Source organism: Sulfurivermis sp., assembly GCF_059410345.1.
In genome coordinates, this window is the sequence record NZ_JBLJDO010000006.1 from 1 (window position 1) to 54,289 (window position 54,289).

59 protein-coding genes and 2 tRNA genes (1 of these 61 cut by a window edge) are annotated in these 54,289 nt (G+C 63.0%); 15 read left to right on the forward strand and 46 right to left on the reverse strand.

What is annotated here, in order from left to right; all coding sequences use genetic code 11:
- Window positions 1-290 precede the first annotated feature (290 nt).
- From ACMV8A_RS06610 to ACMV8A_RS06710, 21 genes are all read right to left on the reverse strand, one after another.
- Entirely contained in the window at window positions 291-728 is a 438-nt protein-coding gene (locus ACMV8A_RS06610; protein ID WP_495324971.1) for a DUF6362 family protein, read from the reverse strand.
- The gene (locus ACMV8A_RS06615) at window positions 721-921 is read right to left on the reverse strand and encodes a hypothetical protein (RefSeq protein ID WP_495324972.1); all 201 of its coding nucleotides are present in this window, start codon (window positions 919-921) and stop codon (window positions 721-723) included. Before ACMV8A_RS06615 ends, ACMV8A_RS06610 begins: the two co-directional genes overlap by 8 nt.
- A 1-nt stretch (window position 922) precedes the next feature.
- Window positions 923-1,387, reverse strand: coding sequence for a crossover junction endodeoxyribonuclease RuvC (locus ACMV8A_RS06620; RefSeq protein ID WP_495324973.1), 465 nt, complete (start codon window positions 1,385-1,387; stop codon window positions 923-925).
- A 143-nt stretch (window positions 1,388-1,530) separates the two neighbouring features.
- Window positions 1,531-3,816, reverse strand: coding sequence for a phage/plasmid primase, P4 family (locus ACMV8A_RS06625; RefSeq protein ID WP_495324974.1), 2,286 nt, complete (start codon window positions 3,814-3,816; stop codon window positions 1,531-1,533).
- Window positions 3,813-4,415 carry a sigma-70 family RNA polymerase sigma factor gene (locus tag ACMV8A_RS06630; RefSeq protein ID WP_495324975.1) on the reverse strand — a complete coding sequence of 201 codons (603 nt, stop codon included), beginning with the start codon at window positions 4,413-4,415 and terminating at the stop codon, window positions 3,813-3,815. Before ACMV8A_RS06630 ends, ACMV8A_RS06625 begins: the two co-directional genes overlap by 4 nt.
- Window positions 4,408-4,662 (reverse strand): hypothetical protein, encoded by a 255-nt coding sequence (locus ACMV8A_RS06635; RefSeq protein WP_495324976.1) that lies wholly within the window; start codon window positions 4,660-4,662, stop codon window positions 4,408-4,410. Before ACMV8A_RS06635 ends, ACMV8A_RS06630 begins: the two co-directional genes overlap by 8 nt.
- The gene (locus ACMV8A_RS06640; protein ID WP_495324977.1) at window positions 4,659-5,393 is read right to left on the reverse strand and encodes a PD-(D/E)XK nuclease family protein; all 735 of its coding nucleotides are present in this window, start codon (window positions 5,391-5,393) and stop codon (window positions 4,659-4,661) included. Before ACMV8A_RS06640 ends, ACMV8A_RS06635 begins: the two co-directional genes overlap by 4 nt.
- Window positions 5,390-5,869 (reverse strand): DUF6511 domain-containing protein, encoded by a 480-nt coding sequence (locus ACMV8A_RS06645; protein WP_495324978.1) that lies wholly within the window; start codon window positions 5,867-5,869, stop codon window positions 5,390-5,392. Before ACMV8A_RS06645 ends, ACMV8A_RS06640 begins: the two co-directional genes overlap by 4 nt.
- Entirely contained in the window at window positions 5,866-6,078 is a 213-nt protein-coding gene (locus ACMV8A_RS06650) for a hypothetical protein (protein ID WP_495324979.1), read from the reverse strand. The genes ACMV8A_RS06645 and ACMV8A_RS06650 overlap by 4 nt, the downstream gene beginning before the upstream one ends.
- A gap of 11 nt (window positions 6,079-6,089) precedes the next feature.
- On the reverse strand, window positions 6,090-6,707 hold the full coding sequence (locus ACMV8A_RS06655; protein WP_495324980.1) for a hypothetical protein: 618 nt from the start codon (window positions 6,705-6,707) through the stop codon (window positions 6,090-6,092).
- A gap of 6 nt (window positions 6,708-6,713) precedes the next feature.
- Entirely contained in the window at window positions 6,714-7,568 is an 855-nt protein-coding gene (locus ACMV8A_RS06660; RefSeq protein WP_495324981.1) for an ATP-binding protein, read from the reverse strand.
- Window positions 7,569-7,578: 10 nt separating this feature from the next.
- The gene (locus ACMV8A_RS06665; RefSeq protein WP_495324982.1) at window positions 7,579-8,187 is read right to left on the reverse strand and encodes a hypothetical protein; all 609 of its coding nucleotides are present in this window, start codon (window positions 8,185-8,187) and stop codon (window positions 7,579-7,581) included.
- Between the two features lie 277 nt (window positions 8,188-8,464).
- Window positions 8,465-9,223: a BRO family protein gene (locus ACMV8A_RS06670; RefSeq protein WP_495324983.1), complete on the reverse strand. Its 759-nt coding sequence runs from the start codon at window positions 9,221-9,223 to the stop codon at window positions 8,465-8,467.
- Between the two features lie 2 nt (window positions 9,224-9,225).
- On the reverse strand, window positions 9,226-9,705 hold the full coding sequence (locus ACMV8A_RS06675; protein ID WP_495324984.1) for a hypothetical protein: 480 nt from the start codon (window positions 9,703-9,705) through the stop codon (window positions 9,226-9,228).
- Between the two features lie 10 nt (window positions 9,706-9,715).
- Entirely contained in the window at window positions 9,716-9,979 is a 264-nt protein-coding gene (locus tag ACMV8A_RS06680; protein ID WP_495324985.1) for a DNA-binding protein, read from the reverse strand.
- Between the two features lie 84 nt (window positions 9,980-10,063).
- A complete protein-coding gene (locus ACMV8A_RS06685) occupies window positions 10,064-11,011 on the reverse strand; it encodes a hypothetical protein (protein WP_495324986.1) in 948 nt (315 codons plus the stop codon).
- On the reverse strand, window positions 11,011-12,456 hold the full coding sequence (locus tag ACMV8A_RS06690; protein WP_495324987.1) for a hypothetical protein: 1,446 nt from the start codon (window positions 12,454-12,456) through the stop codon (window positions 11,011-11,013). The genes ACMV8A_RS06685 and ACMV8A_RS06690 overlap by 1 nt, the downstream gene beginning before the upstream one ends.
- 106 nt (window positions 12,457-12,562) lie before the next feature.
- The gene (locus tag ACMV8A_RS06695; protein ID WP_495324988.1) at window positions 12,563-13,417 is read right to left on the reverse strand and encodes a hypothetical protein; all 855 of its coding nucleotides are present in this window, start codon (window positions 13,415-13,417) and stop codon (window positions 12,563-12,565) included.
- 2 nt (window positions 13,418-13,419) lie between these two features.
- Window positions 13,420-13,698, reverse strand: a complete 279-nt coding sequence (locus ACMV8A_RS06700) for a helix-turn-helix domain-containing protein (protein WP_495324989.1) — start codon at window positions 13,696-13,698, stop codon at window positions 13,420-13,422.
- A 102-nt stretch (window positions 13,699-13,800) separates the two neighbouring features.
- Window positions 13,801-14,094 carry a DUF6794 domain-containing protein gene (locus ACMV8A_RS06705; protein ID WP_495324990.1) on the reverse strand — a complete coding sequence of 98 codons (294 nt, stop codon included), beginning with the start codon at window positions 14,092-14,094 and terminating at the stop codon, window positions 13,801-13,803.
- Complete coding sequence (locus tag ACMV8A_RS06710; RefSeq protein ID WP_495324991.1) at window positions 14,091-14,627, reverse strand: thermonuclease family protein; 537 nt, start codon at window positions 14,625-14,627, stop codon at window positions 14,091-14,093. Before ACMV8A_RS06710 ends, ACMV8A_RS06705 begins: the two co-directional genes overlap by 4 nt.
- Window positions 14,628-14,699: 72 nt before the next feature.
- Here ACMV8A_RS06710 and ACMV8A_RS06715 point away from each other — a divergent pair, with 72 nt between their 5' ends.
- The 5 genes from ACMV8A_RS06715 to ACMV8A_RS06735 are packed head-to-tail and all read left to right on the forward strand — an operon-like array spanning window position 14,700 to window position 17,575.
- Window positions 14,700-14,891 (forward strand): hypothetical protein, encoded by a 192-nt coding sequence (locus ACMV8A_RS06715; protein ID WP_495324992.1) that lies wholly within the window; start codon window positions 14,700-14,702, stop codon window positions 14,889-14,891.
- Window positions 14,891-15,340, forward strand: coding sequence for a DUF2924 domain-containing protein (locus tag ACMV8A_RS06720; protein WP_495324993.1), 450 nt, complete (start codon window positions 14,891-14,893; stop codon window positions 15,338-15,340). The genes ACMV8A_RS06715 and ACMV8A_RS06720 overlap by 1 nt, the downstream gene beginning before the upstream one ends.
- Entirely contained in the window at window positions 15,337-16,716 is a 1,380-nt protein-coding gene (locus ACMV8A_RS06725) for a recombinase family protein (protein ID WP_495324994.1), read from the forward strand. The genes ACMV8A_RS06720 and ACMV8A_RS06725 overlap by 4 nt, the downstream gene beginning before the upstream one ends.
- A complete protein-coding gene (locus tag ACMV8A_RS06730; RefSeq protein ID WP_495324995.1) occupies window positions 16,716-17,078 on the forward strand; it encodes a site-specific recombinase resolvase in 363 nt (120 codons plus the stop codon). The genes ACMV8A_RS06725 and ACMV8A_RS06730 overlap by 1 nt, the downstream gene beginning before the upstream one ends.
- Before the next feature lie 8 nt (window positions 17,079-17,086).
- On the forward strand, window positions 17,087-17,575 hold the full coding sequence (locus tag ACMV8A_RS06735; RefSeq protein WP_495324996.1) for a hypothetical protein: 489 nt from the start codon (window positions 17,087-17,089) through the stop codon (window positions 17,573-17,575).
- A 118-nt stretch (window positions 17,576-17,693) separates the two neighbouring features.
- Here ACMV8A_RS06735 and ACMV8A_RS06740 read toward each other — a convergent pair whose 3' ends face one another.
- The 12 genes from ACMV8A_RS06740 to ACMV8A_RS06795 all read right to left on the reverse strand — a co-directional run bounded on the left by ACMV8A_RS06740 (window position 17,694) and on the right by ACMV8A_RS06795 (window position 31,658).
- Complete coding sequence (locus tag ACMV8A_RS06740) at window positions 17,694-19,490, reverse strand: CFI-box-CTERM domain-containing protein (protein WP_495324997.1); 1,797 nt, start codon at window positions 19,488-19,490, stop codon at window positions 17,694-17,696.
- On the reverse strand, window positions 19,471-20,223 hold the full coding sequence (locus tag ACMV8A_RS06745; protein ID WP_495324998.1) for a hypothetical protein: 753 nt from the start codon (window positions 20,221-20,223) through the stop codon (window positions 19,471-19,473). Before ACMV8A_RS06745 ends, ACMV8A_RS06740 begins: the two co-directional genes overlap by 20 nt.
- Window positions 20,224-20,237: 14 nt before the next feature.
- Window positions 20,238-21,071, reverse strand: a complete 834-nt coding sequence (locus ACMV8A_RS06750) for a VWA domain-containing protein (protein ID WP_495324999.1) — start codon at window positions 21,069-21,071, stop codon at window positions 20,238-20,240.
- 80 nt (window positions 21,072-21,151) lie between these two features.
- Entirely contained in the window at window positions 21,152-21,352 is a 201-nt protein-coding gene (mads1, locus tag ACMV8A_RS06755) for a methylation-associated defense system helix-turn-helix domain-containing protein MAD1 (protein WP_495325000.1), read from the reverse strand.
- A 727-nt stretch (window positions 21,353-22,079) separates the two neighbouring features.
- Window positions 22,080-22,155, reverse strand: a tRNA-Phe gene (locus ACMV8A_RS06760).
- Window positions 22,156-22,213: 58 nt separating this feature from the next.
- Window positions 22,214-22,486 carry an oxidative damage protection protein gene (locus ACMV8A_RS06765; RefSeq protein ID WP_495325001.1) on the reverse strand — a complete coding sequence of 91 codons (273 nt, stop codon included), beginning with the start codon at window positions 22,484-22,486 and terminating at the stop codon, window positions 22,214-22,216.
- A 10-nt stretch (window positions 22,487-22,496) separates the two neighbouring features.
- Window positions 22,497-23,537, reverse strand: a complete 1,041-nt coding sequence (mutY, locus tag ACMV8A_RS06770; protein WP_495325002.1) for an A/G-specific adenine glycosylase — start codon at window positions 23,535-23,537, stop codon at window positions 22,497-22,499.
- Complete coding sequence (locus ACMV8A_RS06775; protein ID WP_495325003.1) at window positions 23,534-25,951, reverse strand: AsmA family protein; 2,418 nt, start codon at window positions 25,949-25,951, stop codon at window positions 23,534-23,536. Before ACMV8A_RS06775 ends, mutY begins: the two co-directional genes overlap by 4 nt.
- 116 nt (window positions 25,952-26,067) lie before the next feature.
- Window positions 26,068-26,141: transfer RNA gene (locus ACMV8A_RS06780), tRNA-Gly, on the reverse strand.
- Window positions 26,142-26,194: 53 nt separating this feature from the next.
- Window positions 26,195-27,988, reverse strand: a complete 1,794-nt coding sequence (locus ACMV8A_RS06785; RefSeq protein WP_495325004.1) for a cyclic-di-GMP receptor FimW-related protein — start codon at window positions 27,986-27,988, stop codon at window positions 26,195-26,197.
- A gap of 115 nt (window positions 27,989-28,103) precedes the next feature.
- Window positions 28,104-29,780: a cyclic-di-GMP receptor FimW-related protein gene (locus ACMV8A_RS06790; RefSeq protein ID WP_495325005.1), complete on the reverse strand. Its 1,677-nt coding sequence runs from the start codon at window positions 29,778-29,780 to the stop codon at window positions 28,104-28,106.
- Between the two features lie 75 nt (window positions 29,781-29,855).
- Entirely contained in the window at window positions 29,856-31,658 is a 1,803-nt protein-coding gene (locus tag ACMV8A_RS06795) for an AMP-dependent synthetase/ligase (RefSeq protein ID WP_495325006.1), read from the reverse strand.
- Between the two features lie 89 nt (window positions 31,659-31,747).
- On the opposite strand from ACMV8A_RS06795, the gene thiS reads away from it, so the two are divergent.
- From thiS to ACMV8A_RS06820, 5 genes are all read left to right on the forward strand, one after another.
- Window positions 31,748-31,948, forward strand: coding sequence for a sulfur carrier protein ThiS (gene thiS / locus ACMV8A_RS06800; RefSeq protein ID WP_495325007.1), 201 nt, complete (start codon window positions 31,748-31,750; stop codon window positions 31,946-31,948).
- 49 nt (window positions 31,949-31,997) lie between these two features.
- A complete protein-coding gene (locus ACMV8A_RS06805) occupies window positions 31,998-32,786 on the forward strand; it encodes a thiazole synthase (RefSeq protein WP_495325008.1) in 789 nt (262 codons plus the stop codon).
- Window positions 32,787-32,840: 54 nt separating this feature from the next.
- Window positions 32,841-33,803, forward strand: coding sequence for a magnesium transporter CorA family protein (locus tag ACMV8A_RS06810; RefSeq protein ID WP_495325009.1), 963 nt, complete (start codon window positions 32,841-32,843; stop codon window positions 33,801-33,803).
- Window positions 33,804-33,805: 2 nt separating this feature from the next.
- The gene (gene trmB, locus ACMV8A_RS06815; RefSeq protein ID WP_495325143.1) at window positions 33,806-34,501 is read left to right on the forward strand and encodes a tRNA (guanosine(46)-N7)-methyltransferase TrmB; all 696 of its coding nucleotides are present in this window, start codon (window positions 33,806-33,808) and stop codon (window positions 34,499-34,501) included.
- An 84-nt stretch (window positions 34,502-34,585) separates the two neighbouring features.
- Window positions 34,586-34,792 carry a DUF4124 domain-containing protein gene (locus tag ACMV8A_RS06820; protein WP_495325010.1) on the forward strand — a complete coding sequence of 69 codons (207 nt, stop codon included), beginning with the start codon at window positions 34,586-34,588 and terminating at the stop codon, window positions 34,790-34,792.
- A gap of 60 nt (window positions 34,793-34,852) precedes the next feature.
- On the opposite strand, the gene ACMV8A_RS06825 is transcribed toward ACMV8A_RS06820, so the two are convergent.
- Entirely contained in the window at window positions 34,853-34,981 is a 129-nt protein-coding gene (locus tag ACMV8A_RS06825) for a hypothetical protein (RefSeq protein ID WP_495325011.1), read from the reverse strand.
- A 160-nt stretch (window positions 34,982-35,141) separates the two neighbouring features.
- Here ACMV8A_RS06825 and ACMV8A_RS06830 point away from each other — a divergent pair, with 160 nt between their 5' ends.
- The gene (locus ACMV8A_RS06830; RefSeq protein WP_495325012.1) at window positions 35,142-37,127 is read left to right on the forward strand and encodes a Ser-Thr-rich GPI-anchored membrane family protein; all 1,986 of its coding nucleotides are present in this window, start codon (window positions 35,142-35,144) and stop codon (window positions 37,125-37,127) included.
- 310 nt (window positions 37,128-37,437) lie between these two features.
- Here the strand turns inward: ACMV8A_RS06830 and ACMV8A_RS06835 are convergent, their stop codons facing one another.
- The 5 genes from ACMV8A_RS06835 to ACMV8A_RS06855 all read right to left on the reverse strand — a co-directional run bounded on the left by ACMV8A_RS06835 (window position 37,438) and on the right by ACMV8A_RS06855 (window position 44,482).
- Window positions 37,438-37,740 carry a DUF3240 family protein gene (locus tag ACMV8A_RS06835; RefSeq protein WP_495325013.1) on the reverse strand — a complete coding sequence of 101 codons (303 nt, stop codon included), beginning with the start codon at window positions 37,738-37,740 and terminating at the stop codon, window positions 37,438-37,440.
- Window positions 37,741-37,750: 10 nt separating this feature from the next.
- The gene (locus tag ACMV8A_RS06840; RefSeq protein ID WP_495325144.1) at window positions 37,751-40,816 is read right to left on the reverse strand and encodes an efflux RND transporter permease subunit; all 3,066 of its coding nucleotides are present in this window, start codon (window positions 40,814-40,816) and stop codon (window positions 37,751-37,753) included.
- A complete protein-coding gene (locus tag ACMV8A_RS06845; protein ID WP_495325014.1) occupies window positions 40,816-41,922 on the reverse strand; it encodes an efflux RND transporter periplasmic adaptor subunit in 1,107 nt (368 codons plus the stop codon). The genes ACMV8A_RS06840 and ACMV8A_RS06845 overlap by 1 nt, the downstream gene beginning before the upstream one ends.
- Window positions 41,919-43,166 (reverse strand): TolC family protein, encoded by a 1,248-nt coding sequence (locus ACMV8A_RS06850; protein WP_495325015.1) that lies wholly within the window; start codon window positions 43,164-43,166, stop codon window positions 41,919-41,921. The genes ACMV8A_RS06845 and ACMV8A_RS06850 overlap by 4 nt, the downstream gene beginning before the upstream one ends.
- Before the next feature lie 110 nt (window positions 43,167-43,276).
- Entirely contained in the window at window positions 43,277-44,482 is a 1,206-nt protein-coding gene (locus tag ACMV8A_RS06855; RefSeq protein ID WP_495325016.1) for a polysaccharide pyruvyl transferase family protein, read from the reverse strand.
- Between the two features lie 77 nt (window positions 44,483-44,559).
- On the opposite strand from ACMV8A_RS06855, the gene ACMV8A_RS06860 reads away from it, so the two are divergent.
- Window positions 44,560-45,570 carry an RNA methyltransferase gene (locus tag ACMV8A_RS06860; protein ID WP_495325017.1) on the forward strand — a complete coding sequence of 337 codons (1,011 nt, stop codon included), beginning with the start codon at window positions 44,560-44,562 and terminating at the stop codon, window positions 45,568-45,570.
- Between the two features lie 128 nt (window positions 45,571-45,698).
- Window positions 45,699-46,016: a TusE/DsrC/DsvC family sulfur relay protein gene (locus ACMV8A_RS06865; RefSeq protein WP_495325018.1), complete on the forward strand. Its 318-nt coding sequence runs from the start codon at window positions 45,699-45,701 to the stop codon at window positions 46,014-46,016.
- A gap of 6 nt (window positions 46,017-46,022) precedes the next feature.
- On the opposite strand, the gene ACMV8A_RS06870 is transcribed toward ACMV8A_RS06865, so the two are convergent.
- The 3 genes from ACMV8A_RS06870 to hemW are packed head-to-tail and all read right to left on the reverse strand — an operon-like array spanning window position 46,023 to window position 47,636.
- Window positions 46,023-46,229: a hypothetical protein gene (locus ACMV8A_RS06870; protein WP_495325019.1), complete on the reverse strand. Its 207-nt coding sequence runs from the start codon at window positions 46,227-46,229 to the stop codon at window positions 46,023-46,025.
- Window positions 46,229-46,486: a transcriptional antiterminator, Rof gene (locus ACMV8A_RS06875; RefSeq protein ID WP_495325020.1), complete on the reverse strand. Its 258-nt coding sequence runs from the start codon at window positions 46,484-46,486 to the stop codon at window positions 46,229-46,231. Before ACMV8A_RS06875 ends, ACMV8A_RS06870 begins: the two co-directional genes overlap by 1 nt.
- Window positions 46,479-47,636, reverse strand: a complete 1,158-nt coding sequence (gene hemW / locus ACMV8A_RS06880) for a radical SAM family heme chaperone HemW (RefSeq protein WP_495325021.1) — start codon at window positions 47,634-47,636, stop codon at window positions 46,479-46,481. Before hemW ends, ACMV8A_RS06875 begins: the two co-directional genes overlap by 8 nt.
- Window positions 47,637-47,724: 88 nt before the next feature.
- Here hemW and ACMV8A_RS06885 point away from each other — a divergent pair, with 88 nt between their 5' ends.
- Window positions 47,725-48,651, forward strand: a complete 927-nt coding sequence (locus ACMV8A_RS06885) for an ABC transporter substrate-binding protein (protein ID WP_495325022.1) — start codon at window positions 47,725-47,727, stop codon at window positions 48,649-48,651.
- Window positions 48,648-52,034, forward strand: a complete 3,387-nt coding sequence (locus ACMV8A_RS06890; protein ID WP_495325023.1) for an EAL domain-containing protein — start codon at window positions 48,648-48,650, stop codon at window positions 52,032-52,034. The genes ACMV8A_RS06885 and ACMV8A_RS06890 overlap by 4 nt, the downstream gene beginning before the upstream one ends.
- On the opposite strand, the gene ACMV8A_RS06895 is transcribed toward ACMV8A_RS06890, so the two are convergent.
- From ACMV8A_RS06895 to ACMV8A_RS06910, 4 genes are all read right to left on the reverse strand, one after another.
- A complete protein-coding gene (locus tag ACMV8A_RS06895) occupies window positions 52,026-52,229 on the reverse strand; it encodes a hypothetical protein (RefSeq protein ID WP_495325024.1) in 204 nt (67 codons plus the stop codon). The two genes, ACMV8A_RS06890 and ACMV8A_RS06895, sit on opposite strands and share 9 nt — an antisense overlap.
- Before the next feature lie 109 nt (window positions 52,230-52,338).
- Window positions 52,339-52,932 carry an RdgB/HAM1 family non-canonical purine NTP pyrophosphatase gene (gene rdgB / locus ACMV8A_RS06900; protein ID WP_495325025.1) on the reverse strand — a complete coding sequence of 198 codons (594 nt, stop codon included), beginning with the start codon at window positions 52,930-52,932 and terminating at the stop codon, window positions 52,339-52,341.
- Window positions 52,933-52,953: 21 nt separating this feature from the next.
- Complete coding sequence (rph, locus tag ACMV8A_RS06905) at window positions 52,954-53,670, reverse strand: ribonuclease PH (RefSeq protein ID WP_495325026.1); 717 nt, start codon at window positions 53,668-53,670, stop codon at window positions 52,954-52,956.
- Window positions 53,671-53,743: 73 nt separating this feature from the next.
- Window positions 53,744-54,289, reverse strand: partial view of a PP2C family protein-serine/threonine phosphatase gene (locus tag ACMV8A_RS06910; protein WP_495325027.1) — the 3' portion only. 357 nt of this gene lie beyond the right edge of the window; the window shows 546 of its 903 coding nt (coding positions 358-903); the start codon falls outside the window, past its right edge; it ends in the stop codon at window positions 53,744-53,746.

The window sequence follows — 54,289 nt, forward strand, 5'->3', positions numbered from 1 at the left end:
TTTGGACAGCCGCAGGCTGGCCGCGAAGCGGCAGGCCCCAGGGATGGGGCCTGCAAACCGCAAACCGTGCAAACCCCGGTTTGCACTCTGACGCTAGAAAAGCGTCGCGCTCGCGCCCCCCGCATGGGACTTTGGACAGGAAGGACCCGTCGAATTTTCTGAGCGGAAGCGATGCGGACGTCACACCCACACCGCTCGCCAGATCATAGCCGTCATCCTATCAAAATCCGGCCTTTGTGTTGCATGCCATGTTCATCCAAGAATGCCCAGAAGCCTTAAACCAAAGACATTCACGGCATGTATTGCTCTACTTGCCTCTCCAGTTTGGAAGAGTGACCGGCGGTTGCGGCCTGGCGACCGTTCAGATGATCGGCCACGATCTGCAATGCCTTCTGCCACCGCCGCCAGACAGTCGTGCGGTCGCGCCCGAGGCGGCGGCAGATGAACTTCCACTCGTAATGCTTGGCGCGCATCCACACCAGATGCCGCTGCTCCACCTCCAGCCACTGCATCCAGCGCATCGTCTCCAGCATCTGCTCGACGTCCTTCGGGCTGGGCGGCAACGGCCGGTAGCCGTCGTCGGACGAGCCGATCACCTCCCAGGGCTCGCGCTTGAACTCCGGCCACACGTTGAAGTAACCCTGCACCCCGACGCGCGGCAATCTCCGCGCGGTCTCGGCTGCATCGGCGAACCGTGCCGCCACATCGTCCATCGTCCATTCAGTCATGGCGTTTCCCTCCATACAGACGTTCCCCGATCCGGCGCACGAACTCGCGCTCGACGAAATCGAGCCGCTTGTCCTCTTCGGACACCACGAGAATGCGCTGGTCACGCCAGCCCTCCCGCTTGATCGCTTCCGGATCCTCGCGCGACGTGCCACGCCCGAGCGGGCAGCGGTAGTGCTGTGCCGGAATCTTCATCTCACACCTCCTGTGTCTCGATAGCCCAGTGCAGCAGCGCCAGGGCATCGGCTTCGTTGTCGTCGTCAGGTTGGTGGCCACGCGCCCGGATGGATGCCACCATCTCGTCCTTGGATGCGTTCCCCTTGCCAGTCGCGTGCTTCTTGATCGTGCCCACCGGCACCCCCTGATAGGGAATGCCGTGGTGCTCGCACCACGCCGTGAGCGTGGCCAGAAACCCGCCGTAGGCGTGGGCGGCATCGACACCGGCGTGGCGGCGCACTTCCTCGAAGACCAGCGTGTCGATCCCGTCGGCGTGGCCCTTCAACTCGGTTAGCCAACGCCGGAAGCGCAGAAAGCGCATGCCGCCACCCTCGAAGCGTTGTGGGCGGAAGCTCTCGGAGCCGCTCGTGATGTGGCCGTCACTGCCGCGCAGCGCCCAGCCGGTGGTGGTGCCCAAGTCCAGGGCGAGGAGTGTCGTGTTCATGTATTTCGTCCTTTCTTGCTTCCGGTCTGACACATCTGACGGGTCATGTCGTAACTTCCCGTGACGCGCGCACGCGCACGCGCGTATAGAGAGTTACGATGTAGTCCGTCAGATCCGTCAGACACGGGTCGATTGCGAGGTCATCAGTCATCGGCATAAGGTGCGGAGGCTGGCGTCGTCGGGTGCTTGAGGCCAACGCCCCGGAAGCCGCGCACCCCCATGCTGTTGCGCCACTTCTCCAGCCCTCGGGTGAGCAGCAGATCGGCAAAGCGCTTCTGCGAGCCGACGAACTCACCGGCACTGTCGGCCCACTGCCTCCAGTCGTTGAAGAGCTCGGCGGTCAGCGACTTGGCATTGGCTTCGCGCACGCAGCGCTCGTCGAGCCAACGGCCCAATGCGTCCTCGGCTTCGAAATACTCCTCGGTGGCTTCCACCACACGCCGGGGCGGATCGAGTCGTCCATGGCGCTGCCAATCGAGACAGCCCTGCACCGCCCAGGCCAGGATGCCGTCACGCTCGGCCAGCAACTTCTGCTGCAGATGCTTGTCGCGGCGCTCGGGTGGCACGGTGATCGTGAACGGGATCAGGTGCAGTCGCCGTTTCATCGCCTCATCGATGTTGCGAATTGCCGGCTTGTGATTGCCCGCCACGAACAATTTGAACTGCGGGAAGAACTCGAAGAAGTCCTGGCGCATGAATCGCGCGGAGATCTTGTCGCCGCCAGTCAGGTTCTTGAGCTTGGATTCCGCCCAGCGACGTCCCTGCTCGGTCTCAATCGCCGCAACGAAGCGCGCGCCGCGCAGTCCCGCCATATCGGTCGGGTGCCGGTCGGTGCGCGTTTCCATGAAGGTGTCCATGGGCGCGTTGGTCGCGTAGTCGCCGAGGATGGTGGCCAGTGTGTTCACAAACACCGACTTTCCGTTTGCGCCCGTGCCGTACAGGAAGAACAGGGCGTGCTCCTGTGTCGAGCCCGTGAGCGCATAGCCCACCATCCGCTGCAAGTAAGCCTGCAACTCCACGTCACCGCCCGTGACTTCATCGAGGAAGCGTCGCCAGGTCGGGCAATCCCCTCCCGGTGTGGCCGTGGTGATCTTGGTCATCCGATCGGCGCGTTCGTGTGGGCGCTTGCGTCCGGTTTTCAGATCGACCACGCCGCCCGGGGTATTGAGCAGCCACGGATCGGCATCCCACTCCTCGGTGGTCGCGGCATGCCGGCGATCCGCCCGGGCCAGCCGTTCCACACCGCCGACCGTTCCTGCGCTGGCCAATTTGGCGGCGACCTTGGGGTTGTCGGCGCGCACAGCCGTCTGGCGGCAGACGCTGCGGATCAAGTCCGTGGCCGCCAGCGTGTCCTCGGTGCGCCAGCGTTGCCCGTCCCAGACCAGCCACTTCCCCCAAGCCGCCACGTAGCGCCAGTCACGGTGGTAGCGCCGGGTGAAGGCCAGGGCCAGCGCATCCTCGGTGCCCCACACCGATTCGTCATTGCTGACCACCGGCTCTGCCTCATCGGCCACGTCGTGCATCTGCAGACGAGGGCCATGGGCAAGGAAGGCCGCCACATCAAAACCCTCGACAATGGCATCGGCCGCATCCCATCCGTCCGCCGCTTCCTCGGGCGGGTACAGGATGTGGCAGGATTTCGCGCCCGCAGCGAGAATGGCTTGTGCCGCCTGCGTCGCGTATTCCCAGCCCGGCTTGTCGCGGTCGGGCCAGATCAGCACGGATTTGCCGGCCAATGGCGACCAGTCGGTCTTCTCCACCGGAGCATTTGCGCCGTGCATCGCGGTGGTCGCCACGATGCCGACGTCACACAAGGCCTGTGCGCACTTCTCGCCCTCGACCAGCACGACCTGCGCGGCATCCTTCATTCCCGGTTGGTTGTAGAGCGGGCGCGGATCGGGCGGGGCCATCTTGCGCCGCTTAGCATCCCACGGCCGGAATTCCTTCTTGCGCCCGGGCGGGTCGTAGCGGTAGACCACCGCGATCAGGTGCCCACTGGCGTCCAGGTAGTCCCACTTGGCCGTGGCGGGGCCGAGATCGTCGAGAGATGCTTCTTTCTTGCGAGCCCTGCGCTTGGTCGCCATGGGCGTACGCCCGAGCAGGTCGGTTGCCACATCGAGCACACGCGGGAAATTCCCATGCACATCGATGCCGTGATGCGCCGCGATCAGCGCGAAGATGTCGCCGCCCTCCCCGGTGGCGCGATCCGTCCACAGCCCGGCCTTCTCGCCATCGAGTACCACCTCGAGGCTGTCGCCCGGACTGCCCAGTGCGTCGCCGATCAGGAATTTGCCCTTGCGCTTTTTTCCGGCAGGGAACAGGGTGAACAGCACCGATTCGAGCCGGGCAATCAAGTCGGCACGGATGGATTCGCGCTCCACTTCGCGGCAGCCGGACTCCGCAATTGGGGTATCGTTGAAGTCGATCATGACGCCTCCACGACAATACCCATCAGTGCCGCCACAGCTACGGAATGGCGGGCAGGAGCACGCAGCTTGCGTAGCGCCTTGACTTCGATTTGCCGGATACGCTCACGGGAACATCCCATGGCTTTCGCCATTTCCTCGAGGTTCATCGACTCGCCATCGATGCCATGGCGCAACCTCAGCACCTCAGCCTCACGTGGTGTGAGCGTATCGAGCAGGCTGTCGACCGCCTGGGCCGCCTGTTTCTTCTCCAGCAGGCTGAGCGGGTCGGCGCAGTCCGAAGGACTGACGAGCAACTCGTGAACGCTGGCTGCTGAAAGCTCGATTTCGGCAGCGTTCGTGACCAGCGGGTAATGCTGCTCCTCCGACCACAACTCGTCCGGCAAGCAGTTGAGAAATACACAGAGCTTCTCTGCGCATGGTCTGAGATCGCCGTTCTCGTCAAACGGTGTGCGCTTGAGGTTGAGGTAGGGCAAGAGATGGCCTGTGTAACTGATGCCGACCTCGCGCGCAAAAATCTGGCCGGGGTGGTGGCCTGCCTTCTCGATGGCGCGCAACAGGCGAGCGTTTCTGACCTTGATCTGAACGCGGTAGTCAGTCATCGCCGCCCTCCGTACCGGACTTGTCGTCGTGGCATACCCTTCCGTTCTGTCGATACCAGACCTCCAGTTCCGAGAGTCGGAAGCGAACCATGCGCGACAACAGGTAGTGAGGGATGCGCTTTACCGCCCGCATCTGCGGATCAGCAAACCAGTAGTAGGGCAGCCGCAGCGCGAAGCTGGCCTGTCGGGCATCGATCATCGACTCGTCTTCAGCCAGCGTTTCTTGAGATTGGGTGTGGTTGTTCATGTGTTGCTCCAGCAGCGGTCTTGCCATGCGCACATCCGGCATTCGAAGTGGGTTGAGTCATTGAAGGCACGCGGCAGAAGTTCTCCCGCCGCGGTCGCCGTGATGACCTTCACTGCCCGATCCGACATGCGCTGGGCCAGGGCCGCGTCAAAAGGCACGAGCTCGGTATGGATCTCCATCGTGTCGGCGTTGAGCGCCGTGAAGATCGCCGGGTGCTCGGTGAGTTCGAGATAGGCTTGATAGATAGCCACTTGCGCGGCATAAACGGGCTTGGCGACGGACAGGCCGCTTTTCTCCAGCTCGCGCCAGGACTTGTTTCCCATGCATTTGCATTCCCAGAGTGCCGGATAGGCGAAGCCCTCCGGGCCACCGACGATGACGCCGTCGATATGGCCCTGGAGTCGTCCGCCGGCCGCCGAGAAACCGAACTGCTCGCCATCGGCCTTGCGGGTGCGCAGGTCAAATCCTGCATCCCGCAGCCACGCGACCATGCAGTCCTCCATGACGTGGCCGCGCTCGAAGATGCGCAAGCCACGCCCGGGGATCTCACGCCCGTGGTCGACCGGCGCCTTGGCGTACTCGAACTGCAGCGCACGCTCGCAGGCCACCCCGAGTCGCGAGGCACCAAGGTACTGGCGCTCAGACTGGCGGGCACGCGCCTGCTGCATTCCGGCATCGACCAGGGCGATGATCTGCCCGGAGATGCTTGAAGAGGAGTTGAAGTCCATCATGGCTTCCCTCCCTGCGGCTCTTCCCACGGCAGGTCATCCTTCAAGTCGGCGAACGGATCGCGGACGATCTCGGCTTGCGGCACGCCGCGCAGCGGCGGCGTGCTTGCCCGTTCGTGATGCTCGGTCAGCGCCTCGGTGTAGCGCGTGACGATGGCGTCGATCACCGTCATCGCCTCTGCTTCCGAATACGCCCCGAGCGGTTTGTCGAAGCCGATGTGCCCGGCCGCCGCTCCGAAGGCCTTGAGGCAATCGCGCATCGCCGCGATTTCGATATCGCTCGCATCAACCATGGGCGCCTCCCCGCGCTCCTCGGCCGCCAGTCGCCGACCGTAGAGCGTGTGGAAGATGTCCTGGCAGCGACGGCTGCAGAACACCCAGTCGAGGGGATAGCGCCGGGGGTCGGCGATCTTGAAGCGGCCGTCGGAATGGCCGAACCCTCGCGCCTGCCGTTTGCATACCCAGCATTTGCCGCTCATGCATGGCAGCCTCCCGCCTGCGCGCGCTGCCGGGCACGGGCGGCGTGCTCGGTACAGCTGGCGTCGAGTTCCACATAGTTGTTGCGAATGGCGGTCGTCCCGATGCGCACACCCATCGGATGGCGACAGCGGGCGATGCGCAGGCCGCCGATGTCGCTGGCGCTCGACCGGTCGAGATGGCGGCAATTGCCGCAGCGTTTTCCTGTCATGACTGGCCTCCTCACTGCGCCCAGGCGGGCTTGCCGCGAACGGGCGGACGCTGCGTGGTCGCCTGTTGAGGTGCCGCCGTCGTGGGTGCTCCGGAATTGCCGCCGCCGGCCGGCGCCTTCGTGGCTGTGCCCATCAGAGCCGCGTAGTCCTTGTGGTCGGGCTCGACGACGAGCTTCACCACGTTGCGGTCCTCGCCCTTGGCATCCTTCTCGACATCGACGCGGGCCAGGAACTCGATACCGTCAAGTTCGTGGAAACCCTGGATGCGGCGGGCAGACGCAGCCTGGGGCGAGTTGTCCTGGGGATGGACGTTGCGGGCGGAATTGAGGATGCCCCGGATCATGCTGCGCCCCATGTTTCCCCAGGCCGGGCCCTTCGGCGAGTGGAGGCCGATGTTCGACCACATCTTGCGGCGGGCATAAGGCCCTTCCAGTACGACGAACTCGCAGGCAAGATAGACGCTGCCGGTGTCGAAGCTCTGGGTGGCATAGCCTCCGCTCCAGCCCTGCGCCGGATCGTCATAGCCGCCCGGCTTGATGGTCATGCGCACCTTGACGGGGGTGCCCTTGGGAATGAGATCGAAGCCCTGCTGTTGTTCGGCGTCATTGAAATCGGTCCAGTGGGACATGGCGGGTTACTCCTTGAATGCGTTGAAGTCGGTTGAATGAGAGAAAGCAGTGGCGTGTGCTGCGGCAGTACGGCCGAGGCACTTGGCGATGAGCTTTCCGAGGTGGGGTTCTTCGATGGGGTCGAGCCGGCCCGAGCGGTCCTTGCTCGGGAAGCCCCAGGGGTTGTCGGCGCCGGTAACAAAAGCGCGATACGGGGTGCCGTCATCGGCCTTCAGGATGGCCAGCGTGATGACTTCATCGAGCACGCCCGGCAGCTCGGCCGAGGTCTTGGCACCTTCGAGTTGAAGCTGGTAGATGCGCCGGTTGAAGTCGTCCAGCTTCTCTTCCAAGATGCAGACGTAGATGACGTGCTTGTCGCGCACGTGCTGCAGGTGCGTGAGCGCGCTGATCATCTCGGTGCCGAGCAACCCGTAAGCGCCCCGGGTGTCGGGCTTGCCGGTCTTCTCGGAGAAGGCCGCCGGCTGGGTCTTGCACCAGGCCAGGCACATCCGCGAGAGCACGGTCAAGGAATCGACGAAGTAGGTGTCGTACTTGGCCAGTTGCGCCGGATCGCCGTACTTTTGGCAGACGTGATCGAAGTGCGCCTGCGAGAAGGCCTGCTCAGGTGAAGCGCTCGGGCTCGGCCCAGCGAGGAACACCACCAGGTCCTTGAACTCGGGCCAGGTACGTGGGCGCAGGGTGTCGCCGACCCAGTCGAGGATGGACAGATCGCCGGCTTCGGTGTCCACCAGCAAAGTGCGCTCGGCATCGAGCGTGCGGATCTGGGAGGTCTTGCCCACCCCGGGCGCGCCGACGAGGGCGACCTTGGCGCAGCGTTTTTCGGCGAGTCTTTCGTTGGCCGTCACGATAGGCAAAGGCATGGCCGACTCCTCACTCGAATGAGACGACCGTGAAACGGCCGAAGGTGGGACGGAAGTCGCCCACGCCGATCAGTCGGCCTGCCATATCCAGGCTGTCCTTGATCCAAGCACGGTCGAGATACTCAGGCAGCACCACCATCAAATCGAACTCGGCGCGCCAGCCCGCACGCATCGCGGGCCGTACCCGATTGACGCCCGCACGCTGCACCACGACTCGCCGACGATCTTCGTAATCCCAGCGGTCGGTCCCCAGGCTGGCCAGGTGGGTGAGTGAAACCACACCGGCCTTGGTGATGTCCTGCGCCGATTTGCGCGGACTCCTGGGGTCCTGCTTGAACTTGGCCGCGCCGATCAGCGCCTGTCGCAGATACTCCCCGGGCAGGCACAACTGGCCCTGGGCGTCGCGGTAGACGTAGCTCTCGATGTCATCGGTTTTTTTGGCGGCGCTGTTCTTGGCAGCCTTGGCCTTGGCGTCGACTGCCTCGCAGTTCCAGCGGTGGAACAGCAAGTCCGCCACACCTTCGATAACCACACGGACGCTGTAAGGCGCTCCCACCAGGACCGCCGACTCGGCACCATTGCCGAGCGCATCCTCATTTCTCAAAAGGGTTTTCATCATCAAATCTCCAGAAGTTGAAAAAATCCTTGCCATATCGCGCCAAGCCAAACCTGGCCGTTGCGTACCAGTGCTAGCCGAGCCAATCCTTGCCTCGTCATGGACTACCCAGCCATATCAAGCCCCGCCATTGCCTGCCATGCCGTTGCTCGCCGAGCCCCGTCACAGTTCGCTTGGGCCTTGCCGAGTCCTGCCCCGCCATGCCATGCCACAGCGCGCCGAGCACAGCCCGGCCATTTGCTTGCCAAGAAAAAAGAAGTCAGAGGGTGACGGGTTGTCATCACGCCACCTCTTGCAGGTGTTCCACGACCGCCGGATTCCAGAGGATCTGGTAGCCGGAATGACCGTTGCGCGAGTACGGCAGGGCCTCGGCCCAGGCTTCGCCGGCCTCGGTCAGCTCCCACTCATCACGATCGTTGCGAAACTGCAGACCGTGGTCTGCCAAGAGCCGGTTGGTGCCCTTGGCGGAACGGCCCAGCAACTTGCCGAGTTGGGTGGCGTTGAGCGAGCAGATCGGATCGACGGCAGCAGGCAGCGTGAGCCGCAAGGTCTCGACGGTGAGGCCGGTGTTTTCCTGGATACAGGTCAGCGTCGCGGCCATCGCGATGCCGGTCTTGACGCCTGGCACCTTGGCGATGGCTTCGCCGATCAGCAGGATGGCGCTTACCCGATCTTGCGTGGGTGCAGGTAAGACGGCCGCCGCGTTGGGGATGGTGTAACCACCCGTCTTCCGGATCGAAGGTAGGACATCCTCGAATACCCAGCGCTCGAACCGCTCGGCAGCCGGAAGTTTGCTGTTCACAATCAGCCGGAACAGGTCGGGCTCGGAAATGATGCGGGTTTCCTGTTGGCGCCCCAGGCTGTCGACGATGGGGTGGCGTTTCACCACCCCACGGCAATGCTGTTTCAGCGCATTGACCGTATCGGCGTAGCCGAGTACGGCGGCGACATCTTTGCCGACGAACCACACCTCACCGTTGTCATCGACTACTGTGCGAACGGCATGGCCATCGAACTGAAAAGGAATGATCGCGCCCATGGTCATTCCTCCGCATCGATGGAAAGGGTGAAAGACGGCTTGCCGGCATCCACGGTGCGAGCGGCAGCGAACTGCCGTTGCAGGGCCGGCGGCCAGTTCGTGTAGCGGGACTCAGAGACAGAAAACTTGATGTCGAGGTAGCCCTCAACCTTCTCGCCGGAGGCAACGATGCGCTCGGCAATCTCACCCAACTGCTTCTGGTTCCAGCTGACTTTCTTCGGCAGTTCGAACTTGATGTGCAGCGGGCCGTCGCTGATCTGGGCGGTGCCGAAGTCGCGTCCGGATTCACGCAGTGCGGCGCGAGCCTGCTCGCCGTAGCACTGATCCAGTGCGGCATCGAACTTGGTGCGGGCCTTCTTGAGCCAGTCGATGGCGGCATCGAGGTTCTTGTCGATCTCGTGCTTCTGCACTGCCGGCAGTGCGGCGAGTTGGCTGATGGACATCTCGGCGATGTCGGTGGGGAAGATGGTCAGATCGCTCATGGCCATCCCCTTACTGATACGCCCGAACCGAAGTCGAATAACGCGAAACGCGCCGTTCGAAGGCTTGGATATCCGCCAGGGCATAGGAGACCCTCGCCCCGAGTTTCATGAATGGGCATCCCAGCGCTTCTTGACGCCAACGACGCAGGGTCTTGACCGAGACTCTCCAGCGCTCCGCGAGCTCGTACTCGTTGAGCGCCAGACGTTTCACGCCGGCCGTGGGGTCCGAGCGGCCCATCCGCCCGGTTGCTGCTGAAGGGTGTTGCGTTTGCATTTCGATGTGCCTCCTGTTCAAAAAGGGCACATCGCAGTTTCCGCACGGATTTATGGGGAGTGTGCGGGGACGTCTATGGGAGATTTATGGGGTTCGCCGCAGGCGGTATTTCCCGTGCTCGATCAGATCGAAAACGTCCTCTCGCCTCAGTTTTCCGTCACGGAACGCATCGTCGAAGGATTGATACGAGGAGTGGGCGGCGATCTTGATCTCTGCCCAGGTCACGATCGGTGGGGGATAGCCGTCCGTCCCCCAAGATGCTTTGACGATCCTTGCCCGCGCGGGTGACAAGCGAACAGATGTCTCGAAATGGGGAAGCAGAAGGTCTTGGCCATCAAGGTATTGCGTCCGCTGATCGGATGCACTCGGAGGTGCCAGGCTGCGTAGTACCCTGACGAACGCTGCGGAATTAAATTGGGCGCCCTCTTCCTGTGGCCCGATGAACTCTGAAAACGCCCGCACCTCATGGATGCCAGGCAGCAGAAGGAATGGTCGATCGCGCATCAGAACGATGCCCGGACGTGCCCAAGCCGAGTCCGCGAGAACCGACGAGAGAGCTTCGGGCGAGGCGCTTGCCAAGCGTCTGGCAACGAACACCGGCGCGGGCTCGGTGGTCTTGCCGACACGAAAATTACCAAGGAGCCAGAGGTGGTGGGGGATGCGCGCTTGTGCCTTTACGGCCGCATTTTCCAGGCCGATCCACTCAGCGAGATCGTGCAACCAGGCATCGACGCAAAAGTCATGCAGCGCGATTTCCGCCAGCGGCCTCGCCAGGATGCGCGAATGCCACTGGGGACTGCGATAGCGGTACACCCCGGCATCCTCGTCGATCTCGACGTCGACCTCGATCTCACCGTCCAGAAACGAAACCATCTGGCGCGTGAGGTAGGTATGTGCCGGGCGTAGCCAGCGACGCTGCACGAAATCACCTGCGCACCTTCCCATCCGGAAGGCGCAGACGGGCTTCGTCAGGTCGCCGGCTTGCTCCAGTGCGGCCAGAAATGCGAGGTGGGCGGCACCCGCGCCGGGCATCAGAACTTGACCACCATGCCGAGTTTCTCCAACTGGGCCATGACCAGCTTGCGGTCATCCTCGGTCTTGCTGCGATCATTGAAACCGTTGGGGGCCGTGACTTGGACGGCCACGTTGTGCGCCTTGCGATGGCGCTGCTTGGCCATGCGCATCAGCAGCTTGACCTGCGCCGGCACATAGACGGACAGATCAGGGTTCCGATAGTCCTGGCGAGCTACCTCGTAGATGTTTCGATCATCGCGACGGTCGGGCTGAATGGTCATCGTGCTTTTCAGTTCCTGGACGATCTCTCGATCCCCCGCCTCATCGTGGGTCTTGTGAAGTGAAGGGCAGGCAACCTTGAGGTGCTTAATATCGATTCGTTCGATACTCTCGATGCGCTCGCTGACGAGCTTGGCCAGAACGGTCGGCGAGACGAAGGCCGAGAGATCGAATTCCAGCATCGGCATGTCCTCGATCGCGCCGTCGGCCGCGAGCACGACAGCGCGAAAGATCGCGGCCAGGTCGCGCCGAATCTCACGATCATCACTGAATACGCTCAGCGCCCCGGTGGCCGGTTCCCGTGAAAACCGGATCGAGAGTGCAGCCAGGTCGTCATGGGAAACCTCCTCCCCATGTTCGACCTTCGGATAATGGACTTCGGCGCCATTGAAGGTCACCGTCAGGGTGTCCAGCACCTCCTTCGCGGCATCATCGTCATCACTCTCTTCGTGCCGGTGCGCATGCCCCAGGTCGCGGCGGCTGAATTGCTCGATGATGACGTCGTCGCGGGGCGCGTTTGGATACAGGAGCAGGATTCTCTCCTTGATGCGCTCCTGCATGGCTTCATCCAGTTTCGGCGTTGGGCCCAGCGGGCCACGGTAATGACTGGAATACGCTTCACTCCGCCATTGCCGGTTCATCACCTGGACCCGCTCGGCATGATCGAACCGCTTGCCGCCCGCGCGATGCTTTTCGGGGTATTCCTGTTCGAGATACAGATAGAGCGCCCGGCCATGGGGGTCGCAGGGGCGGACGAGCACCGCTGCATCGGCCTCGTCACTCTCATCGAACAGGGACAGCACGGCTTGCTTGCCATACTCGTCGCCGAGGATTTCGATGCGCTCGGCGACCCGTTCCAGTCGTTGGCGAGTCACCGAGGAAGCCTCGCCAACCAGCGGGTACAGCGCCTTTCGCACTGCCGCAGGCAGGACGCCTTTGGCCTTTTCCATTTTCTCGGCGAGTTTTTCCGGTACATGAACACCCTCGTTTCTGAGCAACCGGCGAAGCAATGGGATGTTCTTGATCTTGCGCACCAGCCAGACGAAATGCTCCATGTCCGACAGCAGATCGGGGCCATGGTCGGCCGATGCCTGCTTTGTGCCGTCACTTGCCGTAATGGCAGTCGCCCTCGAATTGATCTTCTGGACATCTTCTTGCGTTTCTTGTTGCTGTTCGGCTGCCATTACCGCTCCTTCACGATTGCGCGTTGCGCGAACGCGCAACGTTGCTGCTCAAAAAACGCCGGCTCGTGGCCGGCAACCTGCGTCCGGAGATCGCCGGACAACTACGTCAACTGGCACCGTCTGCCAGCAACCCGTATCGCGCCATACGGACCTTGATGAAGCGACCGTGAACACCGAAGCGCTTCCCAATGGCCTTCTGCAAATTCTCGAGGTCGAAATCGCCAAAAGCCCCGTCCGCCTTGACCGTGAACGTCGTTGGCGCATCCTCCTCCAGCAAGTCTGGGCGGGCCACCAGCGTCACGTCATATTTCGGGGCCATTTCCATGACGGCTTCGACCAACCGTCGGCGGGGCACCAGCAGCGAGCCCATAAATTCATTGGCGCGGAATTCCGCAATCCGCTTTTCCTTTTCCCGCTCGGCTTCGACAATCCTGGCGAGCAGCCCTTCATCTTGAGCCGGCGACACGCCTGGGGACGTCAGGTGTCCGACATCGTGCGTCGTGGTGCGATAGGCCTGGCGCTGCCTTTGATCTGGCGGATCGAATAGTCCCGGTGAAGCCTTCGAATCCGCAATCCAGCCTGGTGCATCGAACACGGCATGGCCGAGTTCGTGGCCGAAGGTACTCAACACCAGTTCCTCCGTCATGCCTTCGCCGACCGGCGATACCAACAGTGAAACCGCATCTTCGCCCGCCCCCGGATCGAACTCGCACAGGCCGCACACCTGCTCTCCGGTTTCATGATCGGTGACCGGGTGGTCAAGGCTGACCCACAGGTCGAAACGCAGGCCATTGACGTTGAGGCTGGAAATCTCGCGCAGGGTTGAGAGTGGCAAGCGGTCTACATCCTCTGCAACCAGTTGAGCGCGTACCGCGCTCGCGGTTTCTTCGATTGCAGGATTCTTGAGGAAGAGCGGCCGGAAATGGCCGGAGTGGCGGTAAGCAACCGAGAGCGACGTCATGCTCAGCCTTCGATTTTCGGGCGTTTCCGGTAGGCCAGGACAACATCGCCAAGATTCTTCTGCAGTTCCGGCGGCAGGCGGTTGGCCTGCACAAAAACCTCATCCAAGTCCAGGTGCAGTTCCTGGGCCGCCTTGGTGATCAGGTCATCCTTGGGCGGCTTTTCCATATTGCGTTCGATGCGCGACCAGTAAGCCGGCGAGATACCGATTCGCCGGGCGAAGTCGTTCAGGGGGATGCCTGCTTCCTCCCGTTTCTGCCTGATGAAGTCGCCGAATGCCATTGAGGGGTTGCAACTGGAAATTGGTCACCGTCGAGAATATCGAACTCACCTATTCTCGTCAACTGTTTTATCAACGCGCAATCGCTCACATGGAGCCCAGCGTCAGTGAATCTTGGGAGTTCGCTCGCGCAACCGTCGCCAAACCTGTTCAATGATCAGCATCGATGCATCGTCAGGGTGAATGCCAGGTTCGCGCTCACGCAGCGCCTGCATCAAGGCGTCATTGCCTTGCCAGAGCCCAAGGTTGTTCCGAATCCACATCCCCAAACCAAAATGCAGATTGATCAGGTCTGACTCAGGCATCGCCGCAATCTTGGTAGCCTCGGCTTCTGGCAGCGCGGCGATGACTACGCCCGCAGCCTCATCAATCGTTGCGGGCCACTGCTTAGAGTTCATTGACGATCCTTCTTGCGCCAGTCCCAAGGCGGTATCGGTTCTGCGTCACGCCAGAGCCCGACGCTGCGCGCACGCGCCTCCTGCTCGGCAGTCTCATAGGATCGAGCATCCTCGGCTGATTGCTCCTTGGCGTACTTCCGGTACCACCAGGCAAATCCAGCGGTGACCTGACCAAGACCGGCATCCAGTATCTTGGCGCAGTCGGGACGTTGGCAGCCGGGTTCAGCCACCATTACCTTCCCTACGATGCGCTGGTAGCGATCATGCTTGCTCCACTGCACCTCGACTTCCTTGCCGAAAACCAGCCGGGAAAGGTTTTCCTTCGATCTCTGGCCGAAGGCCTGATTCTTCTCCGGGGCATCAATGCCAGCAACCCGAATCTTGTGTTGCCGCTTATCGCTGTCGAGCACGGTGATCGTGTCGCCATCGCTCACGCCGACCACTTTGCCGGCCAGCGTGTCGGCCAGCACAACTCCTGTTGACAGGAGAAGCGCCAGACCCAGCCCGGAAAAAATCAATCGATTACTCACCATTACCCTACGTTGCCATCTAGTCGAGAAGATAGGACATATTATCCATGACGGTCGCAATTCCTTGGAGCCGTCATGAAGAACCTCGAACTCGCATCTCCCTCTGAGATGTCCGCCAGCGCCCGTGCTGGCGAAATCACCACCATCATTGCGGCAGCCATCGTCCGCACGCTCGCCGGCGACGATCAAAAACAGAGAGCAGTTGGACTTGGCTTCCTGCCCGACCAGCGCGTTCATACAACCCCCTATCAACAGGAGAAGTTGTGATGAACGAGAAACAAGCATCTGTCGCCGCCCGGATCTCCGAGCTGGCCTGCCTGCCGATGTCCGAACTCTGGTCGCTCTGGGATCGGTACTTTCCCCGCCGCCCGGATTATCCGAATCGAACGCACGTCGAGTCGCGCATTGCCTACAAGCTGCAGGAGGAAGCCTTCGGCGGCCTCGCCCCCGAAACCAGGCAGCGGCTGGAAGCCATCGGTGCGAAGCACTCCAAAATCAAGCTGCGCGCCAGGCCGCGTGAATTCCATTTCGCGCCGGGCACGGTGATTCTGCGCGAATGGGGCGAGCGCGAGCACCGGGTAACGGTCAATGCCGAGGGCCGTTTCGAGTACGAGGGCCACACCTTCAAGAGCTTGACGGCGGTAGCCCGGCATATCACCGGCCAGCACTGGAGCGGGCCGCTGTTCTTCGGCCTTGGCAAGGGAGGTGCGCGATGAACGAAATCGCCAGCCCCAAGACCCGCAAGCGCTGTGCCGTCTATTGCCGGGTATCCACGGACGAGCGCCTCGATCAGGAATTCAACTCCATCGACGCTCAGAAGGAGGCTGGCCACGCCTACATCGCCAGCCAGCGTGCCGAAGGCTGGATTCCGGTCGCGGACGACTACGACGACCCCGGATTCTCCGGTGGCAATACCGACCGCCCGGCCTTGAAGCGCATGATGGCCGACATCGAGCGCGGCCAGATCGACATCGTGGTGGTCTACAAGATCGACCGCCTGACGAGGAGCCTGTCAGACTTCTCCAAGATGGTCGAAGTGTTCGAACGCCACGGGGTGTCCTTCGTCTCGGTCACCCAGCAATTCAACACCACCACCCCGATGGGGCGGCTGATGCTGAACGTCCTGCTCTCCTTCGCCCAGTTCGAGCGCGAGGTCACCGGCGAGCGTATCCGCGACAAGATCGCCGCCGCCAAGAAGAAGGGGATGTGGATGGGCGGGGTGCCGCCGCTCGGCTACGACGTAGTCAATCGCCAACTGGTCATCAACGAGGCCGAGGCGGCCGTGGTGCGGCGCATCTTCGAGGAAATGCTGACCATCGGCTCGCCGACCCGGATCGCCGCCAACTTGACCTTGGAGGGCATCACCACCAAGGCCTGGACGACACAGGAGGGCCAGACCCGCAGCGGCACCCGCATCGACAAGAAGTACCTGCACAAGCTGCTGCGCAACCGCATCTATCTGGGCGAGCTGTCGCACAAGGGAAACTGGTACCCCGGCGCGCATCCGCCGATCATCGACCAGGCGCTCTGGGACAAGGTTCACGCGGTGCTGGCCAAGAGCGGCCATGCCCGGTCGGTGGAAACCAAGATCCGATCACGTACTGACGCCTTGCTGCGGGGCCTGCTCTACGCCCCCTCGGGCGAACGCATGTACCCGACCTACTCGAACAAGAAAGGACACAAGTATCACTATTACGTGTCCAAGTCGGAGAGCCGCTTCGGCGCGCCGGGCAAGCGCTACGAGCGCCTGCCCGCAGCGGAGATCGAGGCAGCGGTGGTCGCCCAGATCCGCACGGTGCTGACCAGCCCGGAAGCCATTGCATCGGTGGTGCGCCACATTCAGCAGAGCGGCGGTCAGGTCGACGAGGCCACCACGGTGATGGCGATGGGGCGTCTCAACGACGTGTGGGATCGATTGTTCCCGGTCGAGCGCCACCGCATCGCCAACCTGATGATCGAGCGCATCGACCTCGTCCACCTCGGCGAGATGCAGGGGATCAAGATCAAGTGGCGCCCATTGGGCTGGGACAAGCTGATTGGCGAATTCGCGCCACAGCAGATCGGCGCGGAACTGATGGAAGTCGAGGCCTGATGAACAGCTCGCTGGAAACCTTCGCGCCCCTCCAGTTCAAGCGTAAGAAGGGAAAGCTCCTGGTCGACGGGAGGGAGGGGGAGCACGATGTCCGCATCATCGAAGCCGTGGCCCGGGCGATGCACTGGCACGCCCTGCTCGACGCCGGTACGTTCAAGAGCGTGGTCGAGATCGCCCGGGCCGAAGGGTTGATGCCAACCACGGTGGGCCGGCTGCTGCGACTGGCGCGGTTGGCCCCCGACATCATCGAGCAGTTGATGCAGGGATGCCAGCCCCGAAGGCTGACCCTGCTGTGGCTGATGCGACACGACATCCCTGCGCTCTGGGCTGACCAGCGTCAGATGCTTGAACGATTCCGGTAGGAGGCGAAATGACCAGCAAGAAGCACTATGGCAAGCAGACGGGGCAAGCGGTCACGCAGGCCTTGCCCAGTCCAGCCGGTGGTGTACGACTGGAAACCTTTGTCCCCTGGACACTGGTGAGACGAGGGTTGAAAAAGCGGGTCATCACACCATTGGACGCGCCACAGGAATTTCTGTCCGAGGCTGCCCAGGAGCGGAAGGAGAAAACGGTTGCGCAGGACACCGCACTGATGCGGGCACTCGGACTGGCCCACCATTGGCAGCGGCTGCTGGACGATGAGCGGGCGGCGTCCGTCGCCGACATCGCCAAGGCCGAGGGCATGGACGCGACGCAGGTGCGCCGGGTCATGCGGCTGACCCTGTTGGCCCCAGAGGTCATCGAGCGGCTGGTGGGTGCGCCCGATGCCGTGTTGGAGAAGGTGATACGCCGCCATTGGCCCGGTAATTGGATCGATCAGGTGATTGTTCTGAAGACTTACAAAAAGTCATCTAAGTGAGCGAGATCCCTGTAAGTCAGCTCCGGGCTCTATCCGCCCCTTACATTTATGCGGATTTCCGCCTGGACGTATGACCTGAAATCTGGTCATGCGGTCGCGACCGAGGACAGACAACGGATTATTTTCGCCGCTCAAGCCAGCGGACCAGCCGATCCAGTGCCGCTCGAACAACGGCGGTAAGCCGTTCGCTGCGTTGAAGGAGCTGCACAAGCCGGGGAGACAGCTCATAGTAGCACCTGACAAGGGTGCGCCCCAGTAATGATGGCATCAACGCCCTGTCACGCCAGGCACGTAGTGCATTGGTTTCAGGCGCGTCCCGGCCATAAACGGCTGTAGCAATAAAGCAGTTGTCCTTTGTTGTCGCCGGTTTTCCGGATGTGGTTGTATGAGTATATGTAGGCGAACGCCCGTGGGTCCGTGGCGCCGGTGCTGGTTGGCTCCCCTTCATCGCCTGCAGCACGGCCTGATTTGGAGTCGTTGACGCCCGGCCGGGCGCAGTTGCTCTGGAAGGGGTACTGGTGGTTCCGCGTATTCCGTCCAAGATCTCCTTATTGCTACTGCGAGATGTTGATCCAGTTGACCGCGCAGATGTACCAGACAGTCGGAATCTGGCCTCCGACTCGGTGATTACATGAAGCTGATTGGCTTGCGTGATGCTGATTGCCAAATGGGAGTACTTGTACTTCCTGCTTCGATATGGTGGCTCCATCAGCCCAACGACGCTAACCCATTTCCCAACCCACCCTTGGTCGGGACGTTGAGTGAGCGCAGCCAAGCCCTCGGACCAGATGCTAATCTTGACGATCTCGCCCTGCCACCGTCCGAAATTAATGAAGACGTAGGGCTTGCCATGACGAGTCTTGTCCTGTTTGACCTCGACGATTCTTCCGACTAGTTCGATCCGATCCCCCACATGTCGGAGGCAAAGCGCGTAGTTCGTGGCATCCAATACTGGAAAGGCCGACATGTACTGCGCCAGGGCGACCGGGGCGGTCGGCGATACCGTAATGACTACTTGGGGGATGTTCTTCCGTACGAGAAAGTCTTCAAGCGTTGGAATCTTGTCAAAAGATGCTTTGCAGATGGCTGCGAAGTTCTTTGCGTCCTCAGCAAACTGGGGACGTCCAAACAGATCGCCGAAAATGGCCGACCGACTTGGGTCGGCAAAATCATTCGCCTTGAATAGGATGGAATCGCCATCTGATTGGGTCTTGCTCCATAAATCCGGATGGGCCTCCAGTACCCGGAGCGCGAGATTTAGTGCAATGAACGAGAAGCGGTCGATCCGGGGATCCCATGAACTACTAGTTCGTCTTGGGTGCTGGAAATTTCGGTGTCCGAGTTCGGCGCTGCCAAGACTCCTCAGCTCATCGACGAACATTCCGTCATAGTCGATGAGCTGAACGGATCGACCTCCGTTCGACACCATCACATTCCCCGGCTGAACATCGCCATGCGCCAGGTTCTGGCCCTCGAGGTAGGTGGCCAGGGTGCGGAGTGATGAATTTAGCTGCTGGAGGTCGCTCTTGCTTCGATAGCGCGCCTCCAAGAACTCCCCCAAGGTGTCGCCCGATGCCCATGCCATTTTGACGACGGGGAAAGCCTTACCATTGACGCGAACCCCCTGCGGCTGGAACTCAAAGTCCAGAAAGTACGGGGAGCGCAAGGACTTGAGCCGGTTAGAGATTGCGCAGTAGCGCTTCTCAAGAGCATTCGATTGCTTGTGGAAACAGCGAACCGCGTATTTCGCACCTCCAGTCGTGACTGTGTAAGTGAGTGCGAAGCCCCCGCACAGGGCGAGCGGCAAACCGAGGCCGGTTGTTGCAATCGTCCCCTTCTTGAGAACAGGGTCAGCAAGCGCCAGTTGCGGATGCTGGAACGCTTCGTTGTACTGTTCAAGGGTTGGGTAAGTCATTCCCGTCAGCCGTAGCGAACGACAACCTAACTAGCGTCGTGTCGTCAATGCGCATATTTTTCGTCAGCCGTTCCTGGATCACCAAGGCTTCGAGGCCGGGTACATCTTCGATACCGGCGAGCATCTGCCAGACAGGTCGCCCTTCCTGCGCATGACGAAGCGCCCACTCTCCGAGTGCATCTGTCATGCACAGAACAATTGGATCTGTTCTATCCTTGATGCGCCACGTCTTGTGATGTCGGGAAAAGAAATCTGGCGAGGAGAAAAAAGTGTTTAGCGTGAAGTTGGTGCAGAACAGTTCCGGGCGCTGTTGAAACTCCTCGGCGCGCACATACGGAAATGAGTCGACGAAGTCACCGCCATCCAACAGCACAGCAAGACTATCTCCTACGCCTAATACGTCCACCGTGCCGTGGTCGAGGAACTCCTCTATCCCCAAAAGGGTCGCGAAGCTTCCTCGGTCGAATGCAGCCTGCTTCGACCACGACATCTGTGCAAGATCAAATTGAGCGAGGTAATCAGCAACAGCGTCAGTGAGCCAACTTGCGTTCAGTTCCGGGTGTCGCACGAAGCGTGCGGTCAGCAGGTGTGCCCAAGTCTTTGAGTCGAAGGATTCGGATGCCCCATCGCTGACAGCGACTCTGCCAATGTCGGTTGCCAACACGTAGGCATCCTCGTTCGCGTCTGGAAACGACGAGTCCTTGGGCACCTGCCCCGCAAAAAGCACCTTCATGCGCAACGACAAGGCTATCGCAATTGCGAGGCACGCGTGCCAATGTCAAAGAAGTCCACAATCTGAACGGCATCAGCATTGAACATGAAACCTCGCGACTCCATGCTCACTTTGAATCCCTTTTCTTGGGCGAACCGAATCAGGTGATCTGGTAGGGGACTCGACATGCGAAAGAGAAGTTTCGCGTATGCATCTGGCAGTCCCGTCTCAGCAGCAGGAAATTCAACGGGGTTCGCGCCAGAAGTACTGACGTGCAAATTGAACATGAGCACGGGCCCGTCGCCAGTCTGGATCTGGCGGATTTGTGTCGCAAGTTCCTCCGGGTCGCCATCGGTTGACTCGCCGTCTGTGATATGAAGAACGGTGGGCGGATAGCTGTTCGGATGGGAATCGCACCAAGCGACAAGCTCCTCTGCAGCCTTTGTAATCGCTTGGCACATCGGCGTACCGCCACTCGCATGGGGTTCAAACCAAACAGGGAATTTGATCGATTGCTCGACAATACCGCCCGCGCCGTCATCCATCCTCTTCTGACGTTCTTCGATCCGCAGCGGAGATGCTTCGATGGCAGAGATAGGATGAAGAACGGACGATCCTAATGCGCCCTGGAACCCGTTATACGCCCCGTTGGCACCATAGCCGATCACACCGATGTCGAAGTAATTCCGGGTTCCTTCCGACTTGGTGCAGCGGGTGATGAGAGTGGCGAGCGTTCGGTTCAGCACGTCCGCAACTTGTTGCGCCTTCGATCGGCCCGACGACATTTTGTCGTCCATCGATCCAGACTGATCGACCAGAAACAGAAACGCTGTCGGATTGCTGCGGCTGATCTCTGCAATGTACGGCATGTCATTCTCCCTTAAAAATATCCACGAAAACTGAGCGGGTTCCTGCAGACAGTGAGAAACCTTGCCCTAGCGATTTCCAGCTATTGCTTCTGTGATGCTGACGCGCGTTTCTGGTCGTCTATCCAAACGTCAATATCTGCCCGCTGAAACCGCCAAGCCCCTGCAACCTTGAACCCAGGAATCTCTCCGCGTTGTACGAGCCGGTAGATTGTCTTCTCGGTTACGTTGAGATATTCAGCGAGATCCCGCACCGTCATCGCTTGCTCAATGCTACGAGGCATACACTCTCCATTTCTACCCTGATAGGATAGCCGAGGAAAGCAGGGGAAACTAGTCCATTCCTATGTGGATGACGGGAACCATCAGCTAAGCTACCCACGAGAGAGAGCCCATGAGAAACACACGACAACCGCCACATGATTTCGGGATGAGCTGGGGAATACCCGGCTTTCGAGTGGGGCGTAGTCAGTTTGGGACGTGGTGGGTTTCCATCGGCCTCCCGTTCGGCATTCGCATTACCAGACGCATCGGGAAGGAGAGGCGCCCCCCGGAAGCGACACCACAGAACCACACGTCAGCAATCCCCAACATAGGTCAGTCCCAGCAACCAGAGGGCATAGCACAGACGCTGCCAACATTAAGCCATCCACTCACCAAGAACCAAGAGATTTTGGAGAAGATGCGCGGCAAGAAGGACTAGGTTGTCCCGCTGCCATCGTTGGGCAGAAGCAACAGAAGGGCGATTCGGATCGATTTCATCCTTCGGTCGCCGGAGGTAGCCTCTCTTCAACCACAACCGACCGTCTCAAAACCCCCACCAATACTGGAAGTGACCTCGCGCACGCTCGCGAGGCAAGTAGAGAAAATCGGAGAACAGAGAGGCCGTAGGGGGCGAAAAACGTGGGAATGTGAGGGACGACGCTCGCGAGGCAAACCCGCGAAACCGCGCGAGAACTGGCATTTCAGGCAGACGTAAAAAAGCCCGAAACGGGTTCGGGCTTTTGGGATTGGTGGCCAGGGGCGGAATCGAACCGTCGACACGCGGATTTTCAATCCGCTGCTCTACCAACTGAGCTACCTGGCCGAAAGGCCGCCTATTAAAGCGACAGCGGCACGGCAAGTCAAGGAATAATCTGCCCTGCTTACCGGCTGGGCGGCACGTAGCCTTCCGGCTTGGTGGAGCCGCCGCTGAAGAAGAACTTCTCCATCTCCTGCTCCAGCATCTCGCGGTGCTTGGGGTTGATGGGTGACAGGCGGTATTCGTTGATCAGCATGGTCTGCTGGCGCAGCCACAGGCCCCAAGCCTCTTTGGAGACGTTCTCGAACACGCGCTTGCCCAGCTCGCCCGGATACGGCTGGCGTTCCAGCCCTTCAGCCTGCTTGCCCAGCTTGACGCATTGCACCATACGACTCATCGCAACATCCTCATTCGTCACGGCCCAGCCGCGCCACCAAGCGCTTGATCGGTGCGGGCAGGCCCAGTTGATCGCAAAGCTCGGTTTTATACCAGACTGCGCCGCCTGCTTCCATGATCGTCCCGCCCGCGTCTGCAACCCGCACATGCAGCGGGGATATATCGAGATGGAAATGGCTGAAGGTGTGGCGCAATGGCGGCCAGGCCTGCTCCGCGCGCAGCGCGAAGCCGCGGCGATGGCACCAGTCCGCCACCGGCTCATCCGCTTCGGGCGGGGTCCACAACCCGCCCCAGATACCGCTGGGCGGGCGGCGCTCCAGCAATACCTCGCCGCGCTCGTTGGTCACCAGCAGGAAGGTGGCGTGGCGCTCGGGCAGGGTCTTGCGCGGACGCGGCGCCGGATAGCGCAGCGCAGCGCCGCCGGCATGGGCCAGGCAGGTTTCCGCCTGCGGACAGTCGCCGCAGCGTGGGCGGCTGCGCATGCACAGGGTGGCGCCCAGGTCCATGATCGCCTGGGTGTACTGGGCCACGCGCGCGACGGGGGTGTGCTCCTCCGCCTTCTGCCACAGCAGGCGCTCCACCTCCGCCTGCCCGGGCCAGCCATCGATGGCGTGGTAGCGCGCCAGCACGCGACGCACATTGCCGTCGAGGATGGGATGGCGCTGGTTCTGTGACAGGGCCAGGATGGCGCCCGCAGTGGAGCGGCCCACACCGGGCAGCGCCATCACCTGCGCCAGCGTGGCAGGAAACACGCCGCCGTGTTCGGCGGCGATGAGGCCGGCGGCGCGGTGCAGATTGCGGGCACGGCTGTAATAGCCGAGCCCGCTCCAAAGGGCGAGTACTTCGTCGAGAGACGCGGCAGCCAGCGCGGTCACGGCGGGAAAGCGCGCCATGAAGCGTTCGAAATAGGGGATGACCGTCGCCACCTGGGTCTGTTGCAGCATCACCTCCGACACCCACACCCGGTAGGGGGTGGGGTCGCTTTGCCAGGGCAGATCCTTGCGGCCGTGCTCGTCGTGCCAGGCGAGCAGCCGGTCGGCGAATGAACTCATCGCAGCTTGATGGCGTCCTGCAACTGCTTCTGCAGATTCTGTTGCAGCTTCTGCTTCTCGGCATCGAGCTTTTTCTGCATTTCCTCCTGGGCCTTTTTCTTCTCGGCCTCCAGGGCCGCCGCGGCCTTTTTCTTTTCCGCCTCGATGGCCTGCTTGGCCTTTTCGTCGAGCAGGGAGCCCAATTCGACGTTGAACTTGGGCTCGGTGAAGCTGCCGGTGATGCGCAGCGGAATGGTCAGCCCTTTCAGGTCGTCCAGTGCCTTGCCGCCCTGCCCCTCCAGCGTGCCGACGATGGCGGCGCGCACCAGATAGTCCAGCGCCTCGGTGGCGAGGTGGGCGGTGCCGCGGCCCTCGACACGGAACAGCGGCGAATTGGCCTTGAGATCGGTGTTGGTCACCAGGCCATCCTTGAGGGTGGCGGTGCCGCTGATGGCGGCGAAGTCGGTGCTGCGCACCTCGTCGGGCGGCGCCGGTTGCTTTTGGTAAGAGGCGTAGGCGTTACGGATCAGCTGGGCGATGTTGATGCCGTTGACGGCGCCGTCGGTGAAGCTGAAGGCGGCATTGCCGGTGAGGCTCTTGCGCACATCCATCGGATCGATGCCGCGCGCCGTGAGTCTGGCGCTGACATTGGCGGTGCCGCTGACATAGTCCTTGCCCATGAAGTCCTTGAGCAGCGGACCCGCCTGCACGCCGGCCAGCTTTTCATCCATGCCCAGCAGCGGCACGTTGCCGCGCACGTCGAGGCTGAGATTGCCGTCGTAACCGCCGCCGTAGAGCTTGGCTCCCACCGGATGCACGCGCAGCAGGCCGCCGGCGGCCTTCACCGTGGCGTGGATATCGCTGGAGCGCAGATTCATCACCTTGAACTTGCCGATGCGCGCCGTGCCATCCACGTCCAGGGCGCGCAACTGCGCGATGGTCTCCGGCGGCAACTCCACCACACCGGCCGCGGCGGCGGCCGGTGTCGCCGGCACCGGTTTCTCCTTGGGCGGCGGCAGATAGCGATCCGCATCCACTTCATCCAGCGTGAGATCGTAGCGCAGCGCCGGCTGCTGGAAGTTGCGCACCGACGCGCTGCCGCTCAGGGTGGAATCATCGAAGCGCAGCTGCAACTTGCTGAGGGCGGCCTGGTTAAGGCCGGCGCTGAAATCGAAGGCGAGCGCGGCCTTGGTCAAGGTAGACGGATCGGCCATCTCCGGCAAGGCGATGCCCAGGGTGGCGAGCAGGTCGCGTGGCACGAACTCACCCAGTTCGATACGGCCGGAGAACTGCGGTGCATCGATGATCTTGCTGCCGTTCACCTGGCCGTTGATGGTCAGGCCCAGCGTCTGGATGTTGAGGGGGCTGACCTTGACGGTCTGCCGGCCCAGCGAAAGATCAAAGGACATGTCGACACGGCTGCCCTGCACGGCCGCCGCTTGCATCCCCGGCGGCAACTGCGCCTGGAACGGCGCCAGCAGCGTGGCGGCATCGCTGATCATGATCTGCAAGCTGCCCTTGGCATCCGGCTGCGCCAGGATGGAAGAAGCATCTACCTTGCCCTGCACCGTCACGCCCTGCGCCTCCAGCTTGAGGCCGGCGATGCTGGCGGTCTGCGCAGCCAGATCGGCCTGCACATCCGCCTGCAGACGCGCACGGGCCTTGCCGCCCGGGATCAGCGCGCTTTGCACATCGGCGGCGAGGGTGGTGGTGTCGAGACGATACTTCTGGCCCTGCAGGTCCAGCGTGACGCGGCTGGCGAAACGAATATGGCCGCGCAGCTGCGGCTGACTGCTGTCGACGTCGAACTCCAGCGCGATATCGAAGGGCTCATTGAGACGGATGGCGCTGATCTCGAGATGCAAATGTTCGATGGCATAGCGGGCGCCGGACTGACGATCGTCCCACACCACCTTGGCGTCGCGCAGTTCCAGACCGCCCAGGGCAATGGCGCCGAGGGCCGTCGCCGGGTCGGCGGGGGCCGTTTCAGCCGGCGCGGTCTTCTCCGCCGGGGCAGTTGCTTCGCCGGCGGCACCGACCAGGTCATCCCAGTTGGTGCTGCCGTCGGCACGGCGGCCGAGGTTGGCCTCCAGGCCGTGCAGTACGATCTTTTCCATCTCCACTTCACGGCGCAGCAAGGGCAGCAGCTTCACCCGCACATCGGCCTCGCCGATGCGGGCGAACGGCGCCGGACCAAAGCCCTCGGCATTGCTCAGCTGCATGGCGCCGAGGCGCACGCCGAGCCAGGGAAACAGCGACAGCTTGATCTCGCCCTCGATGGTCAGCTCGCGGCCGGTCTGCTTCTTCACCGCGGCGCTGATCTCGTCGCGATAGTCATTGGGGTCGATGACCAGCGGGATGATGATGGCGGCGGCCACCACGGTGATGACCAATGCGGCCACCAACCAGGCAACGAGCTTGATGATCTTCTTCATGACGGGGCGTCCTGATCCATGGGCGGAATACGGCCAATCTTACACCGGTTGGCGCACGGCTGCTGCCGGGAGAAAACCCTGATCACCACAGGGAAAGCGGAAGGTGGGAATGAAAATGGAGCGGGTGATGGGAATCGAACCCACGTAGTCAGCTTGGGAAGCTGAAGTTCTACCATTGAACTACACCCGCGACGGGCGGCCATCATACTACCGGCCTGACACAGGCCTCAAGTTAATGGGCGTTTAAAGTATTTCCCACACCGATTTGTACTTGTCGAAGGGGTCCGTCGCCGAGGCAGCCTTGACCTCGGGCTGGCTGCGCCGGGCCTGATGCTCGGCGCAACGGTACATCTGAAACACGGCGGAGGACTCAAGCTGTGCCAACAGCACGATGGGGACTTCGCGGCCAGCGGAGGCCAGCCACAGGCGCTTGTTGGCCAAGCCGGTGATCTGCGGCAGCACCACACGCAACTGGTCCTGCTCATGGCCCAGCAGACAATCGATGGGGGCGCTCTGCTTGCCGTCCTGCTCGACGCGGATCGCCGCCGGTACCACCTGCTGTTGCAGGCGCTTCACACCCAGCTCGATGCTGCCGTCCGCCCCCACGCGCAACCAGCGCACCATGCCGAGACTCCACTGGGAGGTGTCGTCGGAGGTGCTGACCGCCACCAAGTCGCCGTCGCGCACCGCGCCCAACCGGCCGGGCGGAAAGCGCAGGCCCAGGCCGCCATTGCTGCGATTGACCAACTCACCGAACACCAGCGTGTAGGTTTTGGCGACCTCGACCTCCGCCCATGACTTGGTCTGCTCCCGGGGCCGGCTGGTATACACCATGTCCCAGATGTCGGCCTCCTCGTCACGATCGCCGACAAAGCCCAAGCTGCGCGCAAATGACTCTTTCTTTTCCAGCTGTGCATCCAGCACCTGCAAGGCGGGCTCGGCCGCCGCAGCCGGGGCCGCTGCCGGTGCCGAGACCCCGGACAACAGCGCATGGATCTCCCGCAAACCCAACACCACATGTACCGTGCCGGCCGCCGTCTCGCGTGCATCATTGCGCTGCGGCGGACGCAACCAGCAGGTCAGCAATGTCGCCGCCGTGTCACGCTGCACTTGCGCACCGGAAGGCAGCGTGATGCGCGCGGTAGCGCCGCGTTGCTGCTCCACCTGCTGCGCCATCTGCTCCAGCAGCGGCGTCATATTCAGCAGGCGCAGGCTGTATACATTGGGCTCGCGTGCCGGATGCAGCTTCCACAGCGGCCCCGGCGCCACATCCTGATCCAGGTCGATGCAATAGGCATCGGCACAGCGCTGGGGACTGTCCGGCCGCGACAGCTCGAGGGCGCCGGTCCATTGCGCCATGTGGCGCAGCACCTCGTCGAACTGGGCCGCCTGCATGCGCTGCGGCGGCAACAGCGCCAGTAGCAGCAGCTGTTTGTACTCATGTCCCAAGGTGGTGACCGCACCGCCGCCAAGAGGGGCCACGGAGGTATCCAGCAATTGGTTGTCCTCCAGCAGCCGATAGGCGCTGTGGATCATCAGCCAGGCGCCGGGCGGCGGTGGCAGATGGAGCTGGTGACGAATGGTGAAGATGCCGCTGAAGTAATGCAGCATGCGGTGCAGCGCCGTGGTCCACACCCGCTCCCACTTGCGCTGGCGGAACCAGTGCAGGGTATCGCTCTGCTGCATCACGATCTGGTAGCCGATGATCATGGCGGCACGCAACTCGGTCGCCAGCTGCGCCACCCGGGCGGCCTTGGCGTCGAGCGGGAACGGCCTACCCGTGTAATGGGGTTTGAGCGCGGCGAGCACGCCCTGCAGGGGCACGGCAAGCTGCTCGAGAAATTCCAGGCGATGGTGAATGTTGACGTCGAGGCGGTTGACCTCGTGCAGGGCCAGATACAGCAGGCGCGCCGTTTCGCCGGCATGACCCAGCGGCAAATGCTCCAGCCATGCCCTCACCGCTTCAGGCCGGGTATCGAAGGCGCCGGGGCCGGGTTTGTGCTGTGGGGGAATGGAGAGATTGAGTGTCGGTGTCATTGGCCTGTACGGTGATGTGTTTTGACATCCCGTCAAACCAGTTGCACTCCTTACCAGTGGGCATTGGAAAGCCCACTGTGAAAATGGTTCCGCAAAACTCTACCACAGATACCGATTAAAGCGCGTTCCATACGTCGGTATAGCGATCCGCCTCCTTGGCGGCGGCGGCCGGCGCCTCCGCCCGGCGGCGCCAGGCCTCCTGCGCGGCCAGGCCGGCATGGGCCTGATCGTGTTCAGGGACATCGAACGAAAAGGCGTTGAACCCGGTGGAGCTGTCGATGCGCTCCAGCAACACGATAGGGGCTTGATGATCGCGGTAGGCCAGGCGCAGGGCCTTGTGTTCCACCCCGGGCAGGTTGGGCATGAACAGCGCCGTCTCGCCGCTGGGCGTGGTACCGAGCAGACAGCCGAGGGGTGCGCTGTGCCCATCCTGCCCATCCACGCTCACATCCACCGGCAGCGCCTCCACCGCCAGATGCTGCACACCCAGGGTCGGCGGCTCACCTTCCATGGCGCGCAGCCAGCACACATAAGCAATTTCCCAGGGCCGCCCCGGCCCGTTGCGCAGACCGATCACGTCACCCTCCTTGATGGGCTGCGCAGAACCTGCCGGCAATTCGAGTCCATAGCCGGTAGCGCTGCGATCCAGCACCCGCGCCAGTAACGGCGGCGGCGGTGCATCAGTCACCTCGCCACCGGTCCAGGCATGGACCGGATGGGCAGTCTTCGCCGACTCCAGTTGCAATACCTGCGGCGGCCGCGGCGGCATCACACCGGCCAGGGCGTGGTACAGCCCGCTGACCCCCACCTGCACCTGCATCTCCTGTCCGCGCCCCTGGCGCCGTTCGGCGTGGCGGCCGCGGGCCCCGCTCCAGACGTTGCGCAACACCTCTACGCTGTCACGGCTCAACCCCGCCGGCAGCGGCTCCCCATCCACCGCCAGCATCGCCTCCAGCCGATGCACCAGGGGACGGGTATTGAGCACGGTGTATTTGCCCTTGCCGCCCATCGCGCCGACGATGTCCACCGGCAATTCGGTGGGCGGGTTGTCGCCGTCGAGGCGGACCCAGAAACCGTACTCCACCGAGGTCGGATCCAGATCGACCAGGGCCAGCCATTGATCCAGGTGAGCGCCCAGCTGCTGCCACTGCTCGACAGTGATGCGCGCCGGCGGCACCAGGGAGCGCAGCAGCAGGCGTTTGTATTCATCCATCACCGTGGTGGTGGTATCGGAACCGGCCAGGCGCACCAGCGGCCGGCGCGCACGGCCGGCATGGCCCTCGTGGCGAAAGATGCGGTGCACGGTACGCCACACGCCGCGGGGATAGGGCAGGTGCTGCCATTGGTAGTCGCTCAGAATGCCGCCCAGATAGTGCAGCATGCGATGGGCCGCCAGCGCCTTGCGCTGCCGCCGTCCCCAGGGTTTATACCAGGGCAGGTGGCGCACTCCCTCCAGCACCAGGCGATAACCGATGACCAGTTCCACCTGCAGGTCGGTGGCGAGACGTGCCACATGCCGCGCCTTTTCCGGCAGCGGGAAGGGCTGGCCGATATAGTGGCGTTGCAGGGCCGGCAATACCAGCGCCAGAGGCTCGGCCAGCCGCTCCAGAAACTCCAGCCGCAGCTGTAGCGGCTGCTGGGTGCGGTTCACCTCATACAGCGCGAGAAAGATCTGACGGCAGGTTTCGCCCAGGCTGGCCACCGGCAGCTGCGCCAGCCATGTCGCCAGCGCCGGCGGGCGGATATCAAAGGAGCGCCCCGTCACCGGACGCAACACGGGCAAATCGAACATCAGGCGGGGTTTCATGGCGGCAGCGGCTCAACCGATGAGAGTCGGCATACGATAACGCGGCGCAGGCATGGGCGCCTAGCCGTGGAACAACGCTTCGATCTGCGCCTGGTAACGCGCCTGCACCTCGCGCCGGCGCAGCTTCATGGTGGGCGTGAGCAGACCGTTGTCGATGCTCCATGGCTCCAGCGTCGCCGCCACCCGGCGCACCTTGGCGTAGCCGGGAAAATCGCGCAGCAGCTGTGCGATGCGCTGCTGTAGGGCCCGCTGCAACGCGGGGGATTTGAGGCTGTCCGCGGCCTGCGGGTCCAGGCCGAGCTGGCGCGCCAGTTCCGGCCACTGTTCGCCGTTCAGCACCACCAGCGCCGCCAGGTGCGCCTCGCCCTCGCCCAGCAGCATGGCGTGCTCGAACAACGGGTCGAGCATGATCGCCCCCTCCATTTCCGATGGCGGCACCTTCTCGCCGTTGGACAGCACCAGGATGTCCTTCAGCCGTCCGGTGATGTGGATGCGGCCGTCGTCGATCTGCACCTGATCGCCGGTGTGCAGCCAGCCGTCGGCGTCGATGGTGGCGTGTGTGGCCTCCGGGTGGTTCCAGTAGCCCTGCATCACGTTGGGGCCGCGCACCAGCAGTTCCTCGTCGGCGCCGAGGCGCACCTCGATACCGGGCAAGGGCCGGCCCACACTGGACGGCTCGTTGTCGCCGGGCAGGTTGACGCTCACCACCGGGCTGGCCTCGGTCAGGCCATAGCCCTGCACCAGGTCCAGCCCCAGCGACAGAAAGAAGCGCGCCACCGCCGGCGACAACGCGGCCCCGCCGCTCACCGCCAGACGCAGCCTGCCGCCCAGGCGCTCGGCCACCTTGTGCGCGACCAGACGTTGCAGCACGGGCCAGAACAGCAGCGGCCACGACCAGCCGGCCCGCCCCTGCCGCCACAAAAAGCGCCGCCAGCCCACCGTCAGGGTGGCGTGGAACAGGGCACGGGCCAGCGGCGGCCGCTGTGCCAGTCCGCCCTGGATGCGGCCGTACACGCGCTCGAACACCCGCGGCACGGCGATGAGGATGGTGGGGCGCTGCTGTTGCAGGTCCTCGGCCAGCTGCTGCACCGAACGGGCATAGGCCACGGCGGCGCCGGCCATCATCGGCAGGTAGTAGCCGGCCATCCGCTCCAGCATGTGCGACAAGGGCAGAAAGGACAGAAACAGATCATCGGGGTGGAATCGCTCCAGGCTGAGCGCCGCCTCGGTATTGCTGAGGATGTTGCGGTGACTGAGCATCACGCCCTTGGGCCGCCCGGTGGTGCCCGAGGTATAGACGATGGTGGCGAGGTCATCGGGCTGTCCGTCACGGGGCGCCAGTACATACGCGCCCGACGCCGGCAGCCACTCATCCAGGGCAGAGGCGCGCGGCCCCAGGGCGCCGCCCTCACCCTCGCCCGCCACCACGATGCGTTGCAGGCTGTCGACCGCCTCCAGGGCGGCACGCAGGCGGCCATAGCGCTCTTCCTGCACCAGCAGCACGCGCACCCCGGCGTCCTGCAATATATAGGCGGTGTTGTCGGGGCGGTCCTCCAGATACAGCGGCACCACCACCAGGCCGAGGCCGAGGGCGGCCTGCTCGAACCACACCCACTGCGGACAGTTGCGCAGCAGCAGGGCGACGCGCTCGCCCGGGGCCAGCCCCTCGGTGACCAGGGCCTGCTGCCAGCGCGCCACTTCCTGCGCCGTCTCGGCCCAGGTCCAGCGGTGCCACTGCTCGCCCTCGCGCGCAAAGCTGCGGTAGGCCAGCCCCTGCGGGCTGCGCCGCACCCGCTCGCGCAGCAGGCCATCCAGGGTGACGGCCTGTGACGGGGTGATGTAGTCAGTGCGGTCTGCTTGCATGGCGGCGCGGCCCCCGTCGTAGGTGGATACAAACCCGATAGTAGCCCGGGTTTGACGACCACGGCCAGCAACCGCTAGGCTTCCGCCCCATGCAAATTCACGTCAACGGAGCGGCACGCGAGGTGCCCGACAACTACACCGCCGCCGATCTGGTCGCGGCCATGGCCCTCACCGGCAAGCGCATCGCCATGGAAGTGAACCTGGAGATCGTGCCGCGCAGCCACTACGCCACGCACCGCTTCCAGCCCGGCGACAAGGTCGAAGTGGTTCAGGCCATCGGCGGCGGCTGAACGCCGCGTATAATCCGCCATTCATCTCACACTGCCGCAGGAACACCCCATGCCCAACATCGATGACCCGCTGGTGATTGCCGGCAAGACCTACCGTTCCCGCCTGCTCACCGGCACCGGCAAGTACAAAGACCTGGACGAAACCAAGCGCGCCACCGAGGCCGCCGGCGCCGAGATCATCACCGTGGCGATCCGCCGCACCAACATCGGCCAGAATCCCGGCGAACCCAACCTGCTCGACGTGCTGCCACCCGATCGCTACACCTACCTGCCCAACACTGCCGGCTGCTACAACGTCGACGATGCGGTGCGCACCTGCCGGCTCGCGCGCGAACTGCTCGACGGCCACGACCTGGTGAAGCTGGAGGTGCTGGGCGACGAGAAGACCCTCTACCCCGACGTGGTCGCCACCCTGAAGGCCGCCGAGATTCTGGTGCAGGACGGCTTCAAGGTGATGGTCTACACCTCCGACGATCCGATCATCGCCAAGCGCCTGGAGGAGATGGGCTGCGTGGCGGTGATGCCCCTGGCGGGCCCCATCGGCTCCGGCCTCGGCATCCAGAACCGCTACAACATCCTGGAGATCGTGCAGAACGCCAAGGTGCCGATCCTGGTCGATGCGGGCGTCGGCACCGCCTCCGATGCCACCATCGCCATGGAGCTGGGCTGCGACGGCGTGCTGATGAATACCGCCATCGCCCAGGCGCAAGACCCGGTGCTGATGGCCTCGGCCATGAGGAAGGCCATCGAGGCCGGCCGCGAGGCCTTCCGCGCCGGGCGCATGCCGCGCAAGCGCTACGCCAGCGCCTCCTCACCCATCGACGGCACATTTTTCTAATCCGGCATAGGAGCGGCTGCAGCGCGACGAAGCCGCTCCTACAATGTGACCACCATGGACATCCTCCAACTAAACCACGGCGCAGCGCCGCAGCGGCTCGATCGCCTGACCGATCTGCCACAAGAGGGTTTTCTCTGGCTGGACTTTACCCGTGATCTGGAACCGGACTGGTACGCCACGGTGGAGCAGATCACCGAGTGCAAGATCCACGAACGTCACATCAACGACAGCTTCAACACCGCCCACCCATCGTTCTTCGATGCCACCTCCGACTACGACATGGTGATCTTCCGCAGCCTGGCGCCGGAGCTGGAGGAAGGCGAGTTTGCCACCCGCCCCACCGCCTTCTTTCTATTCGACGGCCTGCTGGTGACGGTGCAATCGGGCAACAGCCGCTCGGTGAAATGGATCAAGGAACGCCTGCTGGGCCACACGGGCCGCGTGCCGATGGGCCCAGCCGGCCTGATGCAGCAGATCCTCAATGCCATGGTCGATCGCTTTCTTGCCCTGCGCGAACCGCTCACCCTGCAGATGGAGGACTGGGCCAGCCAGTTGCTCGACCCGCGCCATCCCTTCAGTGACTGGTACGTGGTAATGGGCCACCGCAGCCAGTTGCGGCGGCTGGAAATCCTGTGCGAGGAACAGGAGGATGCGCTGCTCGCCTGGCGTGACAACACGCGCTTCGACATCAGCGAACATCTCAACGTGCGTTACACCGACCTGCTGGAACACATCCGCCGTGTCACCAAATTCGCGCTGACCCAGCAACACGAAGTGGAGGCGCTGGTGCAATTGCACTTCTCCGCCGTGGCGCACCGCACCAACCAGATCATGCGTACCCTGACGGTGATCTCCGCCATCTTCATGCCGTTGATGCTCATCGCCAGCATCTACGGCATGAACTTCGAGAACATGCCGGAACTGGCGCACCGCTACGGCTATTTCTTCGTCCTCGGCGGCATGGCCCTGCTGGCGAGCGCCCTGCTGCTGCTGTTTCGCATCAAGAAGTGGTTCTGAATATCGTGACCGAAATCGAACGCCCGCAGCGCGCCATCCGCTCCTACACCCTGCGCCAGGGCCGCCTCACCCCGGCGCAGCAGCGCGCCATGGACCAGCTGTTTCCGCGCTACGGCGTACCCAGCGGCGATACGCCGCTCGACTTCGACGCCATCTTCGGCCGCCGCACGCCGCGCATCCTGGAGATCGGTTTTGGCAACGGCGATTCCCTCGCCGCCATCGCCCAGGCCCACCCCGGCAACGACTACCTCGGCATCGAGGTGCACACCCCCGGTGTCGGCCACCTGCTGCTCAAGATTGAGGAACTGGCGCTGACCAACCTGCGCGTGATGCGCGACGACGCAGTGGAGGTGCTCACCCGGCGCATCACCGATGACGCGCTCGATGCGGTGTATCTGTTTTTCGCCGACCCCTGGCCGAAGAAGCGCCACCACAAGCGCCGTATCGTGCAGGGTGAATTCGCCCAACTGCTGCGCCGCAAGTTGAAGATCGGCGGCCATTTCCACATGGCCACTGACTGGGAGAACTACGCCCAGCACATGCTGGAGGTGATGCACGCCGCCGCCGGCTTCCGCAACACCTCGCCCAGCGGCGATTATGTGCCGCGGCCCGACTACCGCCCGCTCACCAAGTTCGAGCAACGCGGCCAGCGTCTTGGCCACGGCGTGTGGGATTTGATCTTCGAGCGCATCGACTGACGCGCTTGCCCTCCCCCGCCGCGGGGAGGCTATACTCCGGCCGGGACAGGATCGTCCCGCCCATGGTTATCAAGGAGGATGCCCATGCCCGCACTCGTTCACCTCATCGCTCCGCTTGCCCTGTTCCTCGCCTGCACCGTCCAGGCGGCCACCATCCAGCGCTGGACCGACGCCCAAAGCCAGGTCCACTACGGCGATGCCGCCCCGGAGGGCGTGACCGTCAGGAGAAATTCGAACACCTGCGCTCCCGCATGCGTGCCGGCTACAAGGCCAGCCAGTACAACCGGCTGATGGAACAGGAACGGTCGCTGACCAAAAAAATCGAACGCTACTGCAAATAAAGTCCCTGCTTCATTGGCGGTCCGCGGGACCGACCCAGAACACCTTTTGCGCCGGCTTCGCCAAGGTGGCGGCCAGCGCCTTCTCGGCCTGATCATTGAACCAGAGGCAGGGAGTGATCTTCTGGAGGACGATTGTCATGGCCATCTCCTTGCATGGGTAGTCAACCATGAGACTAACAGTCCAGCCGGGGACTGCCAGACGGCACGGCAACGACGGCGGTGCTAGTATCAACTCATGGGAAAAATCCGTACGCAGATGCGATGACCCACGCGACAATCATGGTGCAAGGGAGGGGGAGATGAAACGCTCTGGCTACAGCAGCGGCTGGGTGGTGATCGGGGTACTCAGTCTAATACTCACCAACCCGATCTATGCGGTCGACACGAACAGCAGCAAGACACAGGAAGACGAAGCGCCAGCCCGGCCGCTCAAGCGCCCCGCCCCCACCACCGTCAAACCCGCAACCGAAGGCACCAAACCGGCACCGGCCACTGCAACGCCGCGCGCTGCTACGCCCGTCGCTCCGGCCCCCACTGCTCCCCGGGCGGTAGCACCGCCCCCTACGGCGCCGAGGGCCGAACCGACACCTGCCGCGCCGCAGGCGGCACCGCAAAAACCCGCCGGGCGCACGCCCACCCGCGCCGCGCCTACGGCGGCAACGCTCACGATAATCAGCCCCAACGGCGGCGAAACATATGCCCACGGCAGCCGCGTACAGGTGCAGTGGCAGGCGGATGGCATCTCCGGCCCTGGCGCTATCCATCTGCTACAACATGGCCGCAAGGTGGCTGACATCGCCGTACCCGTGAACCTGTCGCAAGGCCAGACAAGCTGGCGCGTCCCGGCCGACATCCAGGCCGGCAGTGGGTACACCGTGCGTATCCAAAGCCGCGACGGCAAGTACGCCGACATCAGCGACCAGACATTCACCATCGGCACCGACGCCGCCGGCACACGCCTGCCGGGGGCCAAACTGGAGCGCGGTCAGCGTCCGGCGACGGCGAGCTCCGACACCGAAACCGCGACAGAACCGCAAGCCGAACAGCCGACGCCCGCAGCCCAACCCACGCCGGCCACCCCAGCGTTGAGTTTTATCAGCCCCGCCAGCAATACGCGTTGGTGCACCAACCAATCGCACGAATACCGCTGGCATTCCACCCTGCCGGCCGGCAGCAACGTACGCATCGACTGGATGCAAGGCAACACGATATGGCGCACCATCGTCGCCAGCACGCCAGACACGGGCAGTTACGTCTGGCCCGGTTACACCGATGCCCAATTCGGCTCCGGCATGGGTTCGTTCCGCCCACGCATCTCCACCACCGACAACAGCGTGGTGCATCTGGGCGAAACACTGCACTTCGGCAAGCCACTGTGGATCAACGCACCGCAAAGCAATCACACTTGGCGCAAGGGCTCGCAATACACCCTCCGCTGGACGCAGTTGTGCGACCTGCCGGCGCCCGCTGTCCTGGAGCTGCTCGACAGTAATCAGCAGCCGGTACTCACCATCGCCGATGGCTTGACGGCTACCGGCCACCACCTGCCGCATTCGCATACCTGGACCGTGCCGGGTACCCTGGAGCCGGGCACCTACTATTTCCGCGTGCGCAGCGCCGACAATCAGTTGAGCAGCAGCGGTTCGTTCAAGATCGCCAACCCGGTCAGTTTCCCGGTCAGCCCCGACCTCACCTTCACCAGTCCCTCCCAAGACACCGCCTGGTGCACCAACCTGCCACACGAGTTCCGCTGGAACAGCACCTTACCCGCCGACACCCGCGTCAAGATCGACCTGATGGACGGCAACGGCGAAACCGTCTGGCGCAGCATCGTCGCCGACATTCCCAACAGCGGCAGTTATACCTGGGCCGGCTACACCGACGCCCAGTTCGGCTTCGGCATGGGCACGTTCCGGCCGCGCATTGCCACCATGGACAACACCACCATCACCGTGGGCGAGTTCCTCCACATCGGCAAGCACCTGTTCCTGGAGGCGCCGAAGAGCAACTACACCTGGCGCCATGGATCGTCCTATGACATCCTGTGGACCCAGCTCTGTGACCTGCCCGCACCCGTCGTTCTGGAACTGCTCGATGCCGGAAAGCAACCCGTCGCCACGATCGCCAGCGGCCTGGGCAGCGCCGGCTCGTCACGCCGCCAGCTCTATAAATGGACCGTGCCCGCCACCCTCGCTCCGGGCACCTATTACGTAAGGGTGCGTAGCGCTGATGGCCAACACGTACAGGAAGGTTCCTTCACCATCGCCACACCGGTATCAAATTGATTGTGCTGGCAAGCACCGCAAGATGAGCAAGGCCCGCAGAATACCTTCAGGATATCGACACCACGGGCGTGGGTCGGACTGGTGGCGGGTATCAATGCAACACGCCGCCTAGGGAAGCTCTGAATAAGTTCAGAGCTTCCGCCGCACAGGGATATGCCGCCATGTTCCGACGACCATAAGTCATTGGAAAATGAAGCGATCGAAAATCACATTTTTCGGTTCACGTGGGCTGAGAAGTCCAGGATGGACTTATTCAGACCTTCCCTAGAGGTGGCGTCAACAGGAAATCAACGTGGTTACCGGTACCTGACTATGTGATTTTTCCTGCATCAAGCAACGGCATGACCCAGTAATGCAGGCCGGCGCCTTTGAAATCGGCACGTAGCGCTTCGAGCAACATCGTCACTGCCGTGCAGTCGGTGTGTACATGGAACATCACCTTGCGCTGCCGGCCCATCACCTGTTCGGCCAGGGACAATTCCGTTTGCCGGCTGCCATGCCCGTCGATGCGCGTACTGCTGAAGCCGGACAACGACTCACGCGCCAACAACCAGTCCACCAGCGACTCCTCCAGCGCCGGGGTAGTCACAATGACCAGCAGACACTCATGCATTTCTACGCTCCTAACCATTCGTGCCATAACGGCGGTAGAGGATCGGCAACAGGATCAGGGTCAGCAGCGTGGAGGTCACCAGACCACCAATCACCACAATGGCCAGCGGACGCTGGATTTCCGAACCCGGCCCGCTGGCAAACAGCAGCGGCACCAGACCAAAGGCCGCGATGCTGGCAGTCATCAGCACCGGGCGCAGACGGCGGTGGGCACCTTCGATCACGACATCGGCGAGCGCCATGCCATGCGCGCGCAGCTGATTGAAATAGGTCACCATCACCACGCCGTTGAGCACGGCGATACCCAGCAGGGCGATGAACCCCACCGATGCCGGGACCGATAGATACTCTCCGGACAGCCACAGCGAGAACACGCCGCCGATCATCGCGAACGGAATATTGGTCAGCACCAGTGCGGCCTGGCGTACCGAGCCGAAGGTGGAAAATAGCAGCAGGAAGATTAGACCGATAGCGACAGGAATCACGAAGGACAGCCGCTTGGCCGCACGTTGCTGGTTCTCGAACTGGCCACCCCACTCGACGTAATAACCGGCAGGCAACTTGATCTGTGCGGCCACCTTGGCCTTGGCCTCATCGACGAAGCCGACCAGGTCACGCCCACGCACATTGGCCACCACCACCGTATAACGGGCCGCCTTTTCGCGCGCCACTTTCACCGGCCCCTCCGTCCGCTCCAGCATGGCAATGGTGGACAGCGGGATGTTGCGGCCATCTGGCAGCGTAATCTGCATGGCGGAAAATCGCTCGGGCGCCGTGCGCAACTCCTCACTGCCGCGCAGCATCAGCGGCGTGCGGCGATTGCCCTCATGCACGGTTCCGATATTCAGACCCTCGACCTGAGCACGAAGCACCGCTTCCAGCTCGTTGACTGACAGAGCCAACCGGCCGGCAGCAAGCCTATCGATTACGACTTGCAGATACTGCACACCAGAATTCTCCGAGGTACGCACGTCTTCGGCGCCGTCGATTGTATTCATCAAGGCCGTGATCTGTTGCGCCAATCCATCGAGCCCACCGATGTCCGTGCCAAATATCTTGATCGCCACATCACCGCGCACGCCGGTAAGCATTTCCGAAATGCGCATCTCGATAGGCTGGGTGAAGCCGAAATTAATGCCTGGAATATCATTCATCACCTGCCGGATGGCATCGATCAGTTCCTCCTTGGTTTTCATGCGCCACTCCGCACGCGGCTTGAGTACCAGAAAACTGTCTGTATCGTTGAGACCCATCGGATCGAGACCCAGCTCATCGGAGCCAACACGGGCGATCACACCGGATATCTCTGGCACCTTTTCCAGCAGCGCCCGTTGCACGCGCAGATCAAGCGCGACGGATTGCTCCAGGTTGATGGAAGGCAGCTTCTCCAGCTGCACCAGAATACTGCCCTCGTCCATGGTGGGCATGAAGGCCTTGCCGATCTGGGTATAAGCAGCACCGGTCAGCAGCAGCAGACCGAGCGCACTGGCAATGATCGGGCGCGGGTGATCCAGACACCAGCGCAGAGCCGGCAGGTACACGTCGGTAACTTTGCGCACCACCCACGGTTCCTCGTGACTCACCTTTTTTAGCAGGAACGACGCCAGCACCGGAATGGCCGTCAGTGACAACAGCAGCGACGCGGCCAGGGCAAACACGATGGTCAGCGCCACCGGGATGAACAGCTTGCCTTCCAGTCCTTGCAAGGTCAGCAGTGGCAAGAATACGATGATGATGATCAAAATGCCGGACGTCACCGGAACACCCACCTCACGCACCGCGCGATAGATCAGGTGCAGGCGCGGCAACCGCTGCTGCTGCTCGCCGTGAGCCAGATGGGTAACGATGTTTTCCACCACCACCACCGCCGCGTCCACCAGCATGCCGATGGCGATGGCGAGGCCACCGAGGCTCATCAGGTTGGCGGACATGTCAAACTGACGCATCAGGATGAAGGTCATCAAGGCCGCCAGCGGCAGCACCAAGGCCACGGTGAGCGCGGCACGCAGGTTGCCGAGAAACAGTACCAGCAACAGCAGTACCAGCACGATGGCTTCGGTCAGCGCCTTGCTCACCGTGTTGACGGCCTTGGCCACCAGATCGCCGCGGTTGTAGAACACGTTGATGGTGATGCCCTGCGGCAGGCCCGGCGCCAATTCATCCAGCTTGGCTTGCACCCCACCCACCACCGCGCGCGCGTTCGCGCCGCGCAGCCCCAGCACCAGCCCCTCCACTGTCTCTCCCTGACCGTTGCGCGTCACGGCACCGTAACGGGTAAGGGAACCGATACGTACCGTGGCCACTTCGCCCACACGTACCGGCACCCCCGCAGCCGACTTCACCACGATAGCGCGTACATCCTCCAGCGATCGGATGGCGCCTTCGGCGCGCACCAGTAGCGCCTCGTCGCCTTCGCTGAGCCGGCCCGCACCGTCATTACGGTTGTTGGCCTCCAGTGCTGTAACCAATTCGTTCATACCGACGCCGCGCGCGTTCATGCGCATCGAATCGGGCACCACTTCGTAGGCGCGCGCCAGACCACCAAGCGCATTGACGTCGGCCACGCCAGGCACGGTACGCAACGCCGGACGGATGGTCCAGTCGAGCAGGGTACGCTTGTCCATTGCATCGAGGGTGTCACCTTCGATAGTGAACATGAACATCTCACCCAACGGCGTCGTCATCGGCGCAAGGCCGCCGCTGATGTCGGTGGGCAAATCAGGCCATATTGCGTTCAGTCGTTCCGCCACCTGTTGCCGCGCCCAGTAAATATCGGTGCCGTCCTCGAAATCGACGGTAATATCGGTCAGCGCATACTTGGCCACCGAACGCAGCATTACCTGGTGCGGAATGCCCAGCATTTCGACCTCGATGGGGGCTGTGATGCGCTGCTCCACCTCCTCCGGCGTCATACCAGGCGCTTTGATGATGATCTTCACCTGAGTGGATGAGATATCCGGGAAGGCATCAATGGGTATGCTCTGAAACGCCACGGTGCCGGCGCCAATCAGCACCACAACCCCGAGCAGAATCAGTAAGCGCTGGGTCAGGGCAAACTGAATCAAGCGCGCCAGCATCATTCACCTCCGCCCAGGCCCATCGCGGCCCCCTTCACAGCGGCGAGGCCGGTGATCGCCACCCGCTCCTGCGCAGCAAACTTCGCGACCAACACCGTCTTGCCATTCTGTGTTCCCAGCACCTCGACGATACGCGGTGAAAAGCCTGTTGCGGTCTGCACGAACACAATGCTGTGCTGCCCGCTGCGCACCACTGCCGCTGCCGGCACCTGATAGCGACCCTCGCCGACCATACTGGCGATGGACGCCTGAACATACTGACCTGGGCGCAACGCACCGGAGCCTGCGGTGAGTTCGGCACGCACCCGCACCGTCTGACTGGCGACATCGACGTCGCGCCCCACACTCAGCAAGCGCCCCGTTGCACCAAGTGCCGCCACGCGCACTTCGGCCCCGGCGGCCAGACTGGGCAACTGTTCCAACGGCACGCGGATTTCCAGCCATAGTTGGTCGAGGTTGGCAATGCGATAGATGGGATCGCTCATGGTGAGGCGCTGACCCGGTTCCGCCAGGCGCTCAATGACTACGCCAGTAATCGGCGCGCGCACCTGCAAGGTGGTACTGAGGCGACGTTGCTGCTGCAACTCGGCGATGTCCTGCGCTGCCATGCCTGCCAGTGCCAATGCCTGGCGTCGCTCTTCCAATGCGGCATTCATTTCGTCGAACGCACTTTGTGTTTCCTGGTAACGACGTCGGGCGATGATACCTTCCTTGAACAGCATCTCATCGCGTGCCATGGCGTTCTGCGCCAGCCGCTGCTGGCTGAGCGTCTGCAAGAAATCACGCTGCAGCGTCACCAGTTCCGGGCTTTTGATACGCGCAATGACCTGTCCCTCCACCACTTCAACACCCACGGCGCTCGGCATGTATTCCAGCAAGCCTGGCTGTGGCGCCGCGAGCAAGCGTACCTGATCTGGCGCAACCGTGACCTGCGCTGGCAACTCCTGACCAGGAACGCTGCGCACCGCCTCGGGTTCCGCCGTGGTAACACCCAGCGCCTGTTGCTGTGCAACCGTCATCACCACATCCTTGACCGGCAGGTCGGCGGCGCCGACCGGCAGTGACAGCAGTGCAGCCAGGATGGCTACGGGCAATAGCGGCTTCATAGAATTTCTCCAACAGCTTGGTTGTAACGGGCTATGGCCTGCTGCAGTTGCAGCTTGCGTATATGCAGGGTGCGCTCGGCGGCATAGGCGCGGGTCTGCGCACGCAGGCGTTGCACCAGATCGATTTCGCCCAAGTCAAAGGCCAGCCTGGCCATGCGCAGGTTTTCCTGCGCCATCACTTGCTGTTCCTGCGCCAGCTCCAACTCGATACGCAACGTGGACAGCGCTTGTTTCGCTTCGTGCAAGGCCAGCTCCAGCGCGCGCTGTAGCGCCACTTGCTCGCTTTGCGCCTGTACCAACTGATTGTTGGCGGCGGCTATACCGGGCCCGGCATGACTACTGCCCGCGAAGGGGAGGCGCAAAGATACGCCGATACTGTCGTGGGTGGTCTTCGCCACCGGCTCCTGATCACGCCGCGTGCCAACAATGATCATCGGATTGTCGCTGCCCGCCGCACGCACCCGTTGCAGCTCTGCCTGTGCCTGCTCTACGCGATACTGCGCCTCCAGCAACAATGGATGGTCGGCGTCGATGCGTTGACGTGTGCTTTGTGCTTCATTGAATTCGGCAGGCCGCCGCTGCAGACCGGACAACGACAGATAGCGCTGTTCCGCCGTTCGCACCTCGCTGACTGCGAGTAGATATTCGTCCTGTTTGGCGAGGGTGTCGTCGCGGACGAGCAGCAAGTCGGCCTCAGCCAGATCCCCTGCCTCCACCCGGCGCCGCACATCCTGCTCCAGCGCCTGTGCCGCGAGCCACGCCTGTCCTGCCAGATTGCGCTGCTCTTCGGCCAGCGCCAGCGACCACAGGGTCTCGCGTACCCGCCCGGCCACGTCCAGCTGTAGCGCCCGCCCCAGGGCGCTGGCCAGCTCGCCCGTACTCGTTGCCTGGCTACGGCTCGCCGCACGCTGGCCCCACCGCCACAGCGGCAGCTCCACACCCGCCTCCCACTCGCGCAGGCCGCGATTGGTGCCCGCCTGGTCCGTCTGGTGCCGCAGGGTCAGGGCCGGCGCGCCCGCCAACAGGCTGTCGGCCCGCGCCGCCAACGCGTCAGCCTCCTGGCGGTAGGCGGCGGCAATGCCACTGCGCGGGTCGCTACCCAATGCCGCCGCGTACACGTCATTGATGCTCAGTTCGGGGCTGGCGACTAGCAGTGGAGCGGTGGATGTTTCATTGCCGGCAGCGCGACCGGCTGTGGCGGCCAGTGCCACGCACAGGGCTAAGACGACAGGGGTTAATTGCATGGCATCGTACCCACGACATTTGTGTGGCGCAAAGTATGGCTGGCGTAACTTAAACAGACCTTAATGGTCCGCCAGAAAGAATGGACTATAGACTGGTATAGGCGGGTTGATTATTCCAGTGTTGCAATGAGCTGGGTGAAGCCGTGCCGGCATTCAAGCGCCATCTCCCTGGCATGTTGCAACAATTCCGCGCGCGGAATGGCAACGGCATCACGCATGAAATCACCGATCGCATCCACCGCCAGCCGCGCGGGCAGGCCTGGCAACTCCCAGCTGTCGCAATAGGCCTGTAGTTTTGATGGTATTTCGTCTGAATTTCTCCACCGCACGTTGACCCTGGGTAATCCGTAGGCTGCGGCGATGATGCGCCCGTGCAGGCTGCTGCCACAGTAGCCGCGGCTGTTCGCGATCAGGGCGCAGATATCCCACAGGTGCAGCGAGCTGAACAGCCACACGGCCGGGGCATGCATGGGGGCAACGAGGCGGCGATAACAGGCGAGGTCGTCGTGCCAGGGGGCGGCGCCGGCGCGGAACAGGACGATGGCGAGGCCGGTGGCACGGGCAACCTCGTCGAGCTGAACTGCGATGAGGTTCAGCGTGGCATCGTCGCCAAAATCGGCGCTCAGTTGCACGGCGAGATAGCCTTGCGGCAAGGCGGCCCGCACCTGGGCCGGCTCGCCGTGGTGGGCATGCTTTCTGATTTCATCGCCGAACAGTTCCTGCACCAACACCGCCGGGTCGGGCATCAACATGGTGTTGATGCCGGCAGCGGCGAGATGCGCCTGCGTCACCTGGTCGCGCACACTGACGCTATCGGCCGTGCGCAGCTTGGCCAGCACCTCGTCACGCATGGCAGCGGAGCGCTCGGCCAGGCCCACGCCACCGACGGCGCAGTAGGCCACCTTCCGTGCCGTGGGGAACAGCCCGCGGGCGATGCAATACGGAGCCTGGTCGCCTGAACCGACAGCCTGCATTGCCCAGGCGCGGCGCGCCACCATATCGTGTTCGTAGCGGGCAATGATCGCCTGCGCCCGCTCCGGCGTCTGCAACATCACTGCCGCCTCCCAGGCGTCGCAGGTGAGAAGTTCGCCGCCGACGTGAAGGATGTGCAGGGGCTGACCACGCAATTCCACAGCCAGTGACGCAATGGCCCGGGTCTGGTGGCCGCCATACGTGCGCAGGTCACGCGCGGCGAGACCGGCATGAATCAGCCGGCGGCCTGGCAGCAGGGCGGCGGCGACATGGGGAAACAACAGATCGCCGAAGTTGTGGCGATCGTAGGCGCCGAACAGGAGGATGGGTAGGTCGTCTGTCATGGTTTAACTATACTCCCGGCCTCCCACCACGCATGCAGGAGGAGTGCGGAGAGATTTCCGGCTATCATGCGCTCCCCATGCGCACCGATGACCTTCGCCAACTCCTACGTGACCACGGCGCTCGGCCCGCCCACGAGGCGCGGCTGCTGCGCGCGTGGCTGCAGGCCATTCCGGTTGGTACGCGCCGCCGTCCGGCGGAGGAATTTCTGCCTCTGGCGGTGCGCGACGCGCTGCCCATCATCAACGGCAAACTGGATGATCTGGCACGACTGCACTCGGAACATCCGGGCAGTGACGGTTCGTCCCGTCTGCTGCTGCGGCTGGCGGACGGCCAGACCATCGAGAGCGTGCTGCTGCCGCGCGGCGGGGTGTGCGTGTCGACCCAGGTTGGCTGTGCGGTGGGCTGTGTGTTCTGCATGACCGGGCGTAATGGCCTGTTGCGCCAGTTGGGCAGCGCGGAGATCGTGGCGCAGGTGGCGCTGGCGCGGCGGCTGCGGCCAGTGAAGAAGGTAGTGTTCATGGGCATGGGCGAACCGGCGCACAACCTGGACAATGTGCTCGATGCCATCGAGTTGCTCGGCACCCTGGGCGCCGTGGGCTACAACAACCTGGTGCTGTCCACGGTGGGCGACCGGCGCGTGTTCGAGCGTCTGCCGCAATGCACGGTGAAACCGGCACTGGCCCTGTCGCTGCACACCACCAACGCCGAGCTGCGCGCCCGCCTGCTGCCCCAGGCGCCGCGCATCGACCCGGAGGAACTGGTGGAGGAAAGCGAACGTTACGCCCGCGCCACCGACTATCCGATTCAGTACCAATGGACCCTGCTGGAAGGCATCAACGACAGTGACGAGGAGCTGGACGGCATCGTGCGGCTGCTCCGCGGCAAGTACGCCATCATGAATCTCATCCCCTACAACGAGGTGGACGGCCTCGGTCACACGCGCCCCGCCATGGAACGGGCCGCCGAAATGATCCGCCTGCTGCACCGGCGCGGCATCCTCGCCAAGCTACGCAACTCCGCCGGCCAGGACATCGACGGCGGCTGCGGCCAGCTGCGGGCCCGGGTGGTGCAGCCGGGCGGCATTTGAGGTTGTTGCTGGGCGGAAGCCCGCCCTACAAAAACACCCCCGCCCGCCCCCTCTTGATCGGCGCTGGCGACAGCTATACTTGATATAAATACTGTGTTTCTCCTTGGTGGAGAAAGGGGAGGTGTGTCATGACTACCGAACATGAACTGATGCGCGATACCCGGCTGGGCATGGAGTGCGACAGCGGGCGCTGGACCGAGCAGATGGCGGAGAATCTGGCCGTTGCTGACGGTGTGGGTCGGCTGGGAGATGAACACTGGCGCGTCATCCGCTACCTGCGCGAACACTTCGTGCAGTACGGTGCACCGCCGCCCATGCACCTGGCCTGCCTGCACAGCCACCTGGATCAGCACTGCGTAGAACGGCTGTTCCATGGCGCCCGCGAGGCCTGGCGCATCGCCGGCCTGCCGGACCCCGGCAGCGAGGCACGCAGCTATATGGATTGAAACGGCTTACAGCACGTCGCTGACGCGCAGCAGGGCGTAGATCACCGACAGCGCGATGAGCAGATAACCCACCGGCGGCAGCACCTTGTTCAACACGGTGAAGATGCGCGGCATGCGCTCGAGCTTGCCGCGCACGCTGCGTGGGTAATACCAGGCGAAGTAGGCGCCCACAGCGATGTTGATCAACAGGGAAAGCAGTTCGCCGCCACCCATCACTTCACTCCTTCCAGTGCTTCAATCTTGATGATGCGATCCAGGCGGATGCAGCGCTCGGCGCCGCCGTCGGTCAGCGCATACATGAACTCCTGGCCCTGGCGCGTTTGCAGGTCGGTAGGGCGCAGGGTTTCCAGATGATCGTCACCCGCCTCGTCGCGCCAGTGCATGCGCCAGCGCCGGCGCTGCATGATGGCCAGCTCGTACTCGGAATACAGGCCGCAGTCGATGGGGCGGTAATCGTTGTCGTCAGTCATCGCCGTCCAGAAACAGCTCGATCAGATCGTTGAGAAAATCCCGTCCCTGTGGCGTCGGGCACACCCGTTGCGTGTCCCAGGTGATCAGCCCGCGCCGTTCCGCCTCCTGCAGGGCCGGCGTGACCACAGTGAGCGCCAGACCGGTGCGCTGGCTGAACAGCTCGGTATCGAATCCGTCCACCAGGCGCAGCGCATTGAGCATGAACTCGAAGGCGGCATCGCTGCGACTCAACACGCTGCGCCCAGCCACTTTGTTCATCGCCGCCAGATAATCGCGCGGATTACGTTTCTTCCACAACCGTTCGATGCGCCCCTCTGCTGCCTGGGTCAGCTTGGCGTGAGCGCCGGCGCCGATGCCGAGATAATCGCCAAAGCGCCAGTAGTTCAGGTTGTGACGGCATTGCCGCTCGGCCCGCGCGTAGGCGGATACTTCGTACTGAGCATAGCCCGCGGCGGCGAGCCGCGCCTGGCCCTGGCGCTGGATGGCGTCGATGTCTTCTTCTGCCGGTAGCGTCGGGGGACGGTGGTGAAACGCCGTATTGGGCTCCAGCGTGAGCTGGTAATAGGACAGGTGGGCCGGCTCCAGGGCGATGGCGGTGGCGATGTCATCAATGCCCTGCGCCAACGACTGGCTGGGCAGGCCGAACATCAGATCGAGATTGAAGTTGGTAAGGTCAGCGTGGTGGGCTGCCTCGGCAGCGCGTAACGCCTCACGCCGGCCGTGGATGCGGCCAAGACGCTCCAGCAGGGTATCATTGAAGCTCTGCACGCCGATGGACAGGCGGTTGATGCCGGCGGCACGAAACTCCGCAAAGCGCCCGGCCTCCACGGTGCCTGGATTGGCCTCCAGGGTAATCTCCGCCTCGGGCAGCAGCTTGAGCCGGGCACGCAGCCCGGACAGCAACCGATCCAGCGCCTCCGGTGGCAGCAGGCTGGGCGTCCCGCCGCCGATGAACACGCTCGACACCGGCCGCCCCCACACCGCCGGCAGATCCTGCTCCAGATCTGCAAGCAAGGCGTCGACGTACCCGGTGGCGGGGATATCCTCGCTAATCTCATGGGAATTAAAGTCGCAATATGGGCATTTACGGACACACCAGGGGATGTGCACATAAAGGCTCAGCGGCGGCGGTGCGGAAAACTGAAACATCAAAACCCTCGTGCCGAACATGGAATCAGCGGCATTGTCTGTATACTGTCAACAAAAATCGCCGGCCCTAACCATGTGCTTACACTACTTGCCCCGGCTCGTCCTCCTGCTCAGCCTGATTGTCCTGCTGAGTTGCAGCCCGACGCCCACCTTGCGGGTCGGCAGCAACCCCTGGCCGGGTTATCTGGGGCTGTACCACGCCCGCAACCTGGGCCTGTTCGAGGGCCAGCCGATCCAGTTGGTGGACTTCGACAATACCGAAGATGTGTTGCGCGCCTTCCGCAACCGCGCCATCGACGCCGCCGCCGTCACCCTGGACGAGGCGCTGCATCTGGCAGAGGGTGGCCATACGCTGCGTATCATACTGGTTTTCTCCATCTCCAATGGAGCCGATGTGGTAGTGGCGCGTCCCGGCATCGACGCGCCGCAACAACTGCGCGGGCAACGCATCGGTGTGGAAACCAATGCCCTTGGTGCCTACCTGCTGGCGCGGCTGCTGGAGCACGCCGGGCTATCCAGCCGTGATCTCACCATCGTGCACACCCCGTTGCAGGAACATGAGTCCGCCTTCCGCAACGGCAAGGTCGATGCGGTGATCACCTTCGACCCACAGCGCAGCCGTCTGCTCGCTGCCGGGGCGAGGCAAATATTCTCCAGCCAGCAGCTCCCCGGCGAGATCGTCGATGTACTGGTAGTGCGTGAGGAAGCCCTGCGCAGCCATGGTGCGGTGCTGGCCGCCCTGCGCAACGCCTACTTTCTGGCCCTGACGAGTCTACAGGCCGACCCGGCCGCGGCCGCCCCGGAACTGAGCCGCCGCATTCATATCGATGCGGCAGAACTGCTGGAGACGTGGCGGTTGATGCAGCTGGCAGATCGCGCCACCAATCAGACCCTGCTTGGCGACGGCACAGGCAATCTGCGCCCGACCATGCTGCGCCTGCAGGAGGTCATGCAGAAAAACGGGCTGCTGTCGCGGCCGGTGATACAGGCCATTGGCTTGGGCGGCGTGCCATGATCTGGCTGTATCCCCTGCGCCGCATCATTCCTCTGGCACTGATCCTTTCCAGTCTGCCACTGCTGGCCTTGATCCATTTCCTGGAGTTGCGCCAGGCCGATCACGATATCCGCCACTTACTCAACCAGCGCGCCGCCCACAGTGGCAGCCAGCTTTCCGTTCTGTTGCGTGACGCCCTGAGTCGTGAAGATTGGGAAGGGGTGCGCCGCACCCTGTACAGCGTCGTCACCCAGCCCAACCTGCGCTGGGCGGCACTGGCCGATGAGAAAAATATCGTTCTCTACAGCACCGACTACCGTCTGCTGCAACGACCGCTCTCCACCCTGCCGGATGCACCAAGCGACGCCATGCTGGACGCGGCGCGCCAGACACTGGCCGGCCAGAGCAGTTTCAACGCCGATGGCACGATATTGCGCGCCGTGTACCCACTGCGTTTGCCGCTGGAACAGGGGGAGTTGCGCGCCAGCCGCATCGGTGCGCTCGTATTCAGTTACGACACCACCGAACTACACGCCGCGGCACGCCACGAGGCCTTGCAGCACGCCGCCTACAGCTTTATTGGCGCCCTGGTCATCGCCGGCATGTTCTGGCTCTACCTGCACTTCTTCGTCGTGCGTCGTATCGAGCGGCTCACCGGCGCGATCCAGGGCTGGCGCGTCCACCACGGCGCCATTCCCCAGATCAAAGGTCATGATGAAATTGCCCTGCTCGCGCGTGAATTCGGCGGCCTGACCAACCGACTGGCGGCACAAAACCTTGCGCTGCAACAGGCCGAGCAGCACACCCGTCGCGTCAGTGACTTCTACGCCACCCTGAGCGGCACGAATACCACCATCGTGCGCAGCCAGACACTGGACGAGTTGCTGCCGCGTATTTGCGACATCGCCGTACAAAACAGCGGCATAACGGCGGCGTGGATCGGATTCATTGATGCGGCAGGGAATATCCAACCTGTCGCCAGCACCGGCATGCCGGCGGACTATTTGGCCAATCTGCACCTGTCGATCGACCCGGCTCTGCCGCAGGGCCAGGGCCCGACAGCCACCGCCATTCGCAACGGCGAACACTACCTGTGCAACGATTTCCTCCATGACCCGCACACCCTGGCGTGGCACGAGCGGGCCCGTACTGCCGGTTTTCTCGCCTCTGCCGCCTTTCCCTTGCGTCGTGAAGGAAAGGTCGTCGGCGCACTCAATCTCTACGCCGGCGAGGCGCATCTGTTCACCGCTGACCTGGTGCATCTGCTGGATGAAATGGCGCTGGATATCTCCTTTGCGCTGGACAACTTCCTGGGCGAGGAGCGCCGTCACCAGGCCGAGGCCGCCCTGGCGCGCCGCAGTTATGAGCTAAACGAACGGGTCAAGGAATTGCGCTGTCTGCTGGATGCGTCCGAGATCATGGCGCAGCACGAACTGTCGCTGGAAGACATGTTGCTGCGGATAGCCGAGCGCATCCCGCCGGCACTGCAACAGCCCGAGCATGCCTGGGCATGCATCGTACTCGACGGCCACACCTACACCTCCGGACAGGAGATGGATGCGCCGTCGATCTCCGCCCCCATCCTGCGCCAGGGGCACGCCATCGGCATGGTCGAGGCGCGCTGCAATGCGTCAGCAACCACGATAGCTGCAGAACTTTTCCTGCCTGAGGAGAGAACCCTGCTCGTCATGCTGGCCGAACAGATCGGCCGCCTGTATGAGCAGAAACAGGCCGATGAGCAGTTGCGCCTTTCCGCCCTGGTATTCGACAACAGCCGCGAACTGATCGTCATCACCGACGCCGATTCCCGCATCGTCAGCGTCAACCGCGCCTTCACCAAGGTTACCGGATACACCACCGACGAGGTCATCGGGAAACATATCCGCACCATCAAGTCCGGCCGGCAGGATCAGCCATTTTATGAGTCTATGTGGCATACGATCACCGAAACCGGCTACTGGCAGGGTGAGTTGTGGAACCGGCGCAAGAGCGGCGAACTGTATCCAGCGCTGGCATCCATCTCTGCGGTTCACGATACGCAAGGCCGGATAACGAAGTACATCTCTGTGTCCACCGATATCACCGAATTCAAACAGGCCGAAGATCGCATCCGCTATCTCGCCTATTACGATCCGCTCACCGAATTGCCCAATCGCACCTTGCTGCGCGACCGTGCCGTACAGACACTCACTCAAGCCGCCCGCGAGCATGCCGAGACGGCATTGCTGTTTCTCGACCTCGATCACTTCAAGACGATCAACGACTCCCTCGGCCATCTGAGCGGCGACAGCCTGTTGCAGGAAGCGACACAGCGCATCCGCGCAGCGCTGCGCCATGCCGACACGGTGGGCCGGCTTGGCGGTGATGAGTTCCTCATCGTGCTTAGCCACAGCGATGCGGCCAGTGCGGCACATGTGGCACGCAACCTGCTCACCCGCCTTGCCGAACCTTTTATCATCAACGGCCACAGCCTCAGCATCAGCGCCAGTATCGGCATCGCGGTATCTCCACGCGACGGCAACAACTTTGATGAATTGCACAAAAATGCCGATATCGCCATGTACAAGGCCAAGGAACTGGGCCGCAATCGCTACCACTTCTTCACACCGGAGTTGAACGAGGCCGCCATGGAGCGGCTGACCCTGGAGAGCGCGTTGCGCGGGGCGGTGGATAACAACCAGCTGCGCCTGCACTACCAGCCGCAGATCGATCTCGCCAGCGGCAAAGTGATCGGCGTCGAGGCCTTGCTGCGCTGGGTACATCCCGAACTGGGCACGGTTTCACCGGCGAAGTTCATCCCCATCGCCGAGGACAGCGGCCTGATCGATAAGATCGGCAGTTGGGTGCTATATGAGGCCTGTCGCCAGAACAAGGCGTGGCAGGATGCGGGGTTGCCGCCACTGCTGATGGCTGTCAATGTTTCCACGCGGCAGTTCGCGCTGGGCGATATTCTTGCGGTGGTCACGCATGCACTGTCCGACAGCGGTCTGGATCCCACCCATCTGGAGGTGGAGATTACCGAAAGCCTGCTGGCCCAGGATCTGGAAAACACCCTTGCCGTACTAAACAGGATTCATGCGCTGGGCGTACAGGTTGCGGTGGATGACTTCGGCACCGGTTACTCCAGCCTCGCCTATCTCAAGCGTTTTCCGCTGCACAAGCTCAAGCTGGATCAGTCCTTCGTGCGCGATCTGGAGCAGGATGCCGATGACCGTGCCATCGCCTCGGGCGTGGTCAATCTGGGACACAGCCTGGGGCTCGCCGTGATTGCCGAAGGCGTGGAAACGCCGGCACAACTGGAGATCCTGCGCCAGCTTGGTTGTGACGAAATACAGGGCTATCTGTACAGCCGACCGCTGCCGGCGGCCGAGCTGGCCGCCTGGCTGCACCAACACTCAGGCTGACTGTTTCAGGCCATGGATGCGGGTGCCATTGGGCAGCAGGTCGGCGGGGACCGTCTTGTCTGCACGCAGCAACTGCAGACGCGCGCAGCGTTCACGCCGCGGCCCCTTGCAGTAGTTGTTGATCCAGACGTAATTCATATTGGAATTCAAACTGCCCCAGACCGGGCAGTGCTTGAGAACTTCGCACTCACTCATTGACGGCTCCTTCCGCGGATGACATCCACTGATTGTTATGCCCGGCAAATGTGACAGCTTTATGCCGGGAGTATCTGTCCGCCGGGGTGTGGACCCGGCTGACGGATGATTATACCTGACGCAGCGCCGCCAGCAGCTGGCGCAAGGCCTGACCACGGTGACTGAGGTCGTGCTTGAGCGCCGACGGCAGCTCGGCCACTGTGGCATTGTGCGCCGGCACGAAGAACACCGGGTCATAGCCAAAGCCGCCGTCACCATGGGGTTCAAACGCGATCATACCTTCCCAGCTGCCCTGGCAGATGATCGGCGTCGGGTCCAGTTCATGCGCCATATACACCAGCACGCACTGAAAGCGCGCGCTACGCTGGGCCGCCGGCACATCCTTCATCTCCACCAGCAGCTTCTGCAGGTTGGCCGTATCACCGGCACCGACGCCGGCATAGCGTGCTGAGTAAATACCCGGAGCGCCCATAAGGGAATCCACCTCCAATCCGGAGTCGTCGGCGATGGCCGGCAGACCGGTGTGGCGCGCGGCGTTGCGCGCCTTGAGGATGGCATTCTCCACGAAGGTCAGGCCGGTCTCCTCGGCCTCCGGCACACCCAGCTCGGTCTGCGGCACGATGCTGATGTCCGCACCGGCCAGGATCTCGCCGAACTCACGCACCTTGCCCTTGTTACCGCTGGCCAACACGACTTTCTTCATGACAAGGCCCCTTACCGTTTGTTACTTCCCCAGCGCCTCGCGCTGCTTCTCCAGCAACTGGCGGATGCCCTGGTCGGCCAGGGCCAGCATGGCGTCCAGTTCCTCGCGGCGGAAGGCGTGGCCCTCGGCGGTGCCCTGCACCTCGATGAAGGCGCCACCGTCGTTCATCACCACATTCATGTCGGTCTCGGCGCCGGAATCCTCCGCGTAGTCCAGGTCGACGATGGGCACGCCCTGGTGGATACCGACCGACACCGAGGCCACCTGGCCGTGCAGCGGGTCCTTCTTGATCAGTTTCTTTTCGCGCAGGTGGCGGATGGCATCGACCAGGGCCACATAACCGCCGGTGATGGAGGCGGTGCGGGTACCGCCATCGGCCTGGATCACGTCGCAGTCGACGGTGATGGTACGCTCACCCAGCGCCGCCATGTCCACCACGGCGCGCAGCGAACGACCGATGAGACGCTGGATCTCCATGGTGCGGCCGCCCTGCTTGCCCTGGGCCGCCTCGCGGTTCATGCGCGAGCCGGTGGAGCGCGGCAGCATGCCGTATTCCGCAGTCACCCAGCCCTCGCCCTTGCCCTTGAGAAAGCGCGGCACGCCCTCGCTCACGCTGGCGGTGCAAATCACCTTGGTATCGCCGAACTCCACCAGGACCGAGCCTTCGGCATGCTTGGTGTAGTTGCGGGTAAGTTTGATGGCGCGCAGTTCAGCGGGCGCTCGTCCACTCGGGCGCATAGGAATTCCTTGGTTGGATTGGTGTAATGGGAGGCCCGGCCATTGTACCGGGCATTGACGGCGAGGCGAACCCTTATCGCTTCAACTCGTCCTTATAGGTACGCAGCACCTCTTCGATCTGTTCGATGGCGCTCTTCAGCTTGTCGTCGTCCACCCGCGGCGTCTCGTCCTTGGGCTTCGGCTTCGGTTCAGGCTTGGGCGGCTCCGGCGGGCGCGGCCGTGGCGTGGCCGGCGCCAGCGAGGTCAGGCGCAGGGCGACCACGCTGATATTGTCGCTGTGCGGATAGCTGATCTGTTCGGCGCGCATGGCCATGCGCTCGAGCACCTCATCCAGGCTGCCTTCCTGTTGCAGCATCAGCCCCAGTTGGGCGTCGTCCAGCGCGCCCCACAGACCGTCGGAACACAGCAGGACGATGTCGCCCACGCGCATCGGTTTGCCCTTGCCCAACTCCACCTCGGGTGCCTGCGGCATGGCGCCGATGCACTGGGTGATGTGGTTGCGGCGTGGGTGGCTGTCCTGTTCGGAGCGCCGGATGATGCCCTGCTGGTAGAGCTGTTCGACGTAGGAATGATCGGTGGTGCGGAACACCGGCAGGCCGCCGCGAAACAGGTACAGGCG

Coding starts and splice junctions, on each gene's coding strand:
- ACMV8A_RS06670 (WP_495324983.1), bottom strand. CDS start 9,223: ATGGGCGCGATCATTCCTTTTCAGTTCGATGGCCATGCCGTTCGCACA.
- ACMV8A_RS06700 (WP_495324989.1), bottom strand. CDS start 13,698: ATGGCATTCGGCGACTTCATCAGGCAGAAACGGGAGGAAGCAGGCATC.
- ACMV8A_RS06655 (WP_495324980.1), bottom strand. CDS start 6,707: ATGTCCCACTGGACCGATTTCAATGACGCCGAACAACAGCAGGGCTTC.
- ACMV8A_RS06675 (WP_495324984.1), bottom strand. CDS start 9,705: ATGAGCGATCTGACCATCTTCCCCACCGACATCGCCGAGATGTCCATC.
- ACMV8A_RS06660 (WP_495324981.1), bottom strand. CDS start 7,568: ATGCCTTTGCCTATCGTGACGGCCAACGAAAGACTCGCCGAAAAACGC.
- ACMV8A_RS06715 (WP_495324992.1), top strand. CDS start 14,700: ATGAAGAACCTCGAACTCGCATCTCCCTCTGAGATGTCCGCCAGCGCC.
- ACMV8A_RS06620 (WP_495324973.1), bottom strand. CDS start 1,387: ATGAACACGACACTCCTCGCCCTGGACTTGGGCACCACCACCGGCTGG.
- ACMV8A_RS06690 (WP_495324987.1), bottom strand. CDS start 12,456: ATGGCAGCCGAACAGCAACAAGAAACGCAAGAAGATGTCCAGAAGATC.
- ACMV8A_RS06765 (WP_495325001.1), bottom strand. CDS start 22,486: ATGAGTCGTATGGTGCAATGCGTCAAGCTGGGCAAGCAGGCTGAAGGG.
- ACMV8A_RS06830 (WP_495325012.1), top strand. CDS start 35,142: ATGAAACGCTCTGGCTACAGCAGCGGCTGGGTGGTGATCGGGGTACTC.
- ACMV8A_RS06845 (WP_495325014.1), bottom strand. CDS start 41,922: ATGAAGCCGCTATTGCCCGTAGCCATCCTGGCTGCACTGCTGTCACTG.
- hemW (WP_495325021.1), bottom strand. CDS start 47,636: ATGTTTCAGTTTTCCGCACCGCCGCCGCTGAGCCTTTATGTGCACATC.
- ACMV8A_RS06630 (WP_495324975.1), bottom strand. CDS start 4,415: ATGACTGACTACCGCGTTCAGATCAAGGTCAGAAACGCTCGCCTGTTG.
- ACMV8A_RS06680 (WP_495324985.1), bottom strand. CDS start 9,979: ATGCAAACGCAACACCCTTCAGCAGCAACCGGGCGGATGGGCCGCTCG.
- ACMV8A_RS06840 (WP_495325144.1), bottom strand. CDS start 40,816: ATGCTGGCGCGCTTGATTCAGTTTGCCCTGACCCAGCGCTTACTGATT.
- ACMV8A_RS06790 (WP_495325005.1), bottom strand. CDS start 29,780: ATGTTCGATTTGCCCGTGTTGCGTCCGGTGACGGGGCGCTCCTTTGAT.
- ACMV8A_RS06890 (WP_495325023.1), top strand. CDS start 48,648: ATGATCTGGCTGTATCCCCTGCGCCGCATCATTCCTCTGGCACTGATC.
- ACMV8A_RS06705 (WP_495324990.1), bottom strand. CDS start 14,094: ATGAACTCTAAGCAGTGGCCCGCAACGATTGATGAGGCTGCGGGCGTA.
- ACMV8A_RS06895 (WP_495325024.1), bottom strand. CDS start 52,229: ATGAGTGAGTGCGAAGTTCTCAAGCACTGCCCGGTCTGGGGCAGTTTG.
- ACMV8A_RS06865 (WP_495325018.1), top strand. CDS start 45,699: ATGACTACCGAACATGAACTGATGCGCGATACCCGGCTGGGCATGGAG.
- ACMV8A_RS06860 (WP_495325017.1), top strand. CDS start 44,560: ATGCGCACCGATGACCTTCGCCAACTCCTACGTGACCACGGCGCTCGG.
- ACMV8A_RS06650 (WP_495324979.1), bottom strand. CDS start 6,078: ATGACAGGAAAACGCTGCGGCAATTGCCGCCATCTCGACCGGTCGAGC.
- ACMV8A_RS06685 (WP_495324986.1), bottom strand. CDS start 11,011: ATGCCCGGCGCGGGTGCCGCCCACCTCGCATTTCTGGCCGCACTGGAG.
- ACMV8A_RS06625 (WP_495324974.1), bottom strand. CDS start 3,816: ATGATCGACTTCAACGATACCCCAATTGCGGAGTCCGGCTGCCGCGAA.
- ACMV8A_RS06635 (WP_495324976.1), bottom strand. CDS start 4,662: ATGAACAACCACACCCAATCTCAAGAAACGCTGGCTGAAGACGAGTCG.
- rdgB (WP_495325025.1), bottom strand. CDS start 52,932: ATGAAGAAAGTCGTGTTGGCCAGCGGTAACAAGGGCAAGGTGCGTGAG.
- mads1 (WP_495325000.1), bottom strand. CDS start 21,352: ATGCCTCGTAGCATTGAGCAAGCGATGACGGTGCGGGATCTCGCTGAA.
- thiS (WP_495325007.1), top strand. CDS start 31,748: ATGCAAATTCACGTCAACGGAGCGGCACGCGAGGTGCCCGACAACTAC.
- ACMV8A_RS06645 (WP_495324978.1), bottom strand. CDS start 5,869: ATGAGCGGCAAATGCTGGGTATGCAAACGGCAGGCGCGAGGGTTCGGC.
- ACMV8A_RS06640 (WP_495324977.1), bottom strand. CDS start 5,393: ATGATGGACTTCAACTCCTCTTCAAGCATCTCCGGGCAGATCATCGCC.
- ACMV8A_RS06855 (WP_495325016.1), bottom strand. CDS start 44,482: ATGACAGACGACCTACCCATCCTCCTGTTCGGCGCCTACGATCGCCAC.
- ACMV8A_RS06785 (WP_495325004.1), bottom strand. CDS start 27,988: ATGACACCGACACTCAATCTCTCCATTCCCCCACAGCACAAACCCGGC.
- ACMV8A_RS06875 (WP_495325020.1), bottom strand. CDS start 46,486: ATGACTGACGACAACGATTACCGCCCCATCGACTGCGGCCTGTATTCC.
- rph (WP_495325026.1), bottom strand. CDS start 53,670: ATGCGCCCGAGTGGACGAGCGCCCGCTGAACTGCGCGCCATCAAACTT.
- ACMV8A_RS06775 (WP_495325003.1), bottom strand. CDS start 25,951: ATGAAGAAGATCATCAAGCTCGTTGCCTGGTTGGTGGCCGCATTGGTC.
- ACMV8A_RS06710 (WP_495324991.1), bottom strand. CDS start 14,627: ATGGTGAGTAATCGATTGATTTTTTCCGGGCTGGGTCTGGCGCTTCTC.
- ACMV8A_RS06615 (WP_495324972.1), bottom strand. CDS start 921: ATGAAGATTCCGGCACAGCACTACCGCTGCCCGCTCGGGCGTGGCACG.
- ACMV8A_RS06810 (WP_495325009.1), top strand. CDS start 32,841: ATGGACATCCTCCAACTAAACCACGGCGCAGCGCCGCAGCGGCTCGAT.
- ACMV8A_RS06750 (WP_495324999.1), bottom strand. CDS start 21,071: ATGCCGTACATTGCAGAGATCAGCCGCAGCAATCCGACAGCGTTTCTG.
- ACMV8A_RS06720 (WP_495324993.1), top strand. CDS start 14,891: ATGAACGAGAAACAAGCATCTGTCGCCGCCCGGATCTCCGAGCTGGCC.
- ACMV8A_RS06870 (WP_495325019.1), bottom strand. CDS start 46,229: ATGGGTGGCGGCGAACTGCTTTCCCTGTTGATCAACATCGCTGTGGGC.
- ACMV8A_RS06745 (WP_495324998.1), bottom strand. CDS start 20,223: ATGAAGGTGCTTTTTGCGGGGCAGGTGCCCAAGGACTCGTCGTTTCCA.
- ACMV8A_RS06735 (WP_495324996.1), top strand. CDS start 17,087: ATGACCAGCAAGAAGCACTATGGCAAGCAGACGGGGCAAGCGGTCACG.
- ACMV8A_RS06825 (WP_495325011.1), bottom strand. CDS start 34,981: ATGACAATCGTCCTCCAGAAGATCACTCCCTGCCTCTGGTTCAATGAT.
- ACMV8A_RS06725 (WP_495324994.1), top strand. CDS start 15,337: ATGAACGAAATCGCCAGCCCCAAGACCCGCAAGCGCTGTGCCGTCTAT.
- ACMV8A_RS06850 (WP_495325015.1), bottom strand. CDS start 43,166: ATGCAATTAACCCCTGTCGTCTTAGCCCTGTGCGTGGCACTGGCCGCC.
- ACMV8A_RS06730 (WP_495324995.1), top strand. CDS start 16,716: ATGAACAGCTCGCTGGAAACCTTCGCGCCCCTCCAGTTCAAGCGTAAG.
- ACMV8A_RS06835 (WP_495325013.1), bottom strand. CDS start 37,740: ATGCATGAGTGTCTGCTGGTCATTGTGACTACCCCGGCGCTGGAGGAG.
- ACMV8A_RS06795 (WP_495325006.1), bottom strand. CDS start 31,658: ATGCAAGCAGACCGCACTGACTACATCACCCCGTCACAGGCCGTCACC.
- ACMV8A_RS06610 (WP_495324971.1), bottom strand. CDS start 728: ATGACTGAATGGACGATGGACGATGTGGCGGCACGGTTCGCCGATGCA.
- ACMV8A_RS06820 (WP_495325010.1), top strand. CDS start 34,586: ATGCCCGCACTCGTTCACCTCATCGCTCCGCTTGCCCTGTTCCTCGCC.
- ACMV8A_RS06740 (WP_495324997.1), bottom strand. CDS start 19,490: ATGACTTACCCAACCCTTGAACAGTACAACGAAGCGTTCCAGCATCCG.
- ACMV8A_RS06695 (WP_495324988.1), bottom strand. CDS start 13,417: ATGACGTCGCTCTCGGTTGCTTACCGCCACTCCGGCCATTTCCGGCCG.
- ACMV8A_RS06805 (WP_495325008.1), top strand. CDS start 31,998: ATGCCCAACATCGATGACCCGCTGGTGATTGCCGGCAAGACCTACCGT.
- mutY (WP_495325002.1), bottom strand. CDS start 23,537: ATGAGTTCATTCGCCGACCGGCTGCTCGCCTGGCACGACGAGCACGGC.
- ACMV8A_RS06665 (WP_495324982.1), bottom strand. CDS start 8,187: ATGATGAAAACCCTTTTGAGAAATGAGGATGCGCTCGGCAATGGTGCC.